At 60.1% G+C, this 57,421-nt stretch carries 50 protein-coding genes (1 of these 50 cut by a window edge); 11 read left to right on the top strand and 39 right to left on the bottom strand.

Translation table 11 applies throughout. The features are described 5' to 3' along the window. The 3 genes from ACN1C3_RS22590 to ACN1C3_RS22580 form a co-directional block, all read right to left on the bottom strand. Positions 1-354 carry the start of a L,D-transpeptidase family protein gene (locus ACN1C3_RS22590; RefSeq protein WP_419117974.1) on the bottom strand. 615 nt of this gene lie to the left of the window's left edge, so only the first 354 of its 969 coding nucleotides appear in the window; the start codon lies at positions 352-354; the stop codon falls past the left edge of the window. A 110-nt stretch (positions 355-464) separates the two neighbouring features. Next, positions 465-758: a hypothetical protein gene (locus ACN1C3_RS22585; RefSeq protein WP_419117973.1), complete on the bottom strand. Its 294-nt coding sequence runs from the start codon at positions 756-758 to the stop codon at positions 465-467. Positions 759-813: 55 nt separating this feature from the next. Continuing rightward, positions 814-1,419, bottom strand: coding sequence for an arylesterase (locus ACN1C3_RS22580; RefSeq protein WP_419117972.1), 606 nt, complete (start codon positions 1,417-1,419; stop codon positions 814-816). 10 nt (positions 1,420-1,429) lie between these two features. Between ACN1C3_RS22580 and ACN1C3_RS22575 the strand changes: the two genes are divergently transcribed. Both ACN1C3_RS22575 and ACN1C3_RS22570 read left to right on the top strand, forming a co-directional pair. Next, the gene (locus ACN1C3_RS22575; protein ID WP_419117971.1) at positions 1,430-2,113 is read left to right on the top strand and encodes an ABC transporter ATP-binding protein; all 684 of its coding nucleotides are present in this window, start codon (positions 1,430-1,432) and stop codon (positions 2,111-2,113) included. After that, the gene (locus ACN1C3_RS22570) at positions 2,113-4,617 is read left to right on the top strand and encodes an ABC transporter permease (protein WP_419117970.1); all 2,505 of its coding nucleotides are present in this window, start codon (positions 2,113-2,115) and stop codon (positions 4,615-4,617) included. The genes ACN1C3_RS22575 and ACN1C3_RS22570 overlap by 1 nt, the downstream gene beginning before the upstream one ends. A 43-nt stretch (positions 4,618-4,660) precedes the next feature. Here the strand turns inward: ACN1C3_RS22570 and greB are convergent, their stop codons facing one another. The 13 genes from greB to ACN1C3_RS22505 all read right to left on the bottom strand — a co-directional run bounded on the left by greB (position 4,661) and on the right by ACN1C3_RS22505 (position 20,892). Further along, positions 4,661-5,134, bottom strand: a complete 474-nt coding sequence (gene greB, locus ACN1C3_RS22565; protein ID WP_419117969.1) for a transcription elongation factor GreB — start codon at positions 5,132-5,134, stop codon at positions 4,661-4,663. A 98-nt stretch (positions 5,135-5,232) separates the two neighbouring features. Then, complete coding sequence (locus tag ACN1C3_RS22560; RefSeq protein WP_419117968.1) at positions 5,233-5,943, bottom strand: NAD(P)H-dependent oxidoreductase; 711 nt, start codon at positions 5,941-5,943, stop codon at positions 5,233-5,235. 75 nt (positions 5,944-6,018) lie between these two features. Beyond that, the gene (locus ACN1C3_RS22555) at positions 6,019-7,434 is read right to left on the bottom strand and encodes an aldehyde dehydrogenase family protein (RefSeq protein ID WP_419117967.1); all 1,416 of its coding nucleotides are present in this window, start codon (positions 7,432-7,434) and stop codon (positions 6,019-6,021) included. After that, positions 7,427-8,617: a pyridoxal phosphate-dependent aminotransferase gene (locus ACN1C3_RS22550; RefSeq protein WP_419117966.1), complete on the bottom strand. Its 1,191-nt coding sequence runs from the start codon at positions 8,615-8,617 to the stop codon at positions 7,427-7,429. Before ACN1C3_RS22550 ends, ACN1C3_RS22555 begins: the two co-directional genes overlap by 8 nt. 24 nt (positions 8,618-8,641) lie before the next feature. Beyond that, positions 8,642-10,255 (bottom strand): 5-guanidino-2-oxopentanoate decarboxylase, encoded by a 1,614-nt coding sequence (locus ACN1C3_RS22545; protein ID WP_419117965.1) that lies wholly within the window; start codon positions 10,253-10,255, stop codon positions 8,642-8,644. Between the two features lie 10 nt (positions 10,256-10,265). Further along, a complete protein-coding gene (locus tag ACN1C3_RS22540; protein ID WP_419117964.1) occupies positions 10,266-12,365 on the bottom strand; it encodes an acetate--CoA ligase family protein in 2,100 nt (699 codons plus the stop codon). A gap of 18 nt (positions 12,366-12,383) precedes the next feature. Continuing rightward, on the bottom strand, positions 12,384-13,544 hold the full coding sequence (locus tag ACN1C3_RS22535) for an acyl-CoA dehydrogenase family protein (RefSeq protein WP_419117963.1): 1,161 nt from the start codon (positions 13,542-13,544) through the stop codon (positions 12,384-12,386). A gap of 65 nt (positions 13,545-13,609) precedes the next feature. Next, a complete protein-coding gene (locus tag ACN1C3_RS22530) occupies positions 13,610-14,401 on the bottom strand; it encodes an enoyl-CoA hydratase/isomerase family protein (protein ID WP_419117962.1) in 792 nt (263 codons plus the stop codon). Between the two features lie 367 nt (positions 14,402-14,768). Continuing rightward, positions 14,769-16,181 carry an amino acid permease gene (locus ACN1C3_RS22525; protein ID WP_419117961.1) on the bottom strand — a complete coding sequence of 471 codons (1,413 nt, stop codon included), beginning with the start codon at positions 16,179-16,181 and terminating at the stop codon, positions 14,769-14,771. Positions 16,182-16,392: 211 nt separating this feature from the next. Continuing rightward, the gene (locus ACN1C3_RS22520; protein ID WP_419117960.1) at positions 16,393-18,651 is read right to left on the bottom strand and encodes an ATP-binding protein; all 2,259 of its coding nucleotides are present in this window, start codon (positions 18,649-18,651) and stop codon (positions 16,393-16,395) included. Further along, positions 18,648-19,427: a substrate-binding periplasmic protein gene (locus tag ACN1C3_RS22515; protein ID WP_419117959.1), complete on the bottom strand. Its 780-nt coding sequence runs from the start codon at positions 19,425-19,427 to the stop codon at positions 18,648-18,650. The genes ACN1C3_RS22520 and ACN1C3_RS22515 overlap by 4 nt, the downstream gene beginning before the upstream one ends. 5 nt (positions 19,428-19,432) lie before the next feature. Beyond that, on the bottom strand, positions 19,433-20,152 hold the full coding sequence (locus tag ACN1C3_RS22510; protein WP_419117958.1) for a response regulator: 720 nt from the start codon (positions 20,150-20,152) through the stop codon (positions 19,433-19,435). A gap of 92 nt (positions 20,153-20,244) precedes the next feature. Further along, entirely contained in the window at positions 20,245-20,892 is a 648-nt protein-coding gene (locus ACN1C3_RS22505) for a TetR family transcriptional regulator C-terminal domain-containing protein (protein ID WP_419117957.1), read from the bottom strand. A 661-nt stretch (positions 20,893-21,553) separates the two neighbouring features. Here ACN1C3_RS22505 and ACN1C3_RS22500 point away from each other — a divergent pair. The 3 genes from ACN1C3_RS22500 to ACN1C3_RS22490 all read left to right on the top strand — a co-directional run bounded on the left by ACN1C3_RS22500 (position 21,554) and on the right by ACN1C3_RS22490 (position 25,068). Then, the gene (locus ACN1C3_RS22500; protein ID WP_419117956.1) at positions 21,554-23,515 is read left to right on the top strand and encodes an FAD-dependent oxidoreductase; all 1,962 of its coding nucleotides are present in this window, start codon (positions 21,554-21,556) and stop codon (positions 23,513-23,515) included. Positions 23,516-23,617: 102 nt separating this feature from the next. Next, entirely contained in the window at positions 23,618-24,235 is a 618-nt protein-coding gene (locus ACN1C3_RS22495) for a cupin domain-containing protein (protein ID WP_419117955.1), read from the top strand. A gap of 71 nt (positions 24,236-24,306) precedes the next feature. Continuing rightward, entirely contained in the window at positions 24,307-25,068 is a 762-nt protein-coding gene (locus ACN1C3_RS22490; protein WP_419117954.1) for an enoyl-CoA hydratase, read from the top strand. A gap of 11 nt (positions 25,069-25,079) precedes the next feature. Here the strand turns inward: ACN1C3_RS22490 and ACN1C3_RS22485 are convergent, their stop codons facing one another. Beyond that, entirely contained in the window at positions 25,080-25,388 is a 309-nt protein-coding gene (locus ACN1C3_RS22485; RefSeq protein ID WP_419117953.1) for a class I SAM-dependent methyltransferase, read from the bottom strand. 209 nt (positions 25,389-25,597) lie between these two features. After that, a complete protein-coding gene (locus tag ACN1C3_RS22480) occupies positions 25,598-26,590 on the bottom strand; it encodes a GlxA family transcriptional regulator (protein WP_419117952.1) in 993 nt (330 codons plus the stop codon). Positions 26,591-26,702: 112 nt separating this feature from the next. Here ACN1C3_RS22480 and inhA point away from each other — a divergent pair, with 112 nt between their 5' ends. Beyond that, entirely contained in the window at positions 26,703-27,392 is a 690-nt protein-coding gene (inhA, locus tag ACN1C3_RS22475; RefSeq protein WP_419117951.1) for an isonitrile hydratase, read from the top strand. A 200-nt stretch (positions 27,393-27,592) separates the two neighbouring features. Here the strand turns inward: inhA and ACN1C3_RS22470 are convergent, their stop codons facing one another. After that, complete coding sequence (locus ACN1C3_RS22470) at positions 27,593-27,931, bottom strand: antibiotic biosynthesis monooxygenase family protein (RefSeq protein ID WP_419117950.1); 339 nt, start codon at positions 27,929-27,931, stop codon at positions 27,593-27,595. A 24-nt stretch (positions 27,932-27,955) separates the two neighbouring features. Beyond that, the gene (locus ACN1C3_RS22465; RefSeq protein ID WP_419117949.1) at positions 27,956-28,585 is read right to left on the bottom strand and encodes a LysE family translocator; all 630 of its coding nucleotides are present in this window, start codon (positions 28,583-28,585) and stop codon (positions 27,956-27,958) included. A 91-nt stretch (positions 28,586-28,676) separates the two neighbouring features. On the opposite strand from ACN1C3_RS22465, the gene ACN1C3_RS22460 reads away from it, so the two are divergent. Next, the gene (locus tag ACN1C3_RS22460; RefSeq protein ID WP_419117948.1) at positions 28,677-30,002 is read left to right on the top strand and encodes a PLP-dependent aminotransferase family protein; all 1,326 of its coding nucleotides are present in this window, start codon (positions 28,677-28,679) and stop codon (positions 30,000-30,002) included. Between the two features lie 290 nt (positions 30,003-30,292). On the opposite strand, the gene ACN1C3_RS22455 is transcribed toward ACN1C3_RS22460, so the two are convergent. Next, positions 30,293-30,760: an SRPBCC family protein gene (locus ACN1C3_RS22455; RefSeq protein WP_419117947.1), complete on the bottom strand. Its 468-nt coding sequence runs from the start codon at positions 30,758-30,760 to the stop codon at positions 30,293-30,295. 129 nt (positions 30,761-30,889) lie between these two features. Between ACN1C3_RS22455 and ACN1C3_RS22450 the strand changes: the two genes are divergently transcribed. Further along, positions 30,890-31,288, top strand: a complete 399-nt coding sequence (locus ACN1C3_RS22450) for a GFA family protein (protein WP_419117946.1) — start codon at positions 30,890-30,892, stop codon at positions 31,286-31,288. 69 nt (positions 31,289-31,357) lie between these two features. Here the strand turns inward: ACN1C3_RS22450 and peaD are convergent, their stop codons facing one another. The 4 genes from peaD to peaA form a co-directional block, all read right to left on the bottom strand. Then, positions 31,358-32,476 carry a quinohemoprotein amine dehydrogenase subunit beta gene (gene peaD, locus ACN1C3_RS22445; protein ID WP_419117945.1) on the bottom strand — a complete coding sequence of 373 codons (1,119 nt, stop codon included), beginning with the start codon at positions 32,474-32,476 and terminating at the stop codon, positions 31,358-31,360. Between the two features lie 23 nt (positions 32,477-32,499). After that, positions 32,500-32,823, bottom strand: a complete 324-nt coding sequence (gene qhpC / locus ACN1C3_RS22440; RefSeq protein ID WP_419117944.1) for a quinohemoprotein amine dehydrogenase subunit gamma — start codon at positions 32,821-32,823, stop codon at positions 32,500-32,502. Position 32,824: 1 nt separating this feature from the next. Next, positions 32,825-34,255 carry a quinohemoprotein amine dehydrogenase maturation protein gene (gene peaB / locus ACN1C3_RS22435; protein ID WP_419117943.1) on the bottom strand — a complete coding sequence of 477 codons (1,431 nt, stop codon included), beginning with the start codon at positions 34,253-34,255 and terminating at the stop codon, positions 32,825-32,827. Positions 34,256-34,337: 82 nt separating this feature from the next. Then, entirely contained in the window at positions 34,338-35,918 is a 1,581-nt protein-coding gene (gene peaA, locus ACN1C3_RS22430; RefSeq protein ID WP_419117942.1) for a quinohemoprotein amine dehydrogenase subunit alpha, read from the bottom strand. Between the two features lie 616 nt (positions 35,919-36,534). Between peaA and ACN1C3_RS22425 the strand changes: the two genes are divergently transcribed. Then, positions 36,535-38,025: an aldehyde dehydrogenase family protein gene (locus ACN1C3_RS22425; RefSeq protein ID WP_419117941.1), complete on the top strand. Its 1,491-nt coding sequence runs from the start codon at positions 36,535-36,537 to the stop codon at positions 38,023-38,025. Positions 38,026-38,194: 169 nt separating this feature from the next. Here the strand turns inward: ACN1C3_RS22425 and ACN1C3_RS22420 are convergent, their stop codons facing one another. The 13 genes from ACN1C3_RS22420 to ACN1C3_RS22360 all read right to left on the bottom strand — a co-directional run bounded on the left by ACN1C3_RS22420 (position 38,195) and on the right by ACN1C3_RS22360 (position 53,184). After that, the gene (locus ACN1C3_RS22420) at positions 38,195-39,490 is read right to left on the bottom strand and encodes an NAD(P)/FAD-dependent oxidoreductase (RefSeq protein WP_419117940.1); all 1,296 of its coding nucleotides are present in this window, start codon (positions 39,488-39,490) and stop codon (positions 38,195-38,197) included. Next, on the bottom strand, positions 39,487-40,164 hold the full coding sequence (locus ACN1C3_RS22415; RefSeq protein WP_419117939.1) for a peptidase S8 and S53 subtilisin kexin sedolisin: 678 nt from the start codon (positions 40,162-40,164) through the stop codon (positions 39,487-39,489). Before ACN1C3_RS22415 ends, ACN1C3_RS22420 begins: the two co-directional genes overlap by 4 nt. Next, positions 40,154-41,872, bottom strand: coding sequence for an ABC transporter ATP-binding protein (locus tag ACN1C3_RS22410; RefSeq protein ID WP_419117938.1), 1,719 nt, complete (start codon positions 41,870-41,872; stop codon positions 40,154-40,156). Before ACN1C3_RS22410 ends, ACN1C3_RS22415 begins: the two co-directional genes overlap by 11 nt. Then, positions 41,872-43,776, bottom strand: a complete 1,905-nt coding sequence (locus ACN1C3_RS22405) for a sigma-54-dependent Fis family transcriptional regulator (RefSeq protein WP_419117937.1) — start codon at positions 43,774-43,776, stop codon at positions 41,872-41,874. Before ACN1C3_RS22405 ends, ACN1C3_RS22410 begins: the two co-directional genes overlap by 1 nt. A 160-nt stretch (positions 43,777-43,936) precedes the next feature. Then, complete coding sequence (locus ACN1C3_RS22400) at positions 43,937-44,962, bottom strand: histone deacetylase family protein (protein WP_419117936.1); 1,026 nt, start codon at positions 44,960-44,962, stop codon at positions 43,937-43,939. Positions 44,963-44,975: 13 nt separating this feature from the next. Then, the gene (locus tag ACN1C3_RS22395) at positions 44,976-46,202 is read right to left on the bottom strand and encodes a Zn-dependent hydrolase (RefSeq protein ID WP_419117935.1); all 1,227 of its coding nucleotides are present in this window, start codon (positions 46,200-46,202) and stop codon (positions 44,976-44,978) included. A 58-nt stretch (positions 46,203-46,260) separates the two neighbouring features. Then, on the bottom strand, positions 46,261-47,571 hold the full coding sequence (locus ACN1C3_RS22390) for an OprD family porin (protein ID WP_419117934.1): 1,311 nt from the start codon (positions 47,569-47,571) through the stop codon (positions 46,261-46,263). A gap of 48 nt (positions 47,572-47,619) precedes the next feature. After that, a complete protein-coding gene (locus tag ACN1C3_RS22385; RefSeq protein ID WP_419117933.1) occupies positions 47,620-48,246 on the bottom strand; it encodes an RraA family protein in 627 nt (208 codons plus the stop codon). Further along, a complete protein-coding gene (locus ACN1C3_RS22380; protein ID WP_419117932.1) occupies positions 48,239-48,631 on the bottom strand; it encodes a RidA family protein in 393 nt (130 codons plus the stop codon). The genes ACN1C3_RS22385 and ACN1C3_RS22380 overlap by 8 nt, the downstream gene beginning before the upstream one ends. 21 nt (positions 48,632-48,652) lie before the next feature. After that, positions 48,653-50,026: an MFS transporter gene (locus ACN1C3_RS22375; RefSeq protein ID WP_419117931.1), complete on the bottom strand. Its 1,374-nt coding sequence runs from the start codon at positions 50,024-50,026 to the stop codon at positions 48,653-48,655. Positions 50,027-50,204: 178 nt separating this feature from the next. Then, on the bottom strand, positions 50,205-51,134 hold the full coding sequence (locus ACN1C3_RS22370; RefSeq protein ID WP_419117930.1) for a 2-hydroxyacid dehydrogenase: 930 nt from the start codon (positions 51,132-51,134) through the stop codon (positions 50,205-50,207). Then, the gene (locus ACN1C3_RS22365) at positions 51,131-51,886 is read right to left on the bottom strand and encodes a class II aldolase/adducin family protein (RefSeq protein ID WP_419117929.1); all 756 of its coding nucleotides are present in this window, start codon (positions 51,884-51,886) and stop codon (positions 51,131-51,133) included. Before ACN1C3_RS22365 ends, ACN1C3_RS22370 begins: the two co-directional genes overlap by 4 nt. Next, positions 51,883-53,184 carry an MFS transporter gene (locus tag ACN1C3_RS22360; protein WP_419117928.1) on the bottom strand — a complete coding sequence of 434 codons (1,302 nt, stop codon included), beginning with the start codon at positions 53,182-53,184 and terminating at the stop codon, positions 51,883-51,885. The genes ACN1C3_RS22365 and ACN1C3_RS22360 overlap by 4 nt, the downstream gene beginning before the upstream one ends. 154 nt (positions 53,185-53,338) lie before the next feature. On the opposite strand from ACN1C3_RS22360, the gene ACN1C3_RS22355 reads away from it, so the two are divergent. After that, positions 53,339-54,307, top strand: coding sequence for a LysR family transcriptional regulator (locus ACN1C3_RS22355; RefSeq protein WP_419117927.1), 969 nt, complete (start codon positions 53,339-53,341; stop codon positions 54,305-54,307). 26 nt (positions 54,308-54,333) lie between these two features. Here ACN1C3_RS22355 and mrdA read toward each other — a convergent pair whose 3' ends face one another. Beyond that, on the bottom strand, positions 54,334-56,226 hold the full coding sequence (gene mrdA / locus ACN1C3_RS22350) for a penicillin-binding protein 2 (RefSeq protein WP_419117926.1): 1,893 nt from the start codon (positions 56,224-56,226) through the stop codon (positions 54,334-54,336). Positions 56,227-56,532: 306 nt separating this feature from the next. Here mrdA and ACN1C3_RS22345 point away from each other — a divergent pair, with 306 nt between their 5' ends. Then, entirely contained in the window at positions 56,533-57,210 is a 678-nt protein-coding gene (locus ACN1C3_RS22345; protein WP_419117925.1) for an LLM class flavin-dependent oxidoreductase, read from the top strand. Positions 57,211-57,421: the final 211 nt, after the last annotated feature.

The following is a 57,421-nucleotide window of genomic DNA, read 5'->3' as shown; positions in this document are numbered from 1 at the left end:
CACATTCCGGCCTTTGGGGTAGTAGTACAGGCGATACTCAGCCAGGTTGATCACGATGCCTTCGCGCGGCCCTGGTGGCAGAATGAAACGCGTCGGTAGCACGACCTCGGTGCCTGCGCCCGGCAGCCACGGATCGACACCCGGGTTGGCCGCAACCATCTCCAGATAACCCAGATCATAGGTTGTGCCCAGATCGGCAAAGGTATCTTCATACTTGGCCTTGATCACTTGAACCTGGCCAACGATGTCTTCACCCGGTGGTGGTAAAGGCAGCTCCAACGCTGCAACGGGACCAGCAACACACAAGGCGGCAAGAGACAGGCAGCGGGTGACGGCGGGAAAACGCGGCAACATCCGGAAAATCCTTCGCATGATCAACGAGTAAAAAATTCATTGTACACCGCCACCCACCGCTGCGGGACGCAGCTCGGCGGACCGGTGTTGTACCGCGCCAGGAAACTGCGCTACAGCTCGAAGCGCAATTCCGGCCAGATCGGCGACGTACCGCGTTTCTGTGATTCGAGGATGGCACGACACAGCGAACACAATCGCTGGTCCTGGAAAATCGTCCGGTCGACGCTCGACCAGCGCGGTTGAGCCGGCAACAACGTGCCACACAGCGTACGGTCGACCGAACCGCCCAGCTCCAATTGACGCGTCACCAGATGTACCCGGACTTCCTGGCAGGCGAACAGATCCAGCTGTTCATCAGGCTCGATCAGTTGATAGGCAAACAGGGACCAGGCGGGACGCGGCATCGGGGGCTCCAAATCGGGGCGCCACCTTAGCCGAAAGACTGCCTGTAGAAAAGTGTCAAAGCAGCGGTTTTAGCGTCGGCCAGACATTTTCCAGCAACTTGCCCTGAGCCACCGCCGCCGGGTGAATGCCATCGGCCTGCATCAGATCGGGGTTCCCGCCCACTCCTTCGAGAAAAAACGGTACCAGCGGGATCTTTTTCTCCTCGGCGAGATTGCTGTAAACCTCGGCAAAGGCTTTGGTGTAACGCACGCCATAGTTGGGTGGCAACTGCATGCCCAGCAAAAGCACTTTGGCACCGCTGGCACGGGAGCTGTCGATCATCGACGCAAGATTTTGTTGCAATTGAGCCGGCAGCTGACCGCGCAGGCCGTCATTGCCGCCCAACTCAAGGATTACCAATTCAGGTTTATGCTCTGCAAGCAGCGCTGGCAGGCGCGCCTGGCCGCCGGCACTGGTGTCACCGCTGATGGAAGCGTTGACCACTTTATCGGCAAAACCTTCACTCTTGAGCCTCTGCTCCAGCAAGGACACCCAGCCCAAGCGGGTATCCAGGCCGAAAGCCGCGCTGATACTATCGCCAACGATCAGGACAGTACCCGCCGCTGCGTTCTGGGCCATGCACATCAAGGCCAGGCCAGCACTCAAAAACCACACACGCATCGGACTCTCCATGGGCGCAAGCATTCTCACAGCGCGCAACCTTAGCAAAGTGGTTCTCAGCGCGGAAGGTGAACTGACCATCCTGCACGAACTCAGTCTGGAACTGAACAAGGGCGACAGCCTGGCCATCGTCGGCGCCTCCGGTTCCGGTAAATCGACCCTGCTCGGCCTGCTGGCCGGTCTCGATCTACCCAGCAGCGGTGAAGTCGTGCTTGCCGGTCGAGCCTTGAGCACCCTGGACGAAGATCAACGCGCACGGATCAGGGCCGAACATGTCGGCTTCGTCTTCCAGTCCTTTCAACTGCTCGACAGCCTCAACGCTCTGGAAAACGTGATGCTGCCGTTGGAGCTGGACGGCCGCAAGGACGCCCGCGAGCGCGCCAGGGAACTGCTTGAGCGGGTCGGACTGGGCCAGCGCCTGAGTCACTCGCCACGCCAGCTCTCCGGTGGCGAACAGCAACGGGTAGCGATTGCCCGCGCATTTGCCGCAGAGCCTGACGTGCTGTTCGCCGATGAACCTACCGGCAATCTCGACAGCCACACCGGCGAGCGCATCAGCGACCTGCTCTTCGAACTCAATAAAGAAAGCGGCACGACCCTGGTGCTGGTGACCCACGACGAACGTCTGGCGCACCGCTGCCGGCGCCTGATCCGCCTTGAAGCCGGCCTGCTGGTCGCCCCACTGGAGCCTTGATGGCACGCTTGCCGCTGCTGCGCCTGTTCAGCCTCGCCATCCGTCAATTGCTGCGCGATGCCCGCGCAGGCGAACTGCGGGTGCTGTTCTTCGCCTTGCTGGTCGCCGTGGCGGCGAGTACCGCCATCGGTTATTTCGGCGCGCGCCTGAACGGCGCCATGCTGTTGCGCGCGACCGAGTTTCTCGGCGCCGACTTGCTACTCGAAGGCAGCTCACCAGCGCGACCAGAACAGATTCAAAGCGGCACCGCGCTGGGCCTGGAACATGCCCAAGTGGTCGAGTTCTCCAGCGTTATCGCTACGGATAGCGGCATTCAGCTGTCCAGCATCAAAGCCGTCGACAATGCTTATCCATTGCGTGGCGAGCTGAAAAGCGCGGTCGCCCCTTACGCTCCGGAAGAAGTCGGAGGCAGCCCGAAACCCGGCGAAGCCTGGGCCGAGGCCCGGCTGTTGCCAGCGTTGAATCTGAAGATCGGCGACAGTATCGACGTCGGCATAAAAACCCTGCGCCTGACCCGGGTGCTGACCTACGAGCCGGATCGCGCCGGTAATTTCTACAGCCTGACACCCAGGGTAATGATCAACCTGGCCGACCTTGAGGCCACTGGCGTGGTGCAACCCGGTAGCCGCGTCAGCTATCGCGAGCTTTGGCGCGGCGCGGCGCCCGCCCTGGAAGCCTATCGACAGCAGATCAAACCCGGTCTGGCCGCCAACCAGCGATTGCAGGACGCGCGTGACGGCAACCGGCAAATCGGCGGTGCATTGGGCAAGGCCGAACGTTACTTGAACATGGCCAGTCTGGTGGCAGTGCTGCTTTCCGGGGTGGCGGTCGCGCTTAGCGCTACCCGCTTCGCCACTCGCCGTTTCGACGCCAGCGCCTTGCTGCGCTGTCTTGGTTTGTCACGCCGGGAAACCATGCTGTTGTTCAGTGTGCAGTTGACCGTACTCGGTCTGCTGGCCAGTCTCAGCGGTGCCCTGCTCGGCTGGTTTGCCCAGCTCGGTTTGTTCTATCTGTTGCATGACCTGCTGCCGACCGATGTACCGCCGGGCGGTCTGCTGCCGGCGATCGCCGGGATCGGCACCGGGCTGGTGGCCTTGGCCGGGTTCGCCCTGCCGCCATTGGCCGCCCTGGGGCGTGTTCCACCGCTGCGAGTGTTGCGCCGGGACATGTTGCCAATCCCCTCAAGCACCTGGGTGGTCTATGGCGCGGCATTGGCGGCGCTCGGGTTGATCATGTGGCGCTTGAGCCTGGACCTGGTCCTGACCTTCGCCCTGCTCGGCGGCGGTGTGATTGCCGCGCTGGTGCTCGGCAGCCTGTTGCTGCTGCTGTTGCAAAGCCTGCGCCGATTGCTCGCGCGTGCTTCCCTGCCGTGGCGCCTGGGATTGGGTCAGTTGCTGCGCCATCCGCTGGCAGCCGCGGGTCAATCACTGGCCTTCGGCTTGATTCTGTTGTCGATGGCGCTGATCGCACTGCTGCGCGGCGAGTTGCTGGACACCTGGCAGAACCAGCTGCCCAAAGATGCTCCCAACTATTTCGCACTGAATATCCTGCCCGCCGATAAAGAAGCCTTCACCAACCGGTTGATTGAGCTGTCCGCGCAATCGGCACCGCTGTATCCCGTCGTGCCGGGACGGCTGATCAGCATCAATGGCGAACCGGTGCGGGAAATCGCCAGCAAGGATTCCGAAGGTGATCGGGCGATCCAGCGCGATCTGAGCCTGACCTGGGCTGCCAACTTGCCACCGGGCAACATCCTCACGCAGGGCTCGTGGTGGTCGGATCAGCCTTCGGGCGACATTCCGGGTGTTTCGGTCGAGGCCAAAGTGGCCGAAAGCCTGAAACTCAAACTCGGCGACCATCTGATCTTCACCGTGGGTGGGGTCAATCGCGAAGCGCAGGTCACCAGCCTGCGGACGATCAACTGGGATAACTTTCAGCCTAACTTCTTCATGATCTTCCAGCCGGGGACCTTGAAGGATCTGCCCGCCACTTACCTGACCAGCTTCTATCTGGCCGCCGGTCACGATCAGCAGATCATCGACCTCTCGCGGGCCTTCCCGGCGGTGACCATTCTTCAGGTCGAAGCGTTGCTCGCGCAGCTGCGCAGCATCCTCGCCCAAGTCACGCTGGCAGTGGAGTACGTGCTGTTGTTCGTTCTCGCAGCGGGGATGGCGGTGTTGTTCTCCGGTTTACAAGCGACACTGGATGAACGTATTCGCCAAGGCGCGCTGCTGCGTGCCTTAGGGGCGGAGCGGCAACTGCTGGTCAAGGCGCGGCGTATTGAGTTCGGTTTGCTGGGTGCGGTCAGCGGTCTGCTGGCAGCATTGGGTTCGGAGTTGGTGAGCCTGGTACTTTACCGCTACGCCTTTGATCTGGCCTGGCATCCGCATCCGTGGCTGCTGCTGTTGCCGGTGATCGGCGCGCTGCTGGTGGGTGGCGCTGGGGTGTTCGGCACGCGACGGGCCTTGAACGCCAGCCCTCTGACAGTCCTGCGCGAGGGTTGATGGGCTCGGGCCGGGCTTCATGAGCGCTGGCCCGTGCGGCAATCTATTTCACGTATTCGATTGTGTTCACCCACCACTCCATGTCGCCATGGGGGGTCGGAACGACGACGTCGTCGCCGACTTCTTTTTTCAGCAACGCACGGGCCATCGGCGAATCGATGGAGATGTAATCCATGCGTTCGTAAATCTCGTCGTAGCCGACGATTCGAAAACGCTTGGTTTCACCGGCTTCATTTTCAATCTCGACCCAGGCACCGAAGAAAACCCGCCCTTCCTGCTCGGGTGAGTACTCCACCACCCGCATATCTTCCAGACGCTTGCGGATGTACCGGACGCGACGGTCTATCTCCCGCAACAGTTTTTTATTGTATTGGTAGTCTGCGTTCTCGCTTCGATCGCCCAAAGAAGCCGCCCAGGTGACTTTCCGGGTGGTGTCGGGACGCTTCTCTCGCCAAAGGTAATCCAGCTCCTTTTTCAGGGCTTCATGACCTTCCTTCGTGATGATCTTCGTGCTCAATGGTCTGCTCGCTTTTCCTGGCGCGGCGGCCAGCTTACCACTCAGAAGTTCGCTGCAAACCCAAGGTTCGCAGCAATTTCTTCGTCCTGATTACCCGTTCAAGCCTTCTCGACCAGCGGATAAAGCGCCTCATCGAACTGCGACAAGCGCGGGAACTCGATGGGTTGGTCGTCGGCGATGTTTTCCAGACGCTGCTGATAGCCCTGCAGGAAGTCCTTGCGCGCCTCGGCGCTGATGTACGGCACATGCCAAGCCACGAACGGCTCCAGCACATCGAAGCCAACATAGGCCAGCGTGCCGCGCAGGATCGGTCGCAGCATGTCTTGCAGCGGGCCATGAATCGCGCCTTCGCCAAACATATGCTCACGGCCGCCCAGGGTCACCGTCACCAGTGCCTTCTTGCCACTGAGCCCGCCCTGATCGTAGAAACGTTTGCCGCCGTAGCAGACACCGGAAACCAATACCCGGTCGATCCAGCCTTTAAGCATCGCCGGCGCCGAGAACCAGAAAATCGGGAAGTTCAGAATCAGCAGATCGGCCCACAGCAGCTTGTCCAGTTCTTGCTGAATATCCGCCGCCAGCGACTGGCTTTTAACCCCCAGACGCTGCTCCAGCGCATAGACCAGATAGTCCGGATTTTCTCGCGAGGAGAAGTCATCGGCACTGGCCACCGGGTTCCAGTTCATTGCATACAAATCACTGACCTGCACCTGATGCCCTTGGGCTTTCAAGGTTTCTACCGCCTGGTCGCGTAAGGCGGCGGTAAAGGAGTTGGGCTCGGGATGGGCGTGGACGATCAATACTTTCATGGGAATTCCTTGGACGTTTTCAAGCTTGGAAGACGAAGGCTGGAAGGCGAAGGCCGGGCAACGGTCATGGCGAGGTTACACTTGCATCGCCTTCACTTCGACAAACTCGGCCAGCCCCTCCTCCCCCCACTCGCGACCATTGCCCGACTGTTTGTAGCCACCAAACGGCGCCTGATAGTTGAACGCCCCGCCATTGATAAAACACTGCCCGGCACGCATTTGCCGACCCAGCCCGAGTGCGCGCTCAGTGCTGCCAGCCCATACGCCGCTGGACAAACCGAACGGCGAGTCGTTGGCCATTTGTATGGCCTGGGCTTCATCCGAATAGGGAATCAGGCACAGCACCGGGCCGAAGATTTCTTCCTGGGCAATGCGCATCCGGTTATCGACGTCGGCAAACAGCGTTGGCTTGACGTAAAAACCGCGCTCGAACTCGTCGGTCGTTTCTCCGCCACACAGCAGGCGTGCGCCCTCTTGCTGACCGATTTGAATGTAGTCACGCACGGTACGTCGCTGCGTCGCCGAGCACATCGGACCGAGGAAACTCTGCGGGTCGAGCGGATCGCCCATGCGCAGGCTTTGGGTCTCGGCCAGTGCCACTTCCAACGCCTCGGCATAGCGGCTGGCGGGCAGCAGCATGCGGGTCAACGCGGTGCAGGTCTGTCCGGAGTTGATCATCACGTCCTGCACGCCGTAGCGCACAGCCGCCGCCAGATCGGCATCTTCTGCGATCAGCAACGGCGACTTGCCGCCCAGTTCCAGACAGACCCGCTTGACCGAAGGCGCTGCCGCCTGCGCCACGCGAACGCCAGCGCCGGTCGAGCCGGTGAACGAGACCATGTCCACGTCCGGGTGTTTGGCCAAGGCTTCACCGACCTTCGAGCCCGGCCCGCTGACCAGGTTGAACACCCCGGCCGGCAGGCCAATGGCTTCGATCATTTCGGCCAGCAAGAAGGCGTGCAGCGGGGTTTCCTGGCTCGGTTTGACCACCACCGTGCAACCGGCGGCTAGCGCCGGCGCGAGTTTGCCAATCAGTTGATGCAGCGGGTAATTCCACGGATTGATGAACGCGCAGACACCGACCGCCTCGCGGATCACCAACGAGTTACCGACCTCGCGCACCTCATCCATCAGCCCGGCGATGTCGATGTACTGCTCCAGCCCGGCAATCGGTCCGTCGACTTGCACCGAGCGGCACCATTGCACTGGCATGCCGAGTTCAGCGGTAATCACCGCTGCCATCTCGTCGGCCCGCGCGCGCAACTGGTCGGCCAAGCCACGGATATAGGCCGCCCGCACACTGGACGAGGTTCGCGACCATGGGCCGAAGGCCCGCCGTGCAGCAGCCACGGCGCGTTCGACATCACGCTCGTCACCCAACGGCACCGAGCCTGCGACCTGTTCAGTGGCCGGATTGATCACCTCGGCCATGCCCTGACCTGAAGGTGCCTGCCAGGCGCCGTCGATAAATAGTGCGGTGTGATTACGCATCAACCAGAGTCTCCATCAATTCATTGGCACAGCGGGCGATCCGCTGGCAGGCATCACGCAGTGGCGCGGCGCCGAGTACCAGACCGAGGCGAATATGCCCGGCGGCGCTGGGGCCGAACGCTTCACCGGCCAGCACCGAGACACCGTGCCGATCCAGCAGACGGTCGGCGAACGCGTGGGCGCTGAGCCCGGTTTCGCGAATGTCGACCATCACGAACATGCCACCATCGGGTTTCAGCGCGCGCACACCGGGGCAATCGGCCAAACATTCGCAGACCAGATCCCGGCGCTGGCGATAGGCCAGGCGCATGGCTTCCAGTTCCGGCAGTTGGGTTTCCAGCGCGACCACCGCGGCGTCCTGAATAAAATCCGGAGAGCCGTAGAGCATGCACAACGCGAGGTTTTCCAGATGCCCGGCGAGCGACTGCGGCGCGACCACCCAGCCGACGCGCCAGCCGGTCATGGCGTGGGATTTGGACAAACTGTTGAGCGTTGCGGTGCGCTCGGCCATGCCCGGCAAACTGGCCGGGCTGATGTGTTCACCCTCGAACAACAGCTCGCTGTAAACCTCATCGGAAATCAGCCACAGATCATGGGCGATACACAGCTCGGCCAGCGCCTGCCAGGTGCTGCGCGGCAAGCTGGCGCCAGACGGGTTGTGCGGACTGTTGAGCGCCAACGCCCGAGTGCGCGGCGTAATGCGTGCAGCGACGTCTTCAGGCAACACCCGAAAGCCGTTCTCGGAACGTACCGGCACCGGAATCACCACCGCACCGCAGGCACCGAACACCGCTTCATAGGTGACGTACATCGGCTCGGCGACGATCACTTCATCACCGGGATTGAGCACGCACTGCGCAACGCTGAACAGCGCGCATTGCGCACCGGCCAGCACCACGACCTGATCGGCATCGACCTGTTGGCCGCTGCGTTGGCGATGACGTTTGGCGATGCTTTCCCGCAGGGCACGCTTGCCGCGCACCTCGGCGTAATGGGTATTGCCCGCCAGCAAGCTATCGACGGCCGCTTGCACGATCGGCACCGGGGTATCGAAATCCGGGTCGCCTACCGAGAGCAGCAGAATATCTTTGCCCTGCTCCTGAAGCGCCAGGGCACGGTAATGAATTTCCCAGGCGGCAGCGCCATCACCGGCGATACGTTGGGTCAGATCGGAAAAACGCATGAGGGCTTGTTCCTTATTGAGGGTTTAACCGACCAGCGCACAGGCGTGCTTGAGTTCGATCAGGGTCACGCCGTTTCGGCTGAAACCGGCACGCAGGTCGGTTTGCAATTCATCCAGGCTCTGCGGTTGCGTCACGGTGCAACCAAAGGCGCGGCCCAATGCGGCGAAATCCGGGTTGCGCGGCAATACGCCAATGGGCTCGATATCCAGCCCGAGCATGTCATCGCGAATCTGCCCCAAGGCGTCGTTGTTCCACAGCAACACCACCAACGGGCTGTCCAGTTCTTCCACCGCCGTCGCCAACTCTTGCGCGGTATAGAGAAAACCGCCGTCGCCGACCAGCACTAATCCCGGCCGGTTCGGCGCACCGAACTTGGCCCCAATACCAGCCGGCAAGCCATAACCCAAGGTGCCGTAGCCGGTGGGATGCAGCCAACTGCGCGGCGCATTGCTGCTGAAGGCGTAATTGCCGGTGTAGGCCAGTTGGGTCATGTCGCTGCTGATAAAGGCGTTGTCCGGCAATTCAGCCGAGACGCGGTCGAGAATCGCCTGATGGATCGACTGCAAAGCCCCGTGCCCGGCCTTGACCGCTTTACGCAACGTGTCGACGGCTTGAATGGCAGCACTCGCATCGCGTGCGGGTTCGACCAGACGCGCCAGCAAAGCAGCCACGGTTTGCTGTGCATCGCCCTGCAAGGCAACGGCGCACGGGTAAAAATCGTTGAACTTGCGCGAGTCGATATCCACCCGCAGCAGCTCGGCATTCAGCGGCAGACGCTCACGCCAATAGTCGGTGTCGGCCATCTCCGTGCCGACCGCGAGCACCACATCGGCTTCGGCGATCAGCTTCCAGCCGGGTTCCACGCACAAGGTCGAACCTGCATTCAGTGGCGCATCCGGCGGCAGCAAACCCTTGCCGGCGACACTGCTGAAAAACGGTGCAGCCAGCTTCGTACTCAAAGCCTCGAGCACATGCCCTGCATTCAGCGCACCGCCACCGGCGATGATCATCGGCCGGCGTGCCGCTTGCAGCTTTGCCGCAGCCTGATCCAACGCATCGGCAGCCGGTACGCCGCGTCCCGGACGGCGCACCACTTCATGGCTCCAGTCACGCGTCACCGGCGCGGCCAGCACATCCAGCGGCACCGAAATGTGCACCGGACGTGGACGCTCGCTGTCGAATACCGCGTAAGCGCGGGCGATCAGTTCGGGCAAATCCTCGGCACTCAAGGCCACCGCCGAGAATGCGGTGATCGGCGCAGTCATCGCGCGCTGGTCCTGGGTTTCGTGCAGGCAGCCCCACCCTTTGCCGAGACTGGCGGTATGGTTGACGCTGGAAATCACCAGCATCGGGATCGAGTCGGCGTAGGCCTGGCCGATAGCGGTCGCCGCATTGGTCACGCCGGGACCGGTAATGATGAAGCACACACCCGGTTTGCCGCTGACCCGCGCATAGCCGTCGGCCATGAAACCGGCCCCTTGCTCGTGCCGGGTCAGCACATGGCGAATGCCGCTGCCGGGCAAGCCGCGATACAGCTCCAGCGTGTGCACACCGGGAATGCCGAACACGGTGTCGACGCCGTAATTGGCCAACAGGCGCACCAGGGTCTGGCCGCCGGTCAAGGTTTTGCTTTGCATGCTCATATCCTCACGCATGGCCGAGGCGAATCAACGCGTCGACCGCAGTCGTGCCATCGGCACCGACCAACAATGGGTTCACATCAAGTTCGAGCAACTGACTGGCGTTTTCACAGGCGTAGTCCGCCACGGCCCGGATCGCGGCAACCAGCGCGTCCAGATCCGCCGCTTCGCGACCACGAAAACCTTGCAGCAAGGGAGCGCTGCGCAGGTTCAGCAACGCGGCGCGAATGGCCCCGTCATTGGTCGGCAACAGCAGGCTGCGGCTGTCCTTGAGCAGTTCCACCAGAATCCCGCCAGCACCGATGACCAGCGCCAGCCCGAAATGGGTTTCACGCTTGATACCCACGATCAACTCGGCCAACGGCGGCGTCGCCATGCGTTCCAGCAGCACTTGATCGAACGGCACACCCGACGCGTAGTCGGCAATCCGCCCGCGCATCTGTTCCAACGCGTCGCTCAACGCCTGCGCATCACGCAGATTCAGCGCCACGGCACCGGCTTCGGTCTTGTGCGGTAGCTGGGCGCTGACGGCCTTGAGCACCAGTGGATAACCCAGGGAATTCGCCGCGGTCAGCGCCTCGGCTGGCGTACTCAACAGGCCTTGCGGTGTCGGCAGGCCAAAGGCGCGCAAGGCCTGTTTGGACTGCCATTCATCCAGCAACTGCCCCTCGCCTTCCAACGCCTGTGGACAAATCGGCACCAGCGCCGCCTCACCGAGCGCCAGCAAGGCCTGACGATGCTGTTGATAACCGGCGATCCGGCCCCATGCGGCCAAACCGTCTTCCACACCTTGCAACGCCGCCACGCCACGAACGTGCAGACGCTCGCGGGCGCTGGCCGGCAGCAGCTCGGGAAAGGCCGAGGTGACGAAACCGGTCTTGCCGTGACGGGTCAACGCCGCGCAGTACAGCTCCAACAGCAGGTCACATTCCTTGCGCTCACCGGTCGCTTCAGAGGGGTAATCGAGCACCAACACGGCGGCATCGGCTTCAGTGCGCAGAGCACTGTCGAGCATCCTGTCCAGCGCTTCGCGGTCACCCCAGATCGCCGTGGTGAAATCCAGCGGGTTGACCAGATTGGCGTAGCTCGGCAGCACTTGATCCAGTTCGATCCGTTGGCTTTCGTCGAGTGTGGGCAGGCTCAAGTCGTTGCGTTCGGCGTAGTCGGCGATCAGCCCGGCATCGCCACCGGAACAGGCCAGCGCGATCAGGCTCTTGCCAGCCGGTAGATTGCCGCACGCAGCAGCTTTCAGGGTTTCGACAAAACTCACCGGACCGCTGACGCGAATCACTCCGAGGCGATCGAACAGGCTGTCGTACAGCGCATCGGAACCGGCCAGCGAACTGGTGTGGCTAAGGGCCAATTCAGCGCCGATCTGCGACACACCGGTTTTCAGTGCGATGATCGGAATGCCCTTCTCCAGCGCCTTGTGCGCCGCCCGGGCAAAACCGGGAACGTTCTTCAGACCTTCCAGGTGCAAGCCGATCGCCGTAACGCGCGGCTCGTCGAGCAGCACATCCATCAATTCGGCAATGCCCAATTGCGCCTGGTTGCCGACTGAAGCCATATAGGCCACTGGCAACGAGCGATCACTCATGGACAGGTTGTAGGCAAAGTTGCCGCTCTGGGTCAGTACCGCAACGCCCTTCTCGACTGTCTTGCCGCCATGGGCGACCGGCCACAGCGCTGAGCTGTGCAGGTAATCGAGCAAGCCATAGCAGTTGGGGCCGAGCAAGGCCATATCGCCAGCCGCCTCAAGTAGCTGATCCTGCAAGGCCTGACCTTGCGCGCCGGTCTCGGCAAAACCGGAGGCGTAACAAATCGCTCCGCCCGCACCTTTTGCCGCCAGCTCGGCGACGCAGGTCAAGGTCAGCTCGCGGTTGGTGGCGATGAATACCGCGTCCGGTCCGCACGGCAGTTCTGCGACGCTGCGCACACAAGGCACGCCTTCGAGGCTGTCGTGTTGCGGATTAACCAGCCACATCTGGCCTTGGTAGCCGCCTTCAGCACAGCGCTTGAGCGCGCGGGCCATGCTCCGGCCGCCGACAAATGCCAGATGACGCGGCGCGAGCAGGCGTTTGAGGTTGTCGCGAATGTGTTGGGACATATGCGTTCTCCGACCCGATCAGCGCAGCAGCGGCCGCAGCAGCTCGCGGGAAATGATGTGGCGCTGGATCTCCGAGGTACCTTCCCAGATCCGCTCGATCCGGGCGTTACGCCAGATGCGCTCCACCGGACCTTCGTCCATCAGGCCCATGCCGCCGAAAATCTGCACCGCTTCGTCCGCCACGCGACCGAGCACTTCGCTGGCGAACAATTTGGCCATCCCGGCTTCGCCGTCAGTCATGGTGCCTTGGTCCATTTTCCAGGCGGTGTGCAGGGTCATCAGTTCGGCAGCACGGATTTGCGTGGCCATGTCGGCCAGCTTGAACGACACCCCTTGAAAGGTGCCGATGGGTTGACCGAACTGCTTGCGATCCGCCGCCCATTGCAGCGAAACGTCCAGCGCACGTTGGGCCTGACCGACGCAGTTGGCGGCGACCATCACCCGTCCGGCGGTCAGCCAGGCGTTGGCCACGTCCCAGCCCTTGCCGACTTCGCCCAACACTTTGGAGGCCGGTACGCGGCAGTCGTCGAAAAACATTTCGTAGGTGTGATAACCACGGTTGCTGACGCACTTGGGCCCGCGGCGGATGGTCATGCCCGGCGTGTCGCGGTCGACCAGAAACGAGGTCACGGCGTTGCGCTTGCGACCGTTGTGTTCGTAGGTATCGGTCACGGCGAACACAATGGCGAAATCGGCGTGCCCGGCATGGCTGATGAAGTGTTTGCTGCCGTTCAACACAAAATCGGCGCCCTCACGCACGGCGCGGGTTTTGATTGCATTGGCGTCGGAGCCGGCGCCCGGTTCGGTGAGTGCGAAGCAGTCGATCTTTTCACCCTGGATGCACGGCAGCAGGTAGTCCTGAATCTGCTGGCCGGTGCAGGCCATGAGGATTTTCGACGGACGCGCGACAAACACATGCAACGCCCACGACACCTTGGATAGTTCGCGTTCGATCAGCGCCTGGGACAGGTAGTCGAGCCCGCCGCCGCCGACTTCTTCCGGCATGTTGAAGGCATAGAAACCTGCCGCCACAGCCTTGCCGCGAATCTGCGCGGCGAGTTCCGGAGAGACTTCATCGGCGCGATCGACCGCTTCTTCATGGGGCAGCAGTTCCTTGGCGACAAAACTGCGAACCGCGTCCACCAACATTTCTTGTTCTTGGGTCAGCTGGAAATTCATTGCGCTACCTGCTCTTCGATAATCGTTTTATTCGTGGACGGCGATGCCGCGCCTATTTGCCAACCCTATTTACCTATAAAGGCAGGCGGACGTTTTTCCATCGCCGCACGCAATGCTTCGGCGCCGTCTTCACTGCGACCACAGAGCAAACCGGCGGCGAGTTCCGCGCTCAGTTGTTCAGGCAGGCTGCGCTGGGCGCCTTCGCGCATTAGTTTCTTGGTCTGGGCGAAGGCGAAGGTCGGGCCGCTGGCCAGTCGCGCGGCCAGTTCGCCCGCCACGCTCAGCAGTTGCTCATCAGCGCACACTTCGCTGACCAGGCCTGCCGCCAGGGCGCGATCAGCACTCCAGAGTTCATCGAGGAACAACAGACGTTTGGCCTGTTCGGTCCCGATCAGCCGTGGCAAATGCCAGCTGGCACCGGCATCGGGCGAGTACGCCATGCTGGTGTAACCGGCCTTGAAGCGGGCGGACTGCGCGGCGAGGCGCAAGTCGCAGCACAGCGTCAGATCCATCCCGGCGCCGACGGCGGTGCCATTGATCGCGGCGATGGTCGGTTTATCGAGGCTGTACAGTCGGCTCATCATCGCGTGGGCGGTTTCGGTCCAGCCGTAGCTTTCCAGCGCACCGCGAGATTCGGCTTCAGCCCATTCAGCGAGGTCGGCGCCGGCACAGAAACTGCGGCCAGTGCCGGTCAGCACAATGACCCGCACCGCCGGATCGACGTTGAATTGATCGAGCAAGGCGTGAAGGCTTTTCAGCGTCGGGATGTCCAGCGCGTTGCGCTGCGGTGCACGGTTCAGGGTGATCCAGGCAACGCCTGCTTCGACCTGACTGAGCAAAGAAGATTGAGTAGTCATACGAGTCCTCGAATTGTTGTGTTTTGGCATGAAGTGGGACCGACATGGCACCCATACTAAACGACTGTTCAGTAAGGCGGCAATCCTGTGACCGGGCAGCCTGTAACAGCCCAATACGATCAATAAGCTATTGATTTAAATAGATAAAATATGGAGTTCTGAATGAGCTGTGGAAAAGTTGTTACATCTTTGAACAACTGACTACGGAGACTGCTTGCGATGGAGGATCGAGGGATAAAGGGATCGCCGAGATCTAATGTGGGAGCGGGCTTGCTCGCGATAGCGGACTGACAGTCAACATCATCGTTGAATGCCACGCCCTCATCGCGAGCAAGCCCGCTCCCACCTTAGTTTTTCGTTTGTTGGTTTAAACCGTCGGCAGGGCCTGCGCCAGAGCAGCCTGGCGTTTGCGGTTGGTCATGAAGTAAGCGCCGTAGCAGATGGCGATAAAGCCAAAACCCCAATACAGCGACGGACGTTGCGTCTCGTCGAGGGCCAGGAATACAAACAGCGAGCAACACAAGGCGATGCACAGCAACGGCAGGAACGGGAACCACGGCGCCCGGTATTTCAGATCGCTGAGCTTGCCGCCGCCCTTGAGGTAGGCGCGACGGAATTTGTATTGCGCCAGGGCGATCACGATCCAGGTCACGGTGCCCGACATACCGCTCACAGCCATGAGCACCATAAACAGAGTGTCGGCGGCAACGAAGCTGGTCATCAGCGACACCAGCGCAAAGCACAGGGTGATGGTCAGCGCCCGCAACGGCACACCGCGAGAACTCAAGGGCGAGAGGCTTTTCGGCGCCATGCCGGTTTTCGACATGGCCCAAAGGATCCGCGTCGAAGCGTACAGGCCCGAGTTACCCACCGACAGAATCGCGGTCAGAATCACGAAGTTCATCAGGTCCGCAGCGTAAGGAATGCCGACCATGTCGAACACCTGCACGAACGGGCTTTCCATCAGACCGGCCTGCTGCCAAGGCACGATGGCCGACAGCACCACAATCGCCAGCACATAGAAGATCAGCACGCGGAACACGACGTTGCGCACAGCCCGGGGAATGCTCTTCTCCGGCTGGTCGGTTTCGCCAGCGGCAACCCCCATGATTTCGCAACCCTGGAAGGCATAGACCACGGTCATCATTACCGCGAACACGGCCGAGAGGCCGTTGGGGAACAGTGAGTCACCGATCAGGTTGGTCATCATCGGCGCCGGCGCGCCACTGGTCAGCGGTATCGCGCCGAAAATCACCAGCACGCCAACGATGATAAAACCGAGGATCGCCGCCACTTTGATGCCGGAGAACCAGTATTCCGCCTCACCGAAAGCACGGGTCGCCAAGGCGTTCAGCCCAAACAACACCACCACAAACAGCGCCGACCAGTACCAGATCGGGATGCTCGGGAACCAGCGCACCATCAACATGCCTGCGGCGGTGAATTCCAGACCGACCGTGGTCGCCCAGCTCATCCAGTAAACCCAGCCGATCATGAAACCGGTGGCGGGCCCGATGTATTTGGTAGCGTGGGTCTGGAAGGAGCCGGAAACCGGCATCTCCACCGACAGTTCGCCGAGGCAGACCATCACCAGGTACATCAGGAAGCCGGCCACCAGGTACGCCAGAATCGCGCCCACCGGCCCGCCCTGGTTGATAGTGACACCCGAGCCCATGAACAGCCCGGTGCCGATGACCCCGCCCAGTGACAGCATGAAAATGTGCCGGCTTTTCAGGGCGCGGGTCAGGTGTATGCCTTTACGTTCGATAGATTCGCTCATGACAGCACCTCTTAAAACTGGGCGAGGTGCACGGCGGATGACAGGAAGCCATCGCGCGGGGAAAGATCAGCTTTACGGCAGTTCATTATTATTATCTCCAATAAGCTTCGAAGACCGCGTCCGGCGCGGTTGTCCCGATTATTGGAAAGCCATGTAAGTTCGCGTTGTACGCAAAGATCAAAGATGTAAAAAGTCGTAACGATTTTGTACGTCAGTCGTTCAACACGTCCGCCAACACCCCTTGGGAGCGCTGCAACAACCCTTGGAATTGCGGCACTAACCCTTGCACCGCCACGGTGTCGTTGATCAGCGCGGCTTCTTCCAGCGCTCGCAAGACATCGGCCAGGGCGCGGAACCCCAGTGAATCGCTGCTCCCGGCCAAACGGTGAGCCAGATGCGCAACTTCCGTGCAGTCCCCCGCGTCAATGGCTTCGGTAAGCGCCACGCGGTGCTGGTTAATCGAGTCACGCAACACACCCAACAGGCCATGAAGTTTCTGCTCGCCAAGCAAGGTGCGATGGGTGTGCAGCAATTGCCAGTCCATCAACTCGTTTTCTGGCTCCGGTTCAGACAGGGGCGATTCACCGGCCAATGCCTGGCGCAGACTTTCGAGCTTCAGCGGTTTGGCGAGAATGCCCTGCATACCGGCATCCAAATAGCTGCGAACCAAGGCCGGCTGCACGCTGGCGGTCAGGGCGAAGATGCGGCTGTGTTGGTTGGGCCCCGGTGCGCTGCGGATCAACGTGCACAGTTCGACGCCGCTCATGCCCGGCAGGTGCACATCGAGCAGAATCAACCCGAAGGATTGTGTACGACAGAGCACCAGCGCTTGTTCGGCGTCTTCAGCGAGGCTGACCTGATGCCCGTCGAGCTCCAGCAAGCCGCTGACCACCTCGCGGTTCAGCGCCACATCTTCGACCACCAGAATGTTCAGCGCCTTACCCGGAACGCTGACAGCCGTGACATCCGCAGCACCTGAGGCCGGTTGCAGGGTCAGTTCGAACCAGAAACAACTGCCCTGCCCTTCCTGGCTGTCGACGCCGATACGCCCGCCGAGCAACTCCACCAGATGTTTACTGATGGCCAATCCGAGCCCGGTGCCGCCATAACGCTGCGCCACATCTTCGCTGGCTTGGGTGAAGCGTTCGAAGATCTTTTCCTGCACCGCTGCCGCAATGCCAATGCCGTTGTCAGTCACGCTGAAACGCAGGCGCTGGCCTGGCAGATCACCGGCAGCCAACAGCGCGACTTCAACGCTGATCTGCCCGGCCTCGGTGAACTTGATGGCGTTGGCCAACAGATTGCTCAACACCTGGCGCAAAAACTGCTCGGCACCGTGGCAGCGATCGGCGACCTGCGGATCAATCCGGCAATGCAGTTGCGTACCATTGCTCAACCCTCGCGGTTCAAGCAGCGTCAGCACCTCGTCAATCAGTTGCCTGACGGAAAAGTCGACGAGTTCCGGGTGGCTTTCACCTTCTTCCAGTCGGGCGAAATACAGCACCTCGTTGAGAATCGTCAGCAAGCCTTCGCCGGCTTTATACAACGCCTCCAGACGTTTGCCGTCACGCTCATCGAGGCTGGCGCCGCGCAGCAGTTCGGCCATGCCCAAAATGCCGTTGAGCGGTGTGCGCAGTTCATGGCTCATAGTGGCGAGGAAGCGCGACTTGGCGAGGTTGGCCGCTTCGGCATCATCCTTGGCGCGCAGCAGGCTGGCGGTGCGGCGCTCGACCATTTTCTGCAACTCGTCGCGTTTGTCTTGCAGTGCCAGACGGTCGACTTCGCGGCGGTCGATATCGCTGAGAATCGCCCGGCGCATGTCATCCAGCGCGTGGGCCACGGTATCGATTTCGTCCTCGGTGCCGGTGCGGCTTTTGTCCAGCTGCAACGGCTCGTGCCAGTCACCGGCGGCAATGCGCCGGGCAAAATCGGCCATGACTTGCAAATGCCGGGTCACCAAGCGGTAAAACAATCCCGACAGCGCCACCGCCAGGCCGCAGAGGAACACGCTCATCCACAACAGGCTGGTCAACCCGGTGGCATACAAACGGTGGTACACCGCGCCCAGATCGATACTGACTTCCAGCTCCCCCAGATGCCGTTGCGAACCGTCCGGTGGTTGATACGTCAGCTCGAAACGCTCGATGCGCAACGGTCCGACGGGCGATGTTTCGCCTTGCAGCAGATCGAAGTCAGGGCTGCTCAAGCGCACGCGGGCCACATCGGAAAAGTCTACCAATCCGCGCAGCTGCACATTCAACTGCTCCTGGTTCAGATCCCAGAGACTGCGCTCCAGGCTTGCCAGGTAGCCGGCGCGAATCAGCTCCATGCGCGAATCGATATCGCGCATTTCACGGCGGTACTCGAAATACAGCTGCACGCTGCTGGCCAACACGGTGAAGCACAGACTGAACAGCAGGATGAACAGCAGCAAACGCCGCAACAGACCATTAGGATTAGCGCGTGTCATTGCGCGTCCGCCGGCAGGTTGATCATGTCTCGGTAGATGGCTTCGCTTTCGTTGAGCCAGCGTTCGATCTCGCCGGCATCGACCATCCGCTGCAGTTCGGCGTCGATATCGGGCATGCGTTCGGCCAGCGCAGAACGGCGTGACACGGCGATCCGCAAATAGTCCACGCTCAACGAATGGGGTAACGCTTCGATGTCTGCAGCACCCGGCAAGTGTTCAACGAACAGCTGCCCGGTGCGTCGCTCCTGGGTGATGAAGTCGATCCTGCCGCGAATCAGTTTGCCGAAGTTCTGTCGACTGTCAGACACCCATTCGATATTGCCGTGCTGAGCGACGAAGCGATCGAAGTCCAGCCCATAACTTTCGCCGAACATCAGGCCGCCACGGTAGTTGCCGAGGTCTTCAAGCCGTTCGAACTTCACCGGATGTTTACGATTGACGAACACCGCGACTTCTTCGCGCAACACCGGTACTGTCGAGAAACGCATGCTCTGCTCGCGCTGCGCTGTGCTGTAGGCCAGGACCACGTCGACGCGGCCTTCGGCGGCGTCCAGCAAGCAGCGTTTCCAGTTGCCCAGCACGACGATATCGACCTCGTAACCCAGGTGTCCAAAGAGGTTTTTGACCACGCTGGGCGCCAGGCCCCGAACCTGTTTGCCATCGCTCCAGGAAATCGGCGGGTAGACCGGATAATCGCAATAGCGAATTCGCTCGGCCGCCGTCGCCGTAGCGCCCGCCAGCGCCAAAACCAATAACAGCCAGACCCGCCGCAACATACCGTTCAGGCAGCCACACTGGCGGTGAATAGATAGCCGGTGCCATGGATGGTAATGATCAATTGCGGCTCGGCGGGATCGTCATGCAGTTTGCGCCGCAAGCGCCCGACCAAGACGTCGATGGAGCGGTCATTGGGCACCCATTCACGGTTGCGGATCTGATCCATCAACTGGTCGCGACTCAAGGTATGCCCGCTGTTGCGCAGAAACACACTGAGCAACTGATACTCACCGTGGGTCAGCAGGGTTTCGCCACCGGCATGATCGATCAAGCGCCGGCGATCGGTGTCCAGCGCCCAGGCGGCAAACTGTTTGACCGGCTGGCGTGGCAGCGCCGTCGCAGATTTGTGTACCTGCGCATGGCGAACCCGGCGGATCAGGTTTTTCGCCCGGGACACCAGTTCACGCGGATTGAGGGGTTTGATCACGTAGTCATCGGCGCCGCATTCGAGGCCGACGATGCGGTCGATTTCGTCGTTGCGCCCGGTAATCAGAATGATCCCGACTTCTGAGCGCACACGCAGTTCGCGGGTAAGGGTCAGACCGTCCTTGCCCGGAAGCCGGATGTCCAGCATCACCAGGTCGACAGCATGGGTCGCCAGAAAGGTTTCGGCCAGCTCCGCCGTGGCAGCGCAGTGCACCTCGTAGCCTTCCTGCGAGAGATAGGCGTGTAGGAGTTCGCGAATCAGCGGATCGTCGTCGACGATCAGTACCCGAGGAGTCATCGCTTGTTGTCCTGCGTGTGCCCAAAGGGCGCGTTTCTTATTAGAGTTTTTCCGGCATCAGCGGCGGAGAGTATCCATTGCTGAACAATCGATCAACAGCCCTCCGTCTGCAACCGGAAACGCTGGCGACCACCCGCTTGCAAACCGTCGACCCAGGCTTCGCAAATCTGGATGCCCTGATTCGGGGTAAACGTACCGGGGTTGAGTCCCGACTCCAGCCACAAGCCATCGAGCAGCGCGCTCAAGCCGATGGCGGCAAGGTCAACATCGAAGTCATCCCAGCCCTCTTCCTGTGCCAGATCGATCAGCACCTTGCGCAATTCGGCGCGGTATTCGCCATAGGAATGATCATGGGCGAGGTTGATTGCTTCGGCAGTCTTTACCGCGCCCCAGAACGCCAGCCAGGCATCCAGCAGCTGCGGATCCAGCATCTCGGCCGAGAACGATGCACGAAAAAATGCCGACAAACGCTCACGGGCATTGGGTGCGGCTTGTTCCATGGCGTCGCGTAACAGGTTCATGACCCGCCCGGTGATCGCCATATAGGCTTCGGCCACCAGCTCATCCTTGCCCGAGTAGTGATGACTGATCAGCCCGACCGAAACCCCCGCCTCAGCCGATATCTTGCGGATCGAAGCGCCCTGGAAGCCGTGACGCTTGAGGCACACCAGCGTGGCCTCGATCAGATTGGCCTTGCGCAACTCCGGCTCCATTCGGGAAAAGCGGGCTTCCTGAGACATCGTGGTCAATCTCCTTGGATCGGTCGTTGGGCTGGCCTTTTGCAGGCGCTGAGCTGAACGACTGTACAACAGCAGCGCAGATTGTGGCGAGGGGGCTTGTCGTCGGATTGGGTTGGGGTACATATCCGTTTCTGCGGTAACGGCCACATGGGATCGGGTACATATCCATTCCTGCGGTAACGGCCACTTAGGGTTCCGCCCTGACGGCGGGTCACTTTCGAAAAGCCGGAATGCCGGCCCAGTCGAAAGTAACCAAAGCGCTTCTGCCCCGCCATTCGGTGCCTCGGCGAGGCACCGAACGAAAGGGGCAAGAGCCCTTGGTTACTTGGGGCTTTTCCAAGTGACCCGCTGTAAGAGCGGAACCATTACTAGCCGTCACCAAAAAAACGGATATACACACCATCAAAGAACCCCAATCAGCCCCAAGCGATCCCAAAACCGCTAATCGCATTTCCACTGACACACCACACCCAATGGTTTTACGACTGCTGCGCAGCCGAACGGGACGATGCGGCGTTCCGACAAGCCCCCTTGCCACAGGAAACAAACCAATATTAAAAAAACAGGTTGATTTTTTACTTAAGGTAAATTTCTATAGCGAAATAAAAACAACGCCGAAAACCCTGTTTTTCGGTTCCGGCCAGCCTGGAGTACCCGCACCATGCCGACTTCAAACCCAGCGTTTGCGCACCTCTTCGAACCGTTGGAGATTCGCGGCAAGCGCCTCAAGAACCGCATCATGTCCAGCGGTCACGACACCTCGATGCCCACCGACAATCTGGTCAACGAGCAATTGATCGCTTATCACCGAGCGCGTGCCGAGGGCGGCGCGGGGTTGATCGTGCTGCAAGTTGCCGGGGTGCATGACAGTGCGCGCTACACCTCCCATGTGCTGATGGCCACCGACGACGCCTGCATCGAGGGCTACCGCAAACTGGCTGAAACCTGCCATGCCCATGGCACCGTGGTGCTCTCGCAGATTTTCCATCCGGGGCGGGAAATCATGGAGTCCAGCGATGGCCTGCTGGCCGTCGCCTACTCGCCTTCGGCGGTGCCCAACGAACGCTTTCGGGTCATGCCGCGTGCGCTGGATCAAGCGATGATCGACGACATCGTCGCCGGCTATGGCGCCGCGGCCCGGCGTTTGTATCAAGCCGGGCTGGATGGCGTGGAAGTGGTCGCCAGCCATGGCTACCTGCCCGCGCAATTCATCAACCCGCGCGTCAACCAACGCACCGACGGTTACAACGGTGATCTGCAACAGCGTCTGCGGTTTCTGCGCGAAGTCATTGCGACAGTGCGCGCAAACACTGACGAGCAGTTCATCATCGGCTTGCGCATCTCCGCCGACGAGCGCGACCCCGAAGGCCTGACCGAAGACGAGTCGCTGGCGGCGGTCAAGTCATTGCAACAGCACCTGGATTACGTGCACATCGTCGCCGGGACCTCGGCATCGTTGGGCGGTGCAGTGCATATCGTGCCGCCGATGGCCATCGAACCGGCCTATCTGGCCAAGGAGGCCGGGACGTTCAAGGCCAGCCTGTCGATCCCGCTGTTCGTCACCGGACGCATCAACCAGCCGCAGGAAGCGGAGCTGATCATTGCTCGCGGTCAGGCCGATGTGTGCGGCATGACCCGCGCTCTGATCTGCGATCCGCAAATGCCGAACAAAACCGACGCTGGGCGCAGCGAAGATGTGCGGGCCTGCATCGCCTGCAATCAGGCGTGCATCGGGCACTTCCACAAAGGCTTGCCGATTTCCTGCATACAACACCCGGAAACCGGCCGTGAACTGATTTTTGGCAACCTGCAACCGGCGCCTAAACGCAAACGCATCATGATCGCCGGTGGCGGCCCGGCCGGGATGAAAGCAGCTGCCGTCGCCGCTGAACGTGGTCATGAAGTCACGCTCTACGAAGCCAGTTCGCAACTCGGCGGGCAGGTACTGTTGGCGCAACTGCTGCCTCGGCGCAGCGAATTCGGCGGCGCCAGCACCAACTTGCAACGGGAAATGGAACTGGCTGGCGTACGCGTGGTTCGCAACACCCGCGTCGACCGGGCGCTGGTCGAACGTGAACAGCCAGATCTGGTGATCGTGGCAACCGGCGCTGAACCCTATTGGCCGTCTTTCGAACGCGGCGGCGAACTGCACGTTGTGGATGCCTGGCAGGTACTGCGCGACGAGGTCAAACTCGGGCGTTCGGTGCTGGTGGTCGACTGGCGTTGCGACTGGATCGGCCCCGGCATCGCTGAACGCCTGATGCGCGCAGGGCATCAGGTGCAACTGGCGGTCAACGGCACCCATTGCGGGGAGAATCTACCGCTGTACGTGCGCGATCAACTGGCCGGCGAACTGCATAAGTTAGGCATTCCGATCACGCCCTACGCTCGTCTTTATGGCTGCGATGACAGCACCGTCTACATGCAACACACCGCCAGTGGTGAACCGATCCTGTTCGAGGACATCGATACCTTGGTGCTGTGTCAGGGCCATCAGCCGGTGGATACATTGGGCGCAGAACTGCAAGGACTGGTGGAGTTTCGCCGGATCGGCGATTGCCTGGCGCCGCGCACGGCCGAAGAAGCGATTTATGAAGGTTTGAGGGTTGCCTGGGAGCTTTGAGGCTGCTTTATACTCCGGGCCTTTGTCAGCGCCCTCGCTGACGGCCATCGACAGGCTCGAGCGTTTCAACGCGCTCGGCCAACACCCGGTTCGGAGCACGCAATGAGCAACAGCAGCAACCTGCCGCCTGCCAGCGCCGCGCTCGCCAAACAGAGCGGTGCAACAGAGCCGCACTTCCTCGGTACGCGGATTCGCGGTCTACGCAAACGCCGGGGCATGACCCTGGCCGCCCTGGCTGAGATGAGCGAGCTGACAGCGGGCTATATCAGTCAGCTCGAACGCAATCTGGCTTACCCCTCGATTCCGGCGCTGTTCAACATCGCCCGCAGCCTGGGCGTCACCATTCAATGGTTCTTCGCCAGCGAAGCCAACACTGACCCCGAGGACAGTGGCTACGTGGTGCGCAAGAACAGTCGAATGAGTGTGCATTACGAAGACGGCATCGTTGACCAATTACTGACCCCGCAGCCCAATCGTCAGTTGGAAATGTTGCATTCGCGTTTTCCGCCAGGCACGTATAGCCAGCAGAGCTATAGCCATGAAGGCGAAGAAGCCGGCTACCTGCTTTCTGGCAGTTTTGAGCTGTGGGTTGGCGAGCGACATTTCCTGATCAATGAAGGCGACAGTTTCAGTTATTCCAGCCAGGAACCTCACCGTTATGGCAATCCCGGCGAGGTCGATGCGGTGGTGATCTGGGTGATCACTCCGCCGACCTTTTGAAACGCCAAAAACAACAAAAAAGCTGTCGGATCACGGTGTTCCGGCCAGTTAAACCCAGCAAAGGCAGCCCCATGAACGACCTGATCAAGCGCAACCAAAGCGGCGGACTGTTGACCCTGACCATCAACCGTCCGGACAAGCTCAATGCCCTGAGCAACAGCATGTACACCCGTCTGGCCGACCTGCTGTTTGCCGCTGCCGAAGACCCCGAGACCACCGTGATCATCATCACCGGGGGCGAACAGTGCTTCACCAGTGGCAACGACCTGCAGGACTTCCTCCAGGATCCGCCGACCCATCTGAACAGCCCGGTGTTCCGCCTCATGGACGCGGTCATCCATCTGGACAAGCCCTTGATCGCAGCGGTCTGTGGCGCTGCCATCGGTATCGGCACCACCCTTTTGCTGCATTGCGATCAGGTGTTGGTCACTCGTAACGCCAAGCTGCGCATGCCCTTCGTGAACCTTGGCCTGTGCCCAGAGTTCGGTGCAAGCCTGCTGTTACCACGGTTGCTCGGTCATGCCAGAGCGGCCCGACTGTTGCTGTGCGGTGACGGCCTGGATGGCACTCAGGCGGTAGCGTGGGGGCTGGCCAATGAAGTGTTGGAAGACGGCGAACAGTGTCTGGCCGTAGCACAACGGATGGCCGATCGACTGCTGGCCCTTCCTCGCGAGTCCCTGCTGCACACCAAACGGCTGCTTAAACAGCCAGTGCTGAAGGAACTGGAAGAAACCATCCGCCGGGAAAGCCTGCTGTTTATCGAACGTCTGAACAGCATCGAAGCCAAGACTGCACTGAACGCCATGCTGCAACGCAGTAGCGCCAAGGGCTAACCCCCTAAGCCTCAGCGACGGGTAATCAGCCCTTGGCGGGTGATTCGCGTCAGTTGCTTGATGACATCTGCTGCGTTCTCGGCGCTGGGGGACTGAATCACCGCCAAATCAAAACTGTCGCTGGCAAAACGCGCCAGCGACTCGCCGTCTTCGACAAACTGAATCAGGAAGGCCGAAGGACCACCCGTGCGTCGTGGCCAGCCATCGAGATAGCGCAGCAAAGTGGGCTGGTGTTTACCACCGAGAAGGATTTTTGGATTGCGCTGGGTGAGGTCCGCCGTGATCGGCGCCAGACGTATAAGTGGGCGTAGTGCATTCATCGTGTCGTGTCTCTGCCTCAAAAGTCTGCATGGCAGGTGAGAGGCAACACCGAACCAGCGCTTTAGCGGTATTTCGAAGCCTGTTTCAAGCTTCTATCGGTGACCTGTTGAGTCACCTGGCGCCCCGCAAGTAGCTGTTTAAATCGGCGCATGAGCAGCATCCTAGAGAAGCCGGTGGTGCAGTGTCAAGAATCTCGATGGAAGCTGAATCAGCCTTCTACACCAACCTCCTCCCTTGAGAACCGCTCGCGATATGCCTGCGGCGTTACGCCCATGGCCCTGAAGAAACTGCGCCGTAGCGTTTCTTCACTGCCAAACCCGCATTGCACCGCCACCCGTTTGATCGGCACGCCGGTATCGCACAGCAACCGCCGCGCGGTCTCCACTCGAATCAACTCAATCGCGCGGGCCGGGGTCTGGCCCGTCTCGGCCCGGTAATGCCGCACAAAGCTGCGGTCGCTCATCCCCGCCTGTAGCGCCAGGGTTGGAATGTTGAGTTCCTTGGCCAGGTTCTCGGCGATCCAGACATGGAGCTCGTCGAAGCGATTGCCATCTTTTTGCAGGGACAAGGTCACGCTGAATTGCGATTGCCCGCCCGGGCGTTTGAGGAACACCACCAGTTGCCGCGCGACCTCCAGAGCCATGGCGCGGCCGAGGTCCTCTTCGACCATCGCGAGTGCCAGGTCGATGCCGGCGGTGACCCCGGCGGAGGTCCAGACCGGGCCGTCGTTGATGAAAATAGGGTTGGGCTCGACCCGCAGTTGCGGATGCTGCTGTGCCAGCTGTTCACAGCGGGTCCAGTGAGTGACCACCCGGCGACCGTCGAGCCAACCGCTGGCGGCTAACAGAAAAGCGCCGGTGCAGACTGAGGCAACGCGCCGTGAGACCGATGCCTGTTGGCGTACCCACTCCACCAAACTGGCGTCTTCGGCCGCCGCGTAAACGCCCCAGCCTCCCGCGATGATCAGCGTGTCGGACGGCGCGCCTTTCGCCGGTAGCGGATCGGCCACCAGCGCCAGCCCGGCCGAAGACATCACCGACCCGCTCTGCGCCGCAATCACGGTTGGCGCATAGGGCGGCGGCAAACCTTGCTGACGCGCCAGGTCATTGGCCGACGCGAAGACCTGTAATGGCCCGGTCACATCGAGCACTTGCACGTTGGCAAAGGCGAGCACATAAACAGCTTTCGGTGGGGTCGGCATGATTGGCGTAAATCGTGGGCTTATTGGCGTATACGCCAAATCCTACGTGGATAGAGTGAAGTCGTCCACCCATGCCGGGTGAGTGCATTGGATCGACCAAGAGGATTGCGCAATGACGCTGCAGATCGGTTTTCTGTTGTTTCCACAGGTTCAGCAACTCGACTTGACCGGGCCTTATGACGTACTGGCCTCGCTGCCGGACGTCACCGTGCATTTGATCTGGAAGGACCGCGAACCGGTGAAGTCGAGCACCGGCCTGACGTTAATCCCGACCACCACCTTCGACGACTGCCCAGCGCTGGATGTGATCTGTATTCCCGGTGGTAGCGGTGTCGGTCCGTTAATGGAAGACATCGAAACCCTCGACTTCATCAAACGCCAGGCCGCCACTGCACGCTACATCACGTCGGTTTGCACGGGAGCCCTGGTGCTGGGCGCCGCGGGACTGCTACGTGGCAAACGCGCAACCACTCATTGGGCTTACCACGAACTGCTTGGCCCGTTGGGCGCCATTGCCGTGCATGATCGCGTGGTGCGCGACGGCAACTTACTGACCGGCGGCGGCATTACCGCAGGGATTGATTTTGCCCTGACCCTGGCCAGCGAATTGTTCGGCGAAACCACAGCGCAACTGGTGCAGTTACAACTCGAATACGCCCCGGCCCCACCGTTCGACTCCGGCAGCCCGCAAACCGCACCGCGCGCGGTGTTGGAGGAAGCCAATCGGCGCTCGGCGCAATCGCGCAAGCTGCGGGGAGAGATTGTCAATCGGGTCGCGGTTGGGTTGAATCAAAACTGGTAAAACTCATTGGCACTGCAAACACAAAATCTGTGGCGAGGGAGCGTGCTCCCGCTGGGTCGTGAAGCGGCCCTAAAATCAGTCACCGCGAGTATTCAGATAGAACGCAGCTGCCGGTTTACGACTGCTCCGCCCGAGCGCGGACCGGCCGGCGGGGGCGGGGACTCCCTCGCCACAATTGCAACTCCGCAGCCTGACCATGACTAAACCGCCGTTCCCTGCCGATTATTGGTCACAAAAGACATGATCGTGCCATCGCCATAAGCCCGCTCAACCCTGGAAATCACCACTTGGTAACCCTCGTACCATTTACGGTATTGGCGTTTGGCTTCCAGATGGGTTGGGTGGCTGGCGAAGGCCTTGATCGACGCTTCGTCCTGCCAGTAATAGCTGGCGTTGACCAGTTGCCCGTCTGCCGAACTCCAGGATTGGGTGCCGACAAACCCCGGAATACTGATGGCCACTTCATCAATGATCGCGCTCAAGCGATTGAACTCCTCGTCCCTCTGGCCGGGTGTATAGATAAATGCGGCGATGTACATACTGACTTCCTTTCATGGAGTGAATCAGACCGGACGGGACATTACAGCCAGCCGGACGGCGAGTAACAGCAGCACCAGCGCCAGGCCCATCGACTGCAACCGGGCAAGCTTTGAAGTACTGGAAAAACAACGGCTGACGGCGCTGCCAAAAACCCCAAGAAGGGTGTGAAAGACGCCACTCACCAGCGTCAAGACGACGCCGAGCACAACCAGTTGCAGGGCAATAGGTGCCTGCTCGGGTTTGACGAATTGCGGCAGGAACACCATGAAAAACAGCAGTGCCTTGGGGTTGAGCAGGCTGTTCAGCATCGCCCGCACCAGCACCGTCTTCAGTGGCACCTGAACAACCGCAAGCACGTCGCCTGAGGTCGGTCGCCGCAATGCCTTGAACGCCAGCCACAACAGGTACGCCACGCCGGCATAACGGATCAGATCAAAGGCTAGCGGCCAACTGCCGACGATAGCGGTGATTCCGGTGGCGGTCAGGGCGGTCAGCAACAAGTCGGCCACGCCAATACCGAGCCCTGACGCCACGCCTCCGCGCCAGCCGTAGGTCACGCCGTGGCTAATGACAAACGCCATATTCGGCCCGGGTGACATAAGCAACAGCATCACCGCGCCGACGAAAATCGATAAGGTTGCCAGGTCAATCATGCCCACAGCGCTCCTGCTGGAAAGGCTGTAGATTAGGACGCCTATCCGATACAAACAAAAAATTGCTCTAGATACAAAGAAGCCATCAACCATGACCCGTATTCGCTACAAAAGCATTGTCGATGAGTTCTCCGCGCGCATCCGCAGCGGCCAACTATCACCCGGGACACAACTGCCGACGGTTCGTGCGCTGATGGAAAGCCAGCGGATTGCCTTGGCCACTGCGCTGCGGGTTTACAACGAGCTGGAGGCCAGCGGGCTGGTGGTCGGCGAGACCGGCCGTGGCACGTTTGTGCGCGACAGCTCGTTGCCACGCGGCCTGGGCCTGGAACAGCACCCGCTCAGTTCCGGCACCGTCGACCTCACGTTCAATTACCCTTCAGTCCCCGGCCAGGCGGAATTGCTGCGCGACGGCTTGCGGGCGATTGCCGCCTCGGGCGACCTCGACGCGCTGCTGCATTCCGCGCCTCAGGGCGGCCGCCACCACGAACGGCAAACCGCCGCCCGGCATCTGCGCAATCGGGATATTCGAGTGGGTGGCGACCAGGTGCTGATCGTCAATGGCGCGCAACAAGGCCTGGCCGTGACCCTGATGGCCCTGCTCAAACCGGGGGACATTCTGGCGCTGGACGCCCTCACCTACCCCGGCTTGAAAACCCTGGCCCAATCCCATCGACTGGACCTCGAAGCACTGCCGCAGATCGCCGGGCACACCGACCTCGATGCCCTTGAAGCGCTGTGCAAACGCCGTCCGGTCCGCGCAATTTATACGATGCCAACGATGCATAACCCACTGGGCATGGTGATGTCGGAATCGGACCGCCTGCGCCTCGCGCAACTGGCTGAGCAGCACAACCTGCTGATCATCGAAGACGGCGCTTACGCCTTTCTCGCCGAACCCGCGCCCAAACCCGTGTTCACCCTCGCGCCCCATCGAACGGTGTATATCTCCGGTCTATCAAAAAGCGTCGCCTCCGGTTTGCGCCTGGGCTTTATCGCTGCACCCAAGGCGCTGGTTCCGGCACTGGAACAGGCCATCCGCGTCTCGACCTGGAGTACTCCGTCGCTGACCGTTGCCCTGGGCTGTCGATGGATCGAAACCGGCGTGGTCGACACCCTCGAAGACCAGAAGCGCCAGGATGCCCAACGCCGACAAGAACTGGCCGGGCAAATACTGCGCAACAGCGATGTCGTCGCCCACCCCTCGTCTTACTACCTCTGGCTCAGGCTGCCGGAAGGCCTGCGCGCGGAAAGTGTTGTTGCAGAGTTGGAGCGCAAAGGGGTAATGGTCACAACGGCGGAACCGTTTGCGACGACCGCCCATGTACCCCACGCGCTGCGGGTGGCGATGGGGTCGATCGGGATGGAGGTGTTGAAGCGGGCGCTGGAAACCCTGCGTGAAGTGGTCGAAGTCTGAAACCGCGGACTTTTCAGCAGACGACAAAAAACCCGCCGAAGCGGGTTTTTCAAGACCATTACGACATCCTGTCGGCTGCATTCCATGCAAATGGTCGATCATCCATGATCCTGAGCGCGTCCTGCGCTTCAGTTGATGGGGCTAGATTAAGCCCAAAGCCAAAGCATCAACAGACGACATAGCATCGAGTACGTGTAAGCCTTTCGCCATAACCGCATTGTTGGGCAGTGAATGACGCGATCGGCTCGCTGTCGGCCAGCAAATTCCATTGTTCAAGAGAACGTTCGAACTCAAGGCGCAGCAAGATACGTCTCTATGTTGCTCATCTGCTCATCCCAGCCTCTGCTGTTCATGCGGAAGGCTTTCAGACGACGCTCCGCCGGGATGCCGTCGAAACCGGACTCCACGACCTGTAGCAAGGTGCCACCACCCGGGTCTTCCAGGTCTTCGAGCTCAAATCGCACCAGCGTGGTGGGCTCCGCCGAATAGTCGACACCGGAATCCACCGCATAGGGATGCCAACGGAAGGAAAAAACCAGCTCCGGCTCGATACGATCGACCAGTACATCCCAGACGAGATGTTCGTACCCGGGATAGGTGATTTTCCCTTGGGTACGCTGGCCCGCGACGAAGCGTTGCCCTTTGAGCGCCACGCCGAACCAGTCACCAAAGGCTTCAGCATCCGTTAGTGCAGCCCAGACCCGTGAGCGAGGCACGTTGAGCAGGACCTTTCTTTCAATGTGATCTGATGTGTTCATAGGAATCCTCCTGAATGAACAGTAGGCTTGTGCGCGCAGAAGGCCAACCCTTAAGTTGTATTAGTCCACTCAGACAGTGTGATCGTTCCCACACGCCTGCGTCATAACAATAGATACAAGGATGAATCCGTGCCCCCTCTCACAGGCAGCTGCTTATGTAAAACCATCGAATACCAACTCGATAGCCTCGACATGCCAATCAGCCACTGCCATTGCCATACCTGCCGTAAAGCTCATGCCTCGGCTTTTGCTTCCACGGCTGGGGTGATGCGAGAACATTTTCGCTGGGTGAAAGGTCAGGACAAGCTTTCTTCCTTCGAGTCATCGAAGGGAAAGCTGCGGCATTTCTGCTCGGTCTGCGGTTCTCATTTGGTGGCGGAGCGTATGGGTCAGCCTCACGTGATTGTTCGCGTCGCGACGCTGGATGATGATCCGGGAATAAAGCCACAGGCGCATATATGGACTTCTCATGACGCGCCGTGGCTTGAGTATGACGGGGTTACCAGTTGGCCTGAGTGGCAAGAGTGAGAAGCGGACGCGGAGCGTCCAGGGCTGCATTCCCACGCAGAGCGTGGGAACGATCAATCTAGCCGTCTGTCAGCGCACAAAAACCTGCGCCGTGGTAATCGCCATATCCCCGCCCGGCATTTTGATACTCCCTACCTGTTTCAAGCTGTCGGCATCAAAAATCGCCACATCATTGAAGGTCCCGGCCAGGTAGATTTTGCTGCCGTCCTTGTTGAAGGAAATGCAGTAGTAGGAGTGATCCAGGGTTGCCGACTGCAGCAGTTTTTTCTGCTTGATGTCGTATTTGCCCAGGCGGTTGAGGACACCGAACATCAGGTTCGGATCTTTGGGCGAGCGCATGCCGGTGAAATAGATTTCGGTCAACGGGCCGAAGTCGGTGGTTTCGGCTTTACCGGTTTTCAGGTCAATGCTGAACAGGCCGTAAAGAAGTTCGGCGGTCGCCGGGTCTTCCTTTTTATCCTTGAATTTCGCTGCGGTGTAGAGCAGCGAAAAGTCATGCCGATAGGTCTGCTGGCTCCATACGTAGAGCACATCCGGCGGGCTGTACAGCGGGCGCTTCCAGTGACGACTGGGGATCAGTACGTCGAACTTGCCGGTGTTCACGTTGACCTTGTAGATATCCGCACCCGCCACGTAGAGCGTGCCGTCATCGCCGCTTTGCATGATGGTGAGCTGACGCGGCGCCGGGAAGCTGCGGACCGGTTTGGCGCTCATGCCAGCGTCGGTGGCGTAGACGTCCAGCCGTGGCTGCTGCACTTCGTAGTGATCACTGCGCATCAACGTCGGGTTGGCGACGGTGTACAGCTCCTTGCCGTCATGGCTGACGGTGAAGGCGAACATGGAACGTGCCTTCTCGCCCGGTTTCTGGGTAATGCTGGCGTGGAACACCTGCTTGCAGCTGTCCAGCTCGACGCCGTAAACATCCGCGTAGTGGTTATTCAGCACGTAAGCGATTTTGCGGTCCGGCGACAATTGAATGGAGCCCGGGCCGAAGGCATCCGGCAGTTTGCAGGTTTTGTACAGGCTGTCGGTCGCCAGATCGATGACGTGCAGGTTGTTCGGATAGTTGGTGGTCAACATGTACTCGTGACCGGTTTCGAGCACGGTGTTTTCATCGGCCAGAACACTGAGTGAGCAGGCACTCAGGATGGCGGAAGCGGCCAGGCCGCAGGCATTGATGCGAAGCATGCTGGAATCCTTTTTCTGTCCGATTATTTGTCTTTTGGAAAGACAGTGCCCAGGTTGCGCCAGCTCTCATTAGAGGCCTGCGCATCCTTGTTCCAATCCGGATAGGTGCTCATCATGTCCGGCACCTGGGCCGGCCACCAGCAAGGATCGGAGCAGCCATAGAGATCAGCTTCCATCGGCTGGCACAGCGACGACACACCGCCAAAAGCGTCGATTTCCCAACCCGGGTCGGTGGTCGAGGCGCAGCCGGCGACGGAGGTCATCGCCACCACTTCTTCCATACGGTTTTCGGCCGCGGCCTGATCGAGCTTCTGGGCTTTGTTGTTGATTGCCTTGAGATGTTTCATATCAGTGAGCCTTGCGCGGGGTGATGTAGCTGCTGATAAACGCAGGGTTGTGGGCCATGATCCGGGTGTAGACCTCGATGCCGAAGTCGACCCAGTCACGCATCAGTTCGCAGTAGTGATAGGTCGGGTGCGTCGGGTCGCCATAGCGGGCGTAGCTTTCGTGATAGCAGCCGCCGGAGCACAGGTTGCGGATGTGGCAGTCTTCGCAACCGGTGTTGGTGCGGTCCAGGCGCTGGGACAGGAAGTCGTTCAACTCGACCTGTTTCACCCCGCTGTGAACGTTGCCGAAGGTCGGCAGCGACGACCCCGTGAATCGATGGCAAAGGTTCAGCTCACCCTTGTGATCCACCGCCAGCATCTTCAGACCCGCGCCGCACGGCAGGGCTTTTTTGTGGCCTTCGTGGATGTCGGTGATCAATTGGTGCAGGTTGGAGAAACCGATATTTCGGTGCTCCAGCGCGGCCTCCAGATAGCGCCGGCCGAGCTTCTTCATGTTGGCGAAGACCTCGATCAGTTCGTCGCTGGACAGGTTGAAGGTGCTGATGTCACCGGAGGTCACCGGGGCAAAACCGACTTCGGCAAAACCCAGTTCGTTGAACAGGTGATCCCAAATGGTTTCGACGTCGGTGACGCCGGTGGTCAGGGTCACCCGCGCGCCTACCGGGCGGCTGTTGTAGCGTGACAGCAGCATCTCGGCCTTGCGCCGGACCACGTCGTAAGTGCCCTGCCCGCCCACGGTGATGCGGTTGCGGTCGTGAACGGTTTTCGGGCCGTCGATACTGACGGAGAGCCCGAAACGGTGGGCATTCAGGTAATCGACGGTCTCTTCAGTGAGCAGTGTCGCGTTGGTGGTCATCACGAACTCAACGAACTTCCCGGCCTCGGAAAAACGCTTCTCGCAGTAGTCGACCATGTGCTCGATCAGCTTGCGATTACTCAACGGTTCGCCGCCGAAGAACACCACGGTGAAACGCTCTTCATCCGGGGATTCCCTGAGCAGCATTTCCACCGAGGCGATCGCCGTGTCGACGTCCATTTTCTTGCCGGCCGACGGTTTGTCGAGATCTTCCTTGTAGCAGTAGGTGCAGCTCAGATTGCAGCCGGTGTTGACGTTCAGCACCACGGTATTGATCGCCGTGCGTTCGACCCGCTTGACGCCAATGTCCGGGGTCAGTGGCGAGCCGTCGCTGACCAGTTCCAGGGAGATCAGCTCGCGCAGGGTCTCGGTGATTTCTTCGCCGTTGTAGCGCGCGGCCAGGCGTTCAATCAGGTCGTCCGAAGAGCAACCGGGACCGCGCAAGGTATCGATAATCGTGCCCGTCAGTTCATCGCTGGCAAACAGCGAACTGCTCGGAATGTGGAACAACATACGGTCGGCATCGACGTGCACTTCGTGCAGATTCCGCTCGACCAGATTCAAAATAGCGCCCATTGCAACCTCCTGTGCAAACCCCGCTTGGCGGGGTCTGCGGTCATTCCTGAAAATGCCTGAACTACTGGTTTAGCCAGACCGATCACGGAATGGGTGGATTGTTCCAGCGTTGCACGGTGACGATCATGTGGCCTTCACCGGTCAGCGACTTTCCGGCGTCATCCACGGCTGCGATCACCTTGAGGTTGCCGGCGTTGTTGGTGGACATTTTGCGTTGTGGGTTCGGCCCGGCATCGCCCGGAGTGAACACCCCGCTGTCGGCCTGCATTTGGCCTGCGAACTTGACGTCCTCGTCTTCCTTGGCGCGGTCGTCGAAGGCCTCGACTTTCCACTGCGCCGGGAACACGCCGATCCGATATGGCTTGCCGTCAGCGCCCTTGCCCCAGGCTTCGGCATCGAAGCGACCCTGGACCTTAGGCGTCGAACCGCCGCCCTCGCCGATCCGCGCCACCGAAAACTCAGGCACGACCTTGACCTCGGCTATGTTGCTGTAGACCGCCAGCGTGGCGCCTTTAAGGGATCCGACTGTGACATCACGCAGGCCCGGCTTCGCATCCGCCGCAGCCTTGAGTTTGACCCGCAACCGCTCTGGGCTTTGCTCGATGACTTCGACCACTTCCACGCTTTTGCCAAAGCTCGGTTTGCCTTGCAGCCCGCTGCCGATCAGCGTGACTTCGGTTTCGCTGCCAGCTTTCAGGTAACCCGGTTGCACCGCCAGCAAACGACTGGAGCCCTGCTTGGCCGCAATAAAGTCCAGCCCGCGCTCATCGTGATCGGCTTCGAACATCCGGCCTTGCAGTTCGCTGCCCTTGGCGGCGAACACCTGACGCATGACCACGCCATCGATGGTCACGTTGCCGCGCCATTCGTAGCCGGTGTAGAGGATCGCGCTGCCTTCGCCATTGAACGGGCTGCCGTCGGCGTATTGGCCTTTGACGCTGACCTTGAATTGATCGGTCCCATCGGCGCTGACGGTCATCACGCCGGCCAGTTCACCCTTGCCCGGTAACTGGCCGCTGAAGCTCCAGTCGCCTGCCAATGAATCGGCTTTTGGAGCGGTTTTAAGCCACTTGTTCCAGGCCTGATTTTCCAGCGGATAACGCTTGGCCAGCAGCGGCACCATGTCCTTGCGAGCGATATCGAACCAGTCGCGGTCGCGGGCCTGTGCCTGGTACTCCAGCGACGGCCATTGCCCGAGGTGGAAGTTCACCAGGCGTTCCCATTCCTGGGCCGGCCGCCGCTGCAAGGCGACCCGCGCACCGGAGTGGCAGCGGCCGCACATTTGGCTGGTCTGGTCATCGAAGTGCTCGATGGTATTGAGTCGACGCTCCAGCGCATACCGCACGCCATCGGTCTCGCTCGGCGCCAGGCCTTGGGTGTCAGCCAGGTATTTGACCAGCGTACGACGGTCCTCATCGCTGATCTGCAGGCCATGCATGGTCTGCATACGGGCGATACTCATCAGCCAGCCTTCCGGGGTCTTGCGCTGGTGGCTGATGCGGCTCAGGCCATTGTTGGCCTCAGGGGTGTGACAACCCTGGCAGGTTTCCTTGAGGATGGTCTGGGCGTCACGCGCCGCCATGCTCGGAGGGGAATGCAGGGCTGCGCAAACGGCTATCGCCAGCAGACCGCTGCTCATGCCAGATCGGAGTTTTCTCTTCATCAACGTCGAACCTCCCACGGTGCTTTCTTATTTTTTTGAACATTGTTTTTATGGTTTCTGCCGTCGGCGGGGACACCGCTGACGGAGGCAAGAGAAACGTCTGAACTGAGCAATACACGGAGCGTGCCAGCTTATAAATAGTGTTTTTAATCAATATGTTGGTTGAAATACACGGCCCCAGACCGACCGGATCGACAGTTGTCGGCGTCTAATTTCGCGACAACTGTTCCACTCTGAGACGAGCATAGGTGACACCCGCGGAGCGCATCTGGTGTTGGATGATTTTAATGATGGGGCGTTGTGGGAAGTGATTGATCGGCTCTTAATGCCTTGAAGATCAAAAGATCGCAGCCTCCGGCAGCTCCTACGCCGAGCCAGTGCAGCCGCACGATTGCATGTGAACGCAAATCCCGTAGGAGCTGCCGCAGGCTGCGATCTTTTCGGCGTCACACCCGATTGCGCCTGTCTCAACTCGTCGCAATATGCGACACCCGCTACCATCACGGCTGACCAACTCGCTGATAAACCACAGCAAAATCAAACGATTACAGCGCCAGACCAAACTGGCACAGCCATTGCGAAAGACCTCGTCTCACGAACAATAAGAGGTCTCGCCATGCCACTCCCTTCCCTGCTCCCCGCAACCACTGCTTTTATCCAACGCGCGCCGCGCATGCTGATCGGTGCGCAATGGGTCGAGGCCGCCGACGGTCAGACCATGCCATTGCACAACCCCGCCAGCGGCGAAGTGTTGTGCGTGGTGCCACGGGCGACACCGGACGATGTTGATCGCGCGGTGCTCGCAGCGCGTCAGGCGTTCGATGATTCCGCATGGACCCGCACCCGGCCTCGGGAGCGGCAGAATTTGTTGTGGAAACTCGCCGACCTGATGCAGCGCGACGCTGAAGTGCTGGCGCAACTGGAATGCTTGAACAACGGTAAAAGCGCGGCGGTGGCGCAGGTCATGGATGTGCAGCTGTCTATCGACTTCCTGCGCTATATGGCGGGTTGGGCGACCAAGATTGAAGGTTCGAGCGTCGAGGTTTCATTGCCGCTGATGCCGGATGATCAGTTCCACAGTTTTATCCGCCGTGAAGCGGTGGGTGTAGTCGGCGCCATCGTCGCCTGGAATTTTCCGCTGCTGCTGGCGTGCTGGAAACTCGGTCCGGCGCTGGCTACCGGGTGCACCGTGGTCCTCAAGCCAGCGGACGAAACGCCACTGACCGCACTGAAACTGGCCGAATTGGTGCTGGAAGCCGGCTACCCGACGGGTGTGTTCAACGTGGTCACCGGCACCGGCATCACCGCAGGCTCTGCCCTGACTCACAACCCGTTGGTGGACAAACTGACCTTCACCGGCTCCACTGCCGTGGGTAAGGAAATCGGCAAGATCGCCATGGATTCCATGACCCGGGTCACCCTGGAACTGGGCGGAAAATCACCGACCATCGTCATGGCCGACGCCGATCTGAACAGCGCCGCAGCAGGCGCCGCCAGCGCGATTTTCTTCAATCAGGGCCAGGTCTGCTGCGCCGGGTCGCGGCTGTATGTGCAGCGCAAGCACTTCGACAATGTCGTGGCTGATATCGCCGATATTGCCAACGCCATGAAGCTCGGCAACGGCCTGGACCCGAGTGTGCAGATGGGTCCGTTGATCTCGGCCCGTCAGCAGGAACGGGTCTCGCGCTATATCGAAATGGGCCGGGAAAGCGGCGCGACCATCGCCTGTGGCGGCGAGCAGTTCGGACCGGGATTTTTCGTCAAACCGACGGTGATCGTCGACGTCGATCAGAAGCACTCGCTGGTGCAGGAAGAAATCTTCGGCCCGGTGCTGGTGGCGATCCCGTTCGACGACGAAGCCGATGCTCTGCGCATGGCCAACGACAGCCCCTACGGTTTGGGCGCGAGCATCTGGTCCAACGACCTGGCGGCGGTGCATCGGATGATCCCGCGGATCAAGTCTGGCTCGGTGTGGGTCAACTGCCACAGCGCCCTGGACCCGGCGCTGCCGTTTGGCGGCTACAAGATGTCGGGTGTGGGCAGGGAAATGGGCTATGCGGCGATAGAGCATTACACCGAGTTGAAGTCGGTGTTGATAAAGCTTTAATACTCTGCGTCCTTTGGAACCAATCGCGAGCAAGTCGGATCGCCGCACCGTCGCTCCCACATTAGATCTTCAGCGAACACTTATTTTGTATTCGACTACGATCCAGTGTGGGAGCGACGGTGCGGCGATCCGACTTGCTCGCGATGAGGCCAGAACATTCAACGCAAATCTAAGGCCGATACCCCTGCCCCAACAACCACCCTCGAACCATTTTCCCCTGCTCCACCGTCAAACCCACCAGCGCCTGTTCCGCTGGCAGGGTTTGCAGACGCCGCAACAGCGGCGCCAGTTCAACACCTTGCACGTGCCAGATCCCCAGCGGCTGATCCGCTGTGATCACCACCTCGGCCTCATCCACCAAACCGTCGCGCAACACCGGTGCGCGCTGTATCCGTAGCGAGGCGAAGTCCGGCTCTTTATGCGCCAACTCTGCGTCCGGCCACTGCCGACGAGCACGCCAGAACGGCTGCTCCTGCCAGCGCTGTTCATCAGCATAAAAGTCGCGACCGATCCGGGCGAAACGCAGAAACAGCTGCTCGACCCGCTGCTGATGAAACTGCTGGGCCAGCGCCGCGCGCTCAGGCGCTCGAAGTAAAGTATTGACCACCGTCGGCGCCTGCAACGCCGAAGACAAGGACTGGAAGATGCCGTTGCCCGACAGCGGATCGACCGCCATCGCCGCATCGCCCACCCGGATCCAGTTATCACCACAGACCTGTGGGCAAAGAATCGCCGTACTGCTGCGGGCATGCAATTGCAGATCGATTTCAGGCACCTCGCCGAAAAATTCAATCGCCAACGCCGATGCCTGACGCCTTCCCCGACAGTAATCAAGCAACTGCGCTTTGCCCGGCAACTCGGCACTGGCCACGTCCACCGTCAGTTGCCAATAACATTGGCCATCGGCCTGCCGCGCCATCCAGGCCCAGCCGTCTTCAAGACTTTCCACCGCACTCGCCGTGGTGCCCGACGCACCTTGCCAGCGGTTGAGCAGGCTGACGGTTTCCGGCCCTCGCAGCCCCTTACCCAACGCTGGAGCCTGACGCCCCCGCGACTCCACCAGAAAATCAGCCGCTATCGCCGCGCGCCCTTCGATTTCCACTCGATGGCCCGACGCCTCTGAATGCACCGCCAGCACCCGCCCTTCGATCAGCTCGACACCGGCCAGCCGCATGTCCTCGCGCAGGCCTCGATCAAAGCGCGGACGGTCCAGCAAGAACTCGATATTTTGCGCATGCTGCTGAGCATTCCAAGACACCTGACGCTGAGAAGGCAGCGTCGCACCGTCCAATGCATGGGTAAGCCCTGCGCCGCGCAGGGCATCGAGAACCCGCACCGATACGCCTTCCAACGCGGGAAAGCGTCGCCAGTCACTGACCAGAGTCACCGCATAACCAAGCCGCCGTAAACCCAGAGCCACCGCCGCGCCTGCAGGCCCGGCCCCAAGAATCAGGATCGCGCTCATGTCCAGATGCGCCGCTCAGGGCCGCGATAACGGGCATTCTCGCGCAGCCATTCGATGATCTGTGGATTGCTCGCGTCGCGGTGTTCGGCCAGGTAATGGGCGATATGCCCGCTCAATGCGCCACAGCCCAGACTCGCGCCGGATTGCCCCGGATGAGTGCCACGAACACAAGCTGCAAAGTCTGCTTGCTCGCTGTTGAGCCACGACCATTCGTGCTCGCCACAACGCGCATCGCCGGTGACCCGCAGCACTCCGGGGTAACTCGCCGGAAACACCGCCGCGCCCTGCGCCGGGCTGGACGCGCACAGCAGCACCCCGCGCTCCAGTGCCGCCGCGCAGGCCTCACGCAACAGGCTACGGTCCTGACGCAACCCCAGGCTCAAGTTGATCAGCCGTACGTTCTGTTCGACCAACCAATCAATGGCCCCGGCGATCTGCAAAGCGCTGGTCACTGCGCGCTGATCGAACACCTGTGCGACACAAAACAACGCCGCCGGTGCTCGAAGACTGATGGCGTCGATCACCGCACTGCCATGACCCAGAGGGTCATCGCGCAATGGCTCCTCAGCCAGGCCTTCGTCCTGCAAATAGAAACGCCGCCCGGCGACCACCTGCGTTCGTTGCGCCAACGAATGACCGCTGTCGACAACGCCGATCCGTAGCTCAGGCTTCATGCAACACCTTCGATGACGTGAGCACACCCTCGACCAACTCAAAGCGCAGATCGGCGTCCGCCAGAGTCGACGGTCGATGGCTGATCAGGATCCGCGTACGCCCGGCAAACAGTCGGTCGATGGCCTCGATCACCTCACGCTCCGTGGCCTCGTCGACCGCCGACGTGGCTTCATCGAGCACCAGGATCAGTGGATCCTGCAACAACGCGCGGGCAATGGCGATCCGCTGTTTCTGCCCACCGGACAGTTGCTGACCGCGCTCACCCAACGGGCTGTCGAGACCTTCGGGCAAGGATTCGATCAGGCTGTCGAGTTGCGCCAGACGCGCCACTTCGGCAATCGCTTCGCGGCTGGCATCGGGCACGCTGTAAGACAGGTTATCCGCCAGGCTACCGCGAAACAGCACAATGTCCTGACTGACCACGGCGATCCGCCGCCGCAGCTCGAACAGGTCCAGATCGCGCAAGTCGATGCCATCGAGCAACACTTGGCCAGACTGCGGATCGTGGTGACGTTGCAGCAGATCGATCAGCGTCGTCTTGCCGACGCCGGAGCCGCCGCTCAGGGCGACTTTCAGACCGTAAGGGATACGCGCATCGATGCCGCGCAAGGTCATCGGGCGCCCAGGATGGCTGAAGTGAACTGACTGGAAACACAGCTCGCCAGACGTCGGCATCGGCTGCGGATCGACCGGTGTGATGACGCTCGGTTCTTCACCGCGCAATTCCATGACCCGGCCCAGGCTGACGGTCATGCGCTGGATGGCCACGTACAAGCCGAGCAAGCTCTGCACCGGCCCCACCGCCATTCCCAGATAGGTGGAAAACGCGATCAATGCGCCGAGCTGCCAGGTGCCCTGCACCACCCAATAGCCGCCAATCAAAAAGGCACAGGCACGGGACAATGAGGTCAAGGTACCGGGGACCGACTGGGTGAAAAACTCGGTCACTTGCAGGCGCAGCAACTGACTCATGTACCCCTGGCCCAACGTCTCCAGTCGACGTGCCTCGCGTTGCTGCTGGCCGGCGCTCTGGATGAATTTCATCACCGGCAGCGTCTCGACCATGAACGACGACATGTCTGCCGAGCGCTCGCGCAACTGCCGCACATCGCGCTCGACCTTGCGCCGCATCCAGCGCAGCCAGAGCACATCCAGCGGGATCAGCACCAACGCCAACAACGAAAGTTTCCAGGACAAGGTCAGCAACATCGCCACCGAGCAGACCAACCCGATGACGCTCGATACCGCCGAGAACAGCGAGTCGACGGCAAAACGCTGGATCTCCGCGACGTCACCGTCGAGGCGCGACATCAGGTCACCGATCCGCCGTTGCCCGTAAAAGCTTGGCGACAGTGTCTGCAAATGCCGATACAGGTCATCGCGTAAGGCAAACAAGATTCGCCCGGACAACCGCGTGTGCAGGTATCGATTGATCCCCGACAGTGCCGTGCCCAGCAACCCGGCAACGATCATCAATCCGGCAATCAGCACCAGCGTGGGAAAGTTGCGCGCCAGCAGGCCGTCGTCGATCAGCAACTTGGTCAACCAGGGTTGCACCAGCACCAGCAACGAGGCGCAGACCGACAATCCAAGCAGACCGCCAATGGCCAGACGATGGGGCCGGACGAAGCTGTACAACCACTTCAGCGCGGCTTGCAGCGCTTGTGGGTCTCGGCTGTCGATCAGCCTGACGATCAAGCGTTGCATCAGTTGCGCAACTGTTTGAGTTTGCGATACAGCGTCGCGCGACTGATGCCCAGTGCGTCAGCAGCGGCCGAAACGTTGCCTTGATGGCTGTCCAGGGATTGGCGGATCAGCTCCATTTCGTTCTCGCGAATGCTGCCGGTCTGCGGCCGGTCGCTGGTGTTGAGCTCATCGAGCATGCTGTCGGGCAGATGTTCCAAACTCAGCTCAACCTCGCCTTCTTCGCGCATGGCCAACGCAGTACGCAGCACCATCTCCAATTGGCGGATGTTGCCCGGCCAGTGATAGCCGCCCAACAAAGCGTTCAAGTCCTCGCGGAGCTTGACCGCCGGAGCGCCCAACTTGCCCAACAGGCTGCTCACCAAGGTGCTGAAATCCTCACGCTCACGCAGCGCGGGCAACATCACGCTGATGCCGTTGACCCGATAGAACAGGTCCTCGCGAAAATGTTTGTCCTCCACCAGACGCTTGAGGTCGCGGTGGGTGGCGCAGATCAGCGCCACGTCGATGTCCTGCTCTTCGCCAGCGCCCAGCGGCGCGACTTTGCGATCCTGCAACACCCGCAACAAACGGGCTTGCAAGGCCAACGGCATGTCGCCGATTTCATCGAGAAACAGTGTGCCGCCATGGGCTTGTTGCAAACGGCCGATCATCCCGCCACGACGGGAACCGGTGAACGCGCCTTCGCGATAACCGAACAGTTCCGACTCGATCAGGCCTTCCGGAATCGCCGCACAGTTCACCGCAATAAAGGGTTTGTCGCAGCGGCTGCCGGCCATGTGCAGCGCCCGCGCGATGACTTCTTTACCGGTGCCGGTTTCGCCCAACAGCAACACTGGCAATTCATTGGCCAAGCCTTGGCGGGCCATACGCAGGGCCCGCGAGTAGCGGACATTATTGCCGGCCAGCGTCTCCAGATCCGGTTGGTTTTTTGCGGGTTTGCTGACACTGCGCGCGGTGCTGGAGACGTTGATCGAGCGCTGTGGCGCACGCAGGGTTTTGTAGAAAAATTCGCCTTTGGCGGTTTGCAGACTGCCGATACCACCCTGTTGCAGACGGGACAGCAGTTGCAAGCCATCCACCCCCAGAAACTCTTCGCAGCGACGCCCCACCAGGGCCGAGCGCTCGGCATGAAGCAACTGACAGGCCTGGGCGCTGACCGCCAGAATCTGCCCACCCAGACTGACCGCCAGTAGGCCTTGCCATGGCGATTCGAGGTACTGTCGACGACTGTGGAAAGCCAGGACAATTTGTTCCGGATAGCTGGAGTAGAACACCCGGCTTTCAATCTGGCTGACCGCCATGGCCAGCAATGCGGTGCTGTCATGGACTCGCCCGAGCGGACCTTCGCGGGTCAGATCGAGCACGCCGAGGATGTCGCCCTGAGGGCAATGAATCGGCACCGAAGTGCAGGAGTAATCGCTCAAACGATCGAGGTAATGCTCGCCGCAATCGATCAGGGTCGGCCGGGCTTCCACCAGCGCCGTGCCGACGGCATTGGTGCCGCGAGCGGCTTCGCTCCAACAGGCGCCGAGGGTGATGTCTTGCAGCCCACTGCCTTTGAGGCGGTCGGCGCGGCCTTCGACGGCCAGAATCGTCGCGTCGGAATTGGCCAGTATGATCAGCCCTTCTTTGCCCTGGCGAGCAGCCAGGTAGTCGATCGCCGGCATCGCGGCATCGATCAACAGCCGATTGCTGGCCAGCAACACCTCAAGACTGGCGCTCGATTCCAGGGCCAGTTCATGCTTGCCATTGAAGTGCACACCATGGCCGAGGCTGCGCCGCCACGATGCATCGATTTCGGCCCGCAACACCCCGTCAGGGACTTCGCCTTCAAGGTGAAGTTTCTCCCGGGCCAGCCGGGCTTCGTGTTGCAGTTCACTGTTTATTGTTTTTATAAGAGTCATCAAGCGCTCCGGATCGGTCCGCCCAGTAAAACCTGCGCCTGGATACTTCAGCGCCTGATGCAATCTTTACGTTAACGTCAAGGCAATGGCAAGTGCCGTATGGCGATTCACCACAACCTTGAGCCTTGTTACTCCCCCGCCACAAAAACCGCGCTCGACCTCAGATATCCCAAACCTGCGGCCCCTGAAAAAACGCCCGCGCATTGTCCGCAAGACTCTCCAGGTGATACCCGCCCTCCTGCACGATCAAACATGGCAATCCAAGGCTACGAATGCGCTCGCCCAGTTTGGCGAAGCCTTCGCGGGTCACCGCCACTTTGCTCTGTGGGTCCAGCTCATAAATGTCGAAGCCCAGAGACAGCACCAGTACATCCGCACCGAAGTCCTTCACCGCCGCCAACGCCAACTCAAGCTGACCCAGAAAGTCCACCTCACTGGCGCCGTGAGCCATCGGCAGGTTGAGGTTGAAACCTTCCCCCGCCCCCACGCCGCACTCGTCGGCGAAACCGGCAACCCCCGGATAGAAGTTGGTCGGATCACCGTGAACCGAGACATACAGCACATCATCACGGTCGTAGAAAATCTCCTGAATGCCCTGACCGTGATGCATGTCGGTATCCAGCACCGCGACCCGTTCAAAACCGCTGCGCAGCACTTGGGCAGCAATCGCCGCGTTGTTCAGGTAGCAAAACCCACCCGCCGCTTCGGCCCGTGCATGGTGCCCCGGTGGCCGACAGATCGCGTAGGCTGCCGGTTCGCCGTCGAGCAATGCCTGGGCGCCAGCGATCGCACTTTGCGCCGACCAATACGCCGAACGCCAGGTCAGTTCACCCACCGGGCAACTGCCATCGGCCAGGTAGCGTGCAGCCTGGGCGAGGATTCCGCGCAGTGCGTTGGGTTCGCGGACGAAGATGTTCGACATCACCTCATCGCCCCAGTCCTCCGGGATTTCCTTCCAGCGCTCATGGGCCTCGCGCAGGAACTCCAGATAGGCCGCACCATGCACCGCCAGCAAAGGTTGCATGCCAGCATCCTTCGGTTGCCGGACCTCGAAGCCAAGGGAGTGCGCCGCCTGCACCAGTCGCTCAGCCCGCTCGGGCATCTCTTGCGGCGTGCGCATCTGGCCGCGTGAGTAGTAGCTGCGTGGATGGTGGAGCAATTGTTCAGGATGGAAAAAACTGCGCATCACCTTCTCCTTATTAAGCCTGACCCGCGCGAGCCAGTACCGCGTTGAGCAACACATCAGTGCCCTGACGCACATCTTCGGGCAGCACATCTTCCGCTTCGTTATGACTCAAGCCGCCGACACAGGGAATGAACACCATGGCCGTCGGGCAAAACCGCGCCAAGTGAATGGCATCATGCCCGGCGCCACTGACAATCGATTGCTGAGCGTAGCCCAGACCGTCCACCGCCCGCTGCACCGCCGCCACACACTCAGTATCGAACGGCGTCGCCGGGCTGATCCAGTGCGGGGTGATAGTCACTGTCAAACCACGGCCCTCGGCGATGGCTTGCAAGCGCGCACGGACCTGCTGTTCCATGGCCTCTATGGCTTCGTCGCGGTGATGACGCAAGTCCACGGTGAAGTTCACCAGACCTGGAATGGTGTTGCGCGAAGACTTGGCAATACTCAGTTCGCCGACCGTGGTCAGGCCTTCAGGGACGAAATCCCTGGCCAATGCTTCCACTGCCAGAATCATCTGCGCGGCGCCGTAGAGGGCATCCTTGCGCAATGGCATCGGCGTGGTGCCGGCGTGGGCGGCCATGCCATCGACCCGCACGTCGAGCCAGCGAATCGCCTGGCCACCACTGACTACACCGATGCTCTTGGCGTTGTCTTCAAGGATCGGACCTTGTTCGATATGGGCTTCGAAGTACGCATCTACTGCACCACCCAACGGCCGTTCGCCGGCATAACCGGTGCGTTGCAGCGCCTCGGCAACACTGATGCCATTGATGTCACACACTGCCAGCGCTGCGTCCAAATCCATGATGCCGGTGAACACCGCCGAACCGAACATCGCCGGGGTGAAGCGCGCGCCTTCTTCGTTGGTCCACACCGCTACTTCCAGCGGCTTGCGGGTTTTGATGTCGAGGTCATTCAGGCGGCGCACCACTTCCAGGCCTGCGAGTACGCCGTACACACCGTCAAAACGCCCGCCTTCGGGTTGGGTATCGAGGTGGCTGCCCATCATCACCGGTGCGGCATCGGGGTCGGTCCCGGCGCGGCGGGCGAACAGGTTACCGATCGGGTCCACGCTCAAGGTCATCCCGGCCTCACGGCACCATTGGGCAAACAATTCGCGCCCGGCCTTGTCTTCTTTGCTCAAGGCCAAGCGGCAGCTACCGCCGCGTGCCGTTGCGCCGATTTCGGCCATGGCCATCAAACTCGCCCACAGGCGCTCGCCGTTGATTTTCAACATCAGTCATTTCTCCAAAAATAAGGGGTACTCAAGTGCCAAGGGCATTTCCAGGCGATCATCAGAACAACGGCAGGCTGTAGCTCACCACCAGACGATTCTGGTCCTGATCGCGAGAGGCTTCGCTACGTGATGCGCCATTGCGCCAGCCCATGGCCACGCCTTTGAGCGCGCCGCTCTGGATCACGTAATCGAGACTGAAGTCTCGCTCCCATTCCTTTTGATCCTGACCTGATGCGGTCTGAATCCCCGTGCCCGACAAGTACATGGCTGAGGCTTTGAGCCCCGGCACGCCAAGGGCTGCAAAGTCGTAGCTGTATTGAGCAAAACCGGTACGCTCTCCCGCGCGAGTGAAGTTCTGGATATAACGATCGGTCAACAGATACACGCTGGACCCCGACGCGCCTTTGTCCGGTATACCGCCCTGATTGAGCTGGACGAAATTGCTGTCCTTGGACACTTGTTGATAACCCGCCATCAGCGCATGGGCGCCAATGCCCCACGTGAAGGCCAGGCTCCAGGTATCGTTGTCGATTTTGCCGTTGCCATCCTTAGTGAAGCCGCTGGCCCGGTAGCCTTCGCTGCGCCCGGCAGCGGATGCGTTGGCACCGTCGGCCATAGTCTTGAAGTAGCGCAGGTCAGTTTTCAGCGAGCCAAAATCACCCAGCTTCAAGTCATGCACCAGACCGCCAAAGTGCTGTTGGTAATAATCCTCAAGATTGGCGTAGTAATACTGCGCAAGCAGCGCGTCGGTGATTTTGTAATCGGCCCCGGCAAAATTGAACTGATTGCTTTCCTGCGTCCCGCCCGCTACTGCCAAGCCGGTGCGGTCACTGGAACCGCGACCGGTCGCATGTTCGATATGGCCGCCCGTCAGGGTCAGATGCTCAAAGTCGTTGGAGACGATCTGCCCGCCTTCGAAGGTCTGCGGCAACAGCCGACCATCGTTGGCCACCAGAATGGGTAACTTGGGCGTCAATGTGCCATAACGCATTTCAGTCTTGGCAAAGCGCATCTTCGCCGTTGCGCCCAGACGCGCCCATTGCTCAGCGGCACCTTTACCGTCGTCCGGGATCATTGAGCTGCCCACATGGCGACCGTCACCGCTGTCGAGGCGAATGCCCAGCAGTCCCAAAGCATCAACCCCAAAACCCACCGTACCGTCGGTAAAGCCCGACTGATAATTGAGCATGAAGCCCTGGGCCCACTCTTCGGTTTTCGACGGGGCAGCGGTCCCGTCGCGATTATCGTTATTGTAATAAAAGTTTCGAACACCCAGTGTCGCGTGACTGCCTTTAACAAAGTCCGCCATGCTCAGCGGACTAAAAAGTGCACTTCCCATCATGGCCAGTGCCAAGGGTTTCTTATTCATCAAATAGAATTCCATAAAGTAACGATTGTCTTGGCGGGCAACTTTCTATTATTGATGAGTGCTCAATACGTGTGCCAACGGTTCACCGGCGCACAACCGCTCCATTAACTGCGGTTCAGCACGATCAGACGCCAGCGCCTGCTCGATAACTCCCGATGCTGTTTGCAGGTCGAGAAACAGCACGCCGTTGTCGTCAGCCAGCACCAGATCACCGGGGCGCACCACGACTCCCGCGCAATGAATCGGCTGATTGATCGGGCTGTCGCCACGGCCATGGAGCTTGGTGGTCAACAGGCTGGTGCCGCGTGCAAACACCGGCAGTCCGGCCTCGCGCAGTTCCAGCAAATCAGTCACCACGCCGTCCACAACAATCCCGACTGCGCCGGCGCAACGCGCAGCACAACTGGTGACCGCACCGACCGGCGCATGCCGCAGGTCGCCGCCGGTATCGATGACCAGCACATCCCCGGGCTGCAACAGTGCCAGTGCCTGGTTCACTGCGATGGCGTCGGCGCCGCGCAGGCTCAGGGTCACAGCGCGACCGACCAACTTGACGCCCCGCACCATGGCGCGCAGCTGAGAGTCGGCAAAACCGTCTTCAAGAAAGTGCCCGAGCGTGGGGAAACTCACCACGTTGAGCTGCTCGATCAAATGTGCCTGCTGCGCCTTATCCATGTTCCGGGGCTCCTTTGATCAATTCGGCCACACAGTCGATTTCCAACGACACGCCCCATAGCGCGACACACACGGTGGTTCGCGCCGGTGGCGCATGACCGAGCAGCTCGCGGTACACCTCGTTGAAGGGCTCCAATTGCGCGGGGTCGGTCAGATAGGCGTTGACCTTGACCAGATGACTGAAGCCGGACCCTGCTTCGATCAGGATCGCCTCCAGGTTGCGCAAGGTCTGGCGCACCTGTTCGGCAAAGCTTGCAGGCTGGTCGTCGAGCCCGCTCTGAGCCGGAATCTGCCCGGCGGTAAACACCAGATGGCCGCTGACCACCGCTTGTGAATAAGGCCCCACCGGACCGATGAAGCCGGGTGCTGACTGGATTCTGCGCATGCTGTGTGAACTCCGTAGGGATCAGGCCGCAGCCGATTTCAGGGGGGCGGCAGCGGGTTGGTCGCCGGCCAGAGCCGGGACTTCGCTGATGTCTTTTTTGAAGGTTTCGGTCAGCAGCAACAAAGCCACCAACGAGATCAACGCCGCACCGATCATGTACCAGGCAACGGAAGAGCCTTTGCCGGTAGCCGCGAGCAATGCGGTGGTGACAATTGGAGTCGCCGCACTGCCCAGCAGACCAGACAGCATGTAGCTGATAGACAACCCCGAATAACGAACGCGAGTGCCGAACAGCTCGGCGAGGAAGGTCGCAATCGGCCCGTAGTTGGCGGCGAAAGCGGTCATCAACAGCAGGTAGCCGCCGATCACCAACGGCAGTTCCTTGGTGTCCATCAACCAGAACATCGGGAACGCCACCAAGGCTTCAGCGACGATCCCGGCAACGATAATCGGCTTGCGTCCGTAGCGATCCGACAACGCCCCAAACACCGGCAGCATGACGATGCAATACGCACAGGACAGCAGCACCACACCAAGCATCACGCTGCGGCTGAAACCGAGGTTTTGCGTGCCGTAGGTCAGACCAAATGCAACGATGATGTTGAAGGAAGCACCGGTCGACATGGTGGCGATACCGCCCAGTACCACTTGCTTCCAGTATTTGCGAAAGACTTCGGCGACCGGCATTTTGACCTGAACCTCAGCCTCCTTGACCTTGTTGAAGGCCGGCGTTTCGGCGATGTTCAGGCGGATATACAGACCCACGGCGATCAACAACACGCTACCCAGAAACGGAATCCTCCACCCCCAGGCCAACAAGTCTTCAGGCGACAACCAGGCGGCAATCACCAGGAACGCCAGATTGGCGATCATGGTCCCGGCGGGAACCCCGATCTGCACCCAAGAACCGTACAGACCGCGCTTGTTGGCCGGCGCATGTTCCACCGCCATCAACACCGCGCCACCCCACTCCCCGCCTAGCGCCAGGCCTTGAATCACCCGCAACAGCAGCAAGAGAATGGGCGCCCAGATACCAATGGCCGCGTAATTGGGTAACAAGCCAATGGCGAAGGTCGCCGCGCCCATGGTCAGCAGCGAAATAAGCAGCATCGACTTGCGTCCAAGACGGTCGCCGAAATGCCCGAACAATGCCGCACCCACAATCCGCGCCAGGTAAGCCGACGCAAAGGTGCCAAAAGCCAGCAAGGTGCCGATCAGCGGGACAAAATCCGGAAAGAACACTTTGTTGAACACCAATGCCGAAGCGGTGGCGAACACAAACAAGTCATACCACTCCACCGTGGTGCCAATCACACTGGCGACCGCCACTTTCTTCATACTGATTTTAACTTCGGGCGGTGCGGGACACTTTTCCACAGACGATATTTCGCTCATCACTGTCTCCAGAGAGCTCTTCAAGAACTCGTTATTTAATTGTTCTAACTGGCAGTAAAACGTTTAAGGCGAGGATTATTTTTATAACCGGCTCGTCATAGCGAACCGGTTCGCAAGGCATTAGTTATATATATCCAACTTCGCTCAGCCGACAAAGTTATTCAGCTTACGATGTTATTCAATAGCCCAATGTCATATCCACGGTATTCAACAACGGCTCACCGGCATTCAAACGTCGAACGTTTTCCGCCACTTGCTCGGCAATACAGTCATGGGACGCCGCCGAAGCCATATGCGGGGTAATCGTCACGCCCGGGAGGCTCCAAAGCTTATGCTCCAGCGGTAACGGTTCGCGTTCGAATACATCAAGCAATGCGCCACGCAACTGACCACTGGCCAGTGCGTGTTCAAGCTCGTCGATCCGCAGATGAGCGCCCCGACCACAGTTGACCAGCGCTGCGCCGTGGGCGAGTCGGTCGAAAGTGGCACTGCCGAGAATGCCGCGGGTTTCAGGGGTCAATGGCAGCAAGTTGATCAACAATTCCACACCACCGAGAAATGCTTCAAAACCTTCAGCCCCGGCGAATGTCTGCACACCCGGCAAGTCCTTGTTGCCACGCGCCCAGCCACGCACCGAATAACCGGCGGCGGCCAGATCACTGGCGATGGCACTACCCAGCGAGCCAAGGCCCATGACCCCCACTCGGAACTGCCCGGCCGAACGTTGCAGCGGACGTTGCCAGACCTGCTCGCGCTGCTGTTGCAGCACTTGATCGAAGCCGCGGTGATAGTGAATCACCGCCCAGCGCACGTACTCGGTCATCCCTTGGCGATGGCCGGGATCAACTACTCGACACACCGGCAAATCAGGACACGACGGGTCGTGCTCAAGATGATCGACCCCCGCCGCCACGGAGTGGATGACTTGAAGGTTGTTCAATGCTCCCAGACTGCCGGGCAGCGGAAACCAGCACGCCGCCACCTGCGCTTGCGCCGCTGCCGGATCATCCATCAGCACTGCGTTTAGCTGCGGAGCAGAACGGGCAAATGCGGCTTGCAGTTGCTTGAGCAAGAGGCTGTCGCGTGACAGCAGGACCACCGTGTTCATGAGCAATAAGACTCGTGCTGGGATTCAATCAGGGTCAGGGCGGCCTCCCAGGCCAGATCGATGATGTTGTCGGACTCATCCCGATCGAACTGCTCGGCCGTGTGTGCGCAGACTTCCGGGGACGGGTAATGCAGCGCCGAACCACCAGCCAGTGCCTGGACCTGCGCCTGGCAAGCACGCTCCAGGAAATGAATTTCCTGGAAGGCCTGAGCCACACTGACGCCTCCAACCAACAGCCCATGATTGCGCAGGATCATCGCCCGATGCGGCCCCAGATCGGCAATCAGTCGCTCACGTTCGTCCAGCGACAACGCGATGCCTTCATAGGTGTGGTAGGCCAGCTTGCCGTAAAACTTCAGTGCATGCTGGCTGATCGGCAACAGCCCGTGCTTCTGGGCCGCGACCGCCATACCGGCGGCGGTGTGGGTATGGATCACGCAGTTCAAGTCCGGGCGAGCCATGTGAATCGCCGAATGGATGACGAAACCCGCCGCGTTGACTCGATGGTCGGCATAGGCCGGGTCGACGATTCGCCCCTGATGGTCGATACGCACCAGGTCCGAGGCGCGCATCCGGTCGAAAATCACTCCGTAGCGATTGATCAGGAAGTGATGTTCAGGCCCTGGGATGCGCAGGGTGATATGGGTATCGATCAGGTCAGTCATGCGAAAGTGCGCGACCATCCGGTACAGCGCCGCCAGCTCGCAACGGGCCTGCCATTCAACCGGACTAATGTGTTCAGGTTTGCTCACGAATACACCTCTTTAGGAGCGTGGGAGACGACCGGGTTGGCCCGCAACCGGGTCAGGCCGCAAACGCCGATCAAGGACAGGGTCGCCAGCAGCGTGAAGAACACCGCCAGCGGCAACCATTGTCCGGAAAATTTGCTCGCCAGCAGCGTGCCGATCAGCGGCGTGGTGCCGCCGGCCAGCGCGCAGGCCAATTGGTAGGCGATAGAAATGCCTGAGTAGCGCAGGTGCACCGGGAAAGCCTGGGTCATGTAACCGGCGATGACCGCGTACAAGGCCGAAAGGATCACCACCGCCAATGCGATACCGATGATCATCAGGAAAATGTTTTGCGTGCCGACCAACAAGAACATTGGGTACGGCGTGACCATGCACAGCAAGGCGACGAGTTTGAGAAAGCGGCCTTCGCCAATGCGCTCAGCCAATAGCGCAGAAAGTGGTTGGGACAATAGCTGGATGATAGTCACCAGAAACAGGCAGTCGAGAATCGTCGAACGAGCGATACCTTGATATTGGGTTACGTAGGTAATCATGAAGGTGTTGGTGAAGAAGAACCCGGCCGAACCGATGGTCACTGCCGCGGAGGCAAACAATATCTGCCGCCAGCAGGTGCGAATCACTTCCATCACCGGGTATTTGGCAGTCTTTTTGTTATCTCGTACTGCGGCAAATTCCGGCGACTCGTGGACCCCGGAACGGATCATCAAACCGACCATCATCAGCACGCCGCTGGCGAGAAATGGCAGACGCCAGCCCCAGGCCAGAAAGTCCTGCTGATCAAGAGACGTCACCAGACGGAAAGCAATCAATGCCAGCAGCAAACCTGCCGGACTGCCGAGCTGAGCGAAGGATGCGTAGAACGTCTTGCGATTGGCCGGTGCGTGCTCGCTGGCCATCAGCACCGCCCCACCCCATTCGCCGCCGACCGAAATACCCTGGATCAGTCGCAGCACAATCAAGCCGATCGGCGCCCAGATCCCGGCACTGGCGTAGCTGGGCAACAGGCCAATGCCCGCGGTGGCCAGGCCCATCAGTGCCATGGTCACCAACAGCATTTTCTTGCGGCCCAAGCGGTCACCCAAATGGCCGAACACCATGCCAGCCATAGGACGAGCAATGAAGCCAACCGCAAAACTGCCGAATGCGGCGAGCGTGCTCGTCACCGGGTCGCTGCTGGGGAAAAATACCTGCCCAAGCACCAACGCGGCCGCCGTCGCATAGATGTAGAAATCGTAGAACTCGATGGTGGTGCCAATAAAGGCTGCCGCCGCCGCTCGTCGCGGCTGAGGGGTGGTATGCATGCAAGGACCCTGTGTATTTATTTTTGGGCAGGTGCTGAAGGCTGAATACGGTTGCGCTCTGTGGCGCTTGTGAGCTTTATCGCCTTCGAGCTAGGATTAGTCAATTTTCAAATTCTTATCTTTACTATTAGCCCTGCTACTACTTGAGAAAATCATGCCCTCACCCACCTCCACCTCCAACCCATGGGTCGGCCGACGTTTTCTCAATGATCGGCTCGACTGGAACCTCTTGCGCACCTACCTGGTAATTGGTCAGGAAGGCAGCATGAGCCGCGCCGCAGCGCGCTTGCACATCACCCAGTCAGCAGTGAGTCAGGCGCTCAAACGTCTCGAAGAACAGCTTGAATGTGTGTTGATTGCACGCAGCGGAAGACGCTTCGACCTGACCGAAACCGGGGAAGAAGTGCTGCGCATCGCTGCAGATATTTACGGAGATATTTCACGGTTAGGGACGGTGGTGGAGAGTCGGCATGACGACCTGGTGGGCAAGATTCGCCTGCTCACCGTCAGCGGTGTCCAGTCGTCGCACTACGATGAGTTTCTGGCGGACTTCCATGTCACCCACCCGAACGTCGAGCTGGAAGTCGAAGTGATGGGCAGCTCGAACATCATCAGTTCGCTGCTGCAAAAAACCGCGACCGTGGGCGTAGGCTTGTGCCGGCTGGCACAGCCACGGCTGGAACAACGGGTGCTGTTTCGCGAGCGTTATGCGTACTTTTGTGGGCAACGTCATCGGCTGTTTGGACAGGAGAATCTGACACTGGAACAGCTTGCCGCCGAGAACTTCGTCAGCTTCACCAGCGATCAACTGGGCGGCAACCTTTCACCTCTGACGCTGTTTCGCGACCAGCAAGGATTTACGGGCAAAATCGTCGCATCTTCCACCAGTTTCGAAGAGATTCACCGGCTGATCTGCGCAGGATTCGGCATCGGCTGTTTGCCCATTCATCTGGTGCGCCGAGATGTCGAGCAGGGTCTGCTCTGGCGTCTTCCCCCTGAGGACGGAGTGGTGGATTTCGATATCCAGCTTCTGTGGAATCGCGAACAGCGAATGAGTCAGGCCGAGAGCGTGTTTCTGGAGAGCTTCCAGCACATGCTCAGCATTCGTGAGCAGGTGCTGTGAAGGACTAGCGGCCTGTGTGGCTAGCCTCAGACGTGTGGGTCGCCCGGGGCTTTGCTCGGGGCGGCGTATTGCGGCTTCAGGTGACCGTCCTGATCCAGCAGCCAGGCGTCCATGATCTGCCGCACCACGGGACCTGCGACACGACCGCCCGCCTCGCCGTTTTCAATCATCACCGAGATGACAATCTTCGGATGCTCCGCGGGGGCGAAGCCGACAAACAAAGCGTTATCACGATTGCGCTCCAGGGTTTTCAGACGGTTATAACGCTCGCCTTGTTTGATCGCGACCACTTGCGCCGTGCCGCTCTTGCCGGCAATTCGGTACTGCGCGCCAATAGCGGCCGCTCGGGCAATACCGCGCGGGTCGTGCATGACCATCTGCATACCGTGGTTGACTTGCTCCCAGTCACGCGGATTCTTGAGCAGAATGTTTGGCATCGGATGTTCATCCACTGGCGCTACACCGTCGATCGTTTTGGCCAGGTGTGGACGGTTCCACACGCCTTTGTTGGCAATCAGCGCAGTAGCTTGGGCCAGTTGCAGCGGCGTCACCTGCATATAACCCTGGCCGATACCGAGGATCACTGTCTCGCCGGGGAACCACGGCTGGCGGCGAGTGGCACGCTTCCACGCCTGAGACGGCATCAGGCCAGCAGACTCTTCGAACATGTCCAGTGAGACCTTCTCGCCGAGGCCGAACATGGCCATGTAATCGTGCAGGCGGTCGATACCCAACTTGTGCGCCAAGTCATAGAAGTAGGTGTCATTGGAACGCATGATCGCGGCGTCCATATCAACCCAGCCGTCGCCGCTGTGATTCCAGTTACGGTATTTGTGATCGAAGTCCGGCAACTGGTAATAACCTGGATCGAAAACCCGGGTCTGGGGCGTTACCACGCCAGTATCGAGCCCGGCGATTGCCACTTCCGGCTTGATCGTCGAACCGGGTGCGTACAAACCGCGCAATACGCGGTTGAACAGCGGCCGGTCGATGGAATCGTGGAGTGCCGCGTATTCCTTGAAGCTGATGCCGGTGACAAACAGATTTGGATCGAAGCTCGGCTTGCTGACCATAGCCAGCACCTCGCCGGTCGACGGATCGAGGGCGACTACCGATCCGCGTCGATCACCCAGAGCGTCCTCGGCCGCTTCCTGGAGTTTGACGTCGAGACTGAGCACGATGCTTTTACCCGGAATAGGGTCGGTGTGCTTGAGCACCCGCAGCACGCGGCCCTGCGCATTGGTTTCGACTTCTTCATAGCCGACATGCCCGTGCAGTTCGGATTCGTAAAAACGCTCGATGCCGGTTTTGCCTATCGATTGGGTACCGCGGTACTCCACCGAATCGAGGGCTTTGGATTCTTTCTCGTTAATCCGCCCGACATAGCCGATCGAATGGGCAAAGTGCGCCCCCATCGGGTAGTGACGAACAAACTGCGGCTCGACCTCGATACCAGGCAGACGGAACTCGTTGACCGCCAGCACGGCGATCTGCTCTTCGGTCAGCTCATAAAAGAGGGTAACGGGAACAAACGGATGCCGCGCCTGCTTCATCTCTTTGTCGAACAGGGCCCGATCTTCAGCCGGCAAGTGCAGCAGACTGACAATCGAGTCCAGCTCGCCCTTCAAGTCGGCGGCACGCTCACGGGTGATGGTCAAATTGAAGCTGGGACGGTTATCCGCCAGTACTACGCCATTGCGGTCGTAGATCAGGCCTCTGGTGGGCGTGATTGGCAGTACATGCACCCGGTTGTTTTCAGAAATCGTCGAGTGATAGTCAAATTCGACCACCTGCAGAAAATACATGCGGGCGACCAATGTGCAGGAAATGGCGACAACAAACAGCGCGCAAGCCATCAGCCTTTTATTGACCAGGCGCGTTTCTTTTTCGTGATCTTTGATCGTAATCGGTTCGGGCATTTCTACAGCGGCTCTTTGAATGGCTTAAGCAACGCTTCCTGCGCGTGAAATCAGTCCTTTTGAAAATGAGCTGCACCATACCAAAAAGTCCCCGGTCACTTTCGGACGATTTTCCTGAACGGTCCTCACCGGCGACAAATGCGACCGCTGGCGGGGAAGGTGCGTGTTATCTCGAGCGCTAATTCGTGCGTTCCCTTCAAGATTCTTGTTCCTATTCATGCATTTTTCTCCCGGTTGACCCAATGGATACTTTACCCCTGTCATCCATCTAACCGTCTTGCCTTGAGCGAGGCACAGGAGCCATTAATGCATCCTCGTTTTCAACGATTGCTCGGCATTACCCGAAATATCATGCTCGGAACCGCGGCAGTGGTATTGCCCCTGCGCCAGCCCTGGCTGACGCTCAAGGCGGCCAATAGCGTCGACGAACTGAGTGACGGCCGCCTGCTACTGGGTGTCGCGAGCGGCGATCGTCCCATGGAATATCCATTGTTTGGTGTGGATTACGGTCAACGCGGGAAAATCTTCCGTGACGCCGTCGAGCTACTGCACAACCAGGGCCAAGGCCATTTGCCTGAAGGCGCTCGCCTGTTACCAGAGCGCGAAGAACCCGTGCCGTTACTCGTGGCAGGGTTGGGACAACAGTCGCCCGCCTGGATCGGTGAACGCATGGATGGCTGGCTCGCTTACCCGGGCACCCCGGACGAACATCGTCGGCGTGTCGGGCTGTGGCGGGAAGTAGGTGGCGATAAACCCTACATCAGCTTTGTACACCTGGATCTTGCAACCAACCCACATACACCAATGCAGCGTGTGCGTTTTGGTGGACGTTGCGGGCGCCAAGCGTTGATTGATGAGCTTCAAGCTCTGCGTGAAGCCGGTGCACAGCACGTTGGCCTACATCTACGACGCAGCGAGAGACCAGTGGCCGAAGTGATCGAAGAGATTGCTGAACACGTTCTGCCAAAGTTTCACGATGCGTAACTGAGTATGCCGCTTGGGGTTGGACACAAGGCGCGGGTCAGTAAGGTATTGAGTTGGCCCGCCGCCGCCCACTTTTCTTGCGCTCAAAACAAAACCCCTACCTGCAGATGCAGATAGGGGTTTCGGAAGTTAATCTTGACGATGACCTACTCTCACATGGGGAAACCCCACACTACCATCGGCGATGCATCGTTTCACTGCTGAGTTCGGG

The sequence above is a fragment of the Pseudomonas sp. H11T01 genome, assembly GCF_048515765.1.
GTDB lineage: Bacteria > Pseudomonadota > Gammaproteobacteria > Pseudomonadales > Pseudomonadaceae > Aquipseudomonas.
Note: the sequence above shows the minus strand (reverse complement) of the source record. Positions and strands in the feature narration are given on the sequence as shown.

Bases quoted from the DNA above. Each gene is read 5' to 3' on its own strand.
- ACN1C3_RS22585 (WP_419117973.1), bottom strand. From the start codon at position 758: ATGCCGCGTCCCGCCTGGTCCCTGTTTGCCTATCAACTGATCGAGCCT.
- ACN1C3_RS22580 (WP_419117972.1), bottom strand. From the start codon at position 1,419: ATGCGTGTGTGGTTTTTGAGTGCTGGCCTGGCCTTGATGTGCATGGCC.
- ACN1C3_RS22575 (WP_419117971.1), top strand. From the start codon at position 1,430: ATGGGCGCAAGCATTCTCACAGCGCGCAACCTTAGCAAAGTGGTTCTC.
- ACN1C3_RS22570 (WP_419117970.1), top strand. From the start codon at position 2,113: ATGGCACGCTTGCCGCTGCTGCGCCTGTTCAGCCTCGCCATCCGTCAA.
- ACN1C3_RS22560 (WP_419117968.1), bottom strand. From the start codon at position 5,943: ATGAAAGTATTGATCGTCCACGCCCATCCCGAGCCCAACTCCTTTACC.
- ACN1C3_RS22555 (WP_419117967.1), bottom strand. From the start codon at position 7,434: ATGCGTAATCACACCGCACTATTTATCGACGGCGCCTGGCAGGCACCT.
- ACN1C3_RS22550 (WP_419117966.1), bottom strand. From the start codon at position 8,617: ATGCGTTTTTCCGATCTGACCCAACGTATCGCCGGTGATGGCGCTGCC.
- ACN1C3_RS22545 (WP_419117965.1), bottom strand. From the start codon at position 10,255: ATGCAAAGCAAAACCTTGACCGGCGGCCAGACCCTGGTGCGCCTGTTG.
- ACN1C3_RS22540 (WP_419117964.1), bottom strand. From the start codon at position 12,365: ATGTCCCAACACATTCGCGACAACCTCAAACGCCTGCTCGCGCCGCGT.
- ACN1C3_RS22535 (WP_419117963.1), bottom strand. From the start codon at position 13,544: ATGAATTTCCAGCTGACCCAAGAACAAGAAATGTTGGTGGACGCGGTT.
- ACN1C3_RS22530 (WP_419117962.1), bottom strand. From the start codon at position 14,401: ATGACTACTCAATCTTCTTTGCTCAGTCAGGTCGAAGCAGGCGTTGCC.
- ACN1C3_RS22525 (WP_419117961.1), bottom strand. From the start codon at position 16,181: ATGAGCGAATCTATCGAACGTAAAGGCATACACCTGACCCGCGCCCTG.
- ACN1C3_RS22520 (WP_419117960.1), bottom strand. From the start codon at position 18,651: ATGACACGCGCTAATCCTAATGGTCTGTTGCGGCGTTTGCTGCTGTTC.
- ACN1C3_RS22515 (WP_419117959.1), bottom strand. From the start codon at position 19,427: ATGTTGCGGCGGGTCTGGCTGTTATTGGTTTTGGCGCTGGCGGGCGCT.
- ACN1C3_RS22510 (WP_419117958.1), bottom strand. From the start codon at position 20,152: ATGACTCCTCGGGTACTGATCGTCGACGACGATCCGCTGATTCGCGAA.
- ACN1C3_RS22505 (WP_419117957.1), bottom strand. From the start codon at position 20,892: ATGTCTCAGGAAGCCCGCTTTTCCCGAATGGAGCCGGAGTTGCGCAAG.
- ACN1C3_RS22500 (WP_419117956.1), top strand. From the start codon at position 21,554: ATGCCGACTTCAAACCCAGCGTTTGCGCACCTCTTCGAACCGTTGGAG.
- ACN1C3_RS22495 (WP_419117955.1), top strand. From the start codon at position 23,618: ATGAGCAACAGCAGCAACCTGCCGCCTGCCAGCGCCGCGCTCGCCAAA.
- ACN1C3_RS22490 (WP_419117954.1), top strand. From the start codon at position 24,307: ATGAACGACCTGATCAAGCGCAACCAAAGCGGCGGACTGTTGACCCTG.
- ACN1C3_RS22485 (WP_419117953.1), bottom strand. From the start codon at position 25,388: ATGAATGCACTACGCCCACTTATACGTCTGGCGCCGATCACGGCGGAC.
- ACN1C3_RS22480 (WP_419117952.1), bottom strand. From the start codon at position 26,590: ATGCCGACCCCACCGAAAGCTGTTTATGTGCTCGCCTTTGCCAACGTG.
- inhA (WP_419117951.1), top strand. From the start codon at position 26,703: ATGACGCTGCAGATCGGTTTTCTGTTGTTTCCACAGGTTCAGCAACTC.
- ACN1C3_RS22470 (WP_419117950.1), bottom strand. From the start codon at position 27,931: ATGTACATCGCCGCATTTATCTATACACCCGGCCAGAGGGACGAGGAG.
- ACN1C3_RS22465 (WP_419117949.1), bottom strand. From the start codon at position 28,585: ATGATTGACCTGGCAACCTTATCGATTTTCGTCGGCGCGGTGATGCTG.
- ACN1C3_RS22460 (WP_419117948.1), top strand. From the start codon at position 28,677: ATGACCCGTATTCGCTACAAAAGCATTGTCGATGAGTTCTCCGCGCGC.
- ACN1C3_RS22455 (WP_419117947.1), bottom strand. From the start codon at position 30,760: ATGAACACATCAGATCACATTGAAAGAAAGGTCCTGCTCAACGTGCCT.
- peaD (WP_419117945.1), bottom strand. From the start codon at position 32,476: ATGCTTCGCATCAATGCCTGCGGCCTGGCCGCTTCCGCCATCCTGAGT.
- qhpC (WP_419117944.1), bottom strand. From the start codon at position 32,823: ATGAAACATCTCAAGGCAATCAACAACAAAGCCCAGAAGCTCGATCAG.
- peaB (WP_419117943.1), bottom strand. From the start codon at position 34,255: ATGGGCGCTATTTTGAATCTGGTCGAGCGGAATCTGCACGAAGTGCAC.
- peaA (WP_419117942.1), bottom strand. From the start codon at position 35,918: ATGAAGAGAAAACTCCGATCTGGCATGAGCAGCGGTCTGCTGGCGATA.
- ACN1C3_RS22425 (WP_419117941.1), top strand. From the start codon at position 36,535: ATGCCACTCCCTTCCCTGCTCCCCGCAACCACTGCTTTTATCCAACGC.
- ACN1C3_RS22420 (WP_419117940.1), bottom strand. From the start codon at position 39,490: ATGAGCGCGATCCTGATTCTTGGGGCCGGGCCTGCAGGCGCGGCGGTG.
- ACN1C3_RS22415 (WP_419117939.1), bottom strand. From the start codon at position 40,164: ATGAAGCCTGAGCTACGGATCGGCGTTGTCGACAGCGGTCATTCGTTG.
- ACN1C3_RS22410 (WP_419117938.1), bottom strand. From the start codon at position 41,872: ATGCAACGCTTGATCGTCAGGCTGATCGACAGCCGAGACCCACAAGCG.
- ACN1C3_RS22405 (WP_419117937.1), bottom strand. From the start codon at position 43,776: ATGACTCTTATAAAAACAATAAACAGTGAACTGCAACACGAAGCCCGG.
- ACN1C3_RS22400 (WP_419117936.1), bottom strand. From the start codon at position 44,962: ATGCGCAGTTTTTTCCATCCTGAACAATTGCTCCACCATCCACGCAGC.
- ACN1C3_RS22395 (WP_419117935.1), bottom strand. From the start codon at position 46,202: ATGTTGAAAATCAACGGCGAGCGCCTGTGGGCGAGTTTGATGGCCATG.
- ACN1C3_RS22390 (WP_419117934.1), bottom strand. From the start codon at position 47,571: ATGAATAAGAAACCCTTGGCACTGGCCATGATGGGAAGTGCACTTTTT.
- ACN1C3_RS22385 (WP_419117933.1), bottom strand. From the start codon at position 48,246: ATGGATAAGGCGCAGCAGGCACATTTGATCGAGCAGCTCAACGTGGTG.
- ACN1C3_RS22380 (WP_419117932.1), bottom strand. From the start codon at position 48,631: ATGCGCAGAATCCAGTCAGCACCCGGCTTCATCGGTCCGGTGGGGCCT.
- ACN1C3_RS22375 (WP_419117931.1), bottom strand. From the start codon at position 50,026: ATGAGCGAAATATCGTCTGTGGAAAAGTGTCCCGCACCGCCCGAAGTT.
- ACN1C3_RS22370 (WP_419117930.1), bottom strand. From the start codon at position 51,134: ATGAACACGGTGGTCCTGCTGTCACGCGACAGCCTCTTGCTCAAGCAA.
- ACN1C3_RS22360 (WP_419117928.1), bottom strand. From the start codon at position 53,184: ATGCATACCACCCCTCAGCCGCGACGAGCGGCGGCGGCAGCCTTTATT.
- ACN1C3_RS22355 (WP_419117927.1), top strand. From the start codon at position 53,339: ATGCCCTCACCCACCTCCACCTCCAACCCATGGGTCGGCCGACGTTTT.
- mrdA (WP_419117926.1), bottom strand. From the start codon at position 56,226: ATGCCCGAACCGATTACGATCAAAGATCACGAAAAAGAAACGCGCCTG.
- ACN1C3_RS22345 (WP_419117925.1), top strand. From the start codon at position 56,533: ATGCATCCTCGTTTTCAACGATTGCTCGGCATTACCCGAAATATCATG.